Origin of the sequence: Caulobacter sp. SSI4214 (assembly GCF_012184455.1) — a bacterium.
In the GTDB taxonomy this organism is placed as follows: domain Bacteria; phylum Pseudomonadota; class Alphaproteobacteria; order Caulobacterales; family Caulobacteraceae; genus Caulobacter; species Caulobacter vibrioides_E.
Map to the genome: position 1 here is coordinate 1 of NZ_SZWJ01000019.1, position 53960 is coordinate 53960.

At 66.7% G+C, this 53960-nt stretch carries 59 protein-coding genes and 2 pseudogenes (1 of these 61 running past the window's edge); 28 read left to right on the plus strand and 33 right to left on the minus strand.

Annotated elements, in window-relative coordinates:
* From FCU40_RS07895 to FCU40_RS07935, 10 genes and pseudogenes are all read right to left on the minus strand, one after another.
* Positions 1-460: pseudogene (locus FCU40_RS07895) on the minus strand (UDP-2,4-diacetamido-2,4,6-trideoxy-beta-L-altropyranose hydrolase); the annotation flags it as partial.
* Positions 461-559: 99 nt separating this feature from the next.
* Positions 560-694, minus strand: a complete 135-nt coding sequence (locus FCU40_RS23520) for a hypothetical protein (protein WP_004622593.1) — start codon at positions 692-694, stop codon at positions 560-562.
* Positions 695-922 carry a hypothetical protein gene (locus FCU40_RS07900; protein ID WP_168074177.1) on the minus strand — a complete coding sequence of 76 codons (228 nt, stop codon included), beginning with the start codon at positions 920-922 and terminating at the stop codon, positions 695-697.
* A gap of 45 nt (positions 923-967) precedes the next feature.
* Positions 968-2131, minus strand: a complete 1164-nt coding sequence (locus FCU40_RS07905; protein WP_168074179.1) for an ELM1/GtrOC1 family putative glycosyltransferase — start codon at positions 2129-2131, stop codon at positions 968-970.
* 147 nt (positions 2132-2278) lie between these two features.
* Positions 2279-2752, minus strand: a complete 474-nt coding sequence (greA, locus tag FCU40_RS07910) for a transcription elongation factor GreA (protein WP_035017623.1) — start codon at positions 2750-2752, stop codon at positions 2279-2281.
* Between the two features lie 207 nt (positions 2753-2959).
* Complete coding sequence (locus FCU40_RS07915) at positions 2960-3385, minus strand: VOC family protein (protein ID WP_168074181.1); 426 nt, start codon at positions 3383-3385, stop codon at positions 2960-2962.
* A gap of 96 nt (positions 3386-3481) precedes the next feature.
* The gene (locus FCU40_RS07920; RefSeq protein WP_168074183.1) at positions 3482-4144 is read right to left on the minus strand and encodes a glutathione S-transferase; all 663 of its coding nucleotides are present in this window, start codon (positions 4142-4144) and stop codon (positions 3482-3484) included.
* Positions 4145-4219: 75 nt separating this feature from the next.
* Entirely contained in the window at positions 4220-4663 is a 444-nt protein-coding gene (locus tag FCU40_RS07925) for a hypothetical protein (RefSeq protein WP_168074185.1), read from the minus strand.
* Between the two features lie 70 nt (positions 4664-4733).
* Positions 4734-5621, minus strand: a complete 888-nt coding sequence (locus FCU40_RS07930) for a kinase (protein ID WP_168074187.1) — start codon at positions 5619-5621, stop codon at positions 4734-4736.
* On the minus strand, positions 5621-7291 hold the full coding sequence (locus FCU40_RS07935; protein ID WP_168074189.1) for a sensor histidine kinase: 1671 nt from the start codon (positions 7289-7291) through the stop codon (positions 5621-5623). Before FCU40_RS07935 ends, FCU40_RS07930 begins: the two co-directional genes overlap by 1 nt.
* 177 nt (positions 7292-7468) lie before the next feature.
* Here FCU40_RS07935 and pgsA point away from each other — a divergent pair, with 177 nt between their 5' ends.
* The 3 genes from pgsA to FCU40_RS07950 all read left to right on the plus strand — a co-directional run bounded on the left by pgsA (position 7469) and on the right by FCU40_RS07950 (position 10535).
* On the plus strand, positions 7469-8080 hold the full coding sequence (gene pgsA / locus FCU40_RS07940) for a CDP-diacylglycerol--glycerol-3-phosphate 3-phosphatidyltransferase (protein ID WP_004622584.1): 612 nt from the start codon (positions 7469-7471) through the stop codon (positions 8078-8080).
* A 191-nt stretch (positions 8081-8271) separates the two neighbouring features.
* Entirely contained in the window at positions 8272-10050 is a 1779-nt protein-coding gene (locus tag FCU40_RS07945; RefSeq protein ID WP_168074191.1) for an SLC13 family permease, read from the plus strand.
* Between the two features lie 275 nt (positions 10051-10325).
* Complete coding sequence (locus FCU40_RS07950) at positions 10326-10535, plus strand: cold-shock protein (protein WP_004622582.1); 210 nt, start codon at positions 10326-10328, stop codon at positions 10533-10535.
* A 227-nt stretch (positions 10536-10762) separates the two neighbouring features.
* Here FCU40_RS07950 and FCU40_RS07955 read toward each other — a convergent pair whose 3' ends face one another.
* Positions 10763-10930: a hypothetical protein gene (locus tag FCU40_RS07955; RefSeq protein WP_168074193.1), complete on the minus strand. Its 168-nt coding sequence runs from the start codon at positions 10928-10930 to the stop codon at positions 10763-10765.
* A 115-nt stretch (positions 10931-11045) separates the two neighbouring features.
* On the opposite strand from FCU40_RS07955, the gene FCU40_RS07960 reads away from it, so the two are divergent.
* Positions 11046-12260 carry a patatin-like phospholipase family protein gene (locus FCU40_RS07960; protein ID WP_168074195.1) on the plus strand — a complete coding sequence of 405 codons (1215 nt, stop codon included), beginning with the start codon at positions 11046-11048 and terminating at the stop codon, positions 12258-12260.
* Here FCU40_RS07960 and FCU40_RS07965 read toward each other — a convergent pair.
* Positions 12214-12975: a LytTR family DNA-binding domain-containing protein gene (locus tag FCU40_RS07965; RefSeq protein WP_168074204.1), complete on the minus strand. Its 762-nt coding sequence runs from the start codon at positions 12973-12975 to the stop codon at positions 12214-12216. The genes FCU40_RS07960 and FCU40_RS07965 overlap by 47 nt on opposite strands.
* A gap of 106 nt (positions 12976-13081) precedes the next feature.
* Here FCU40_RS07965 and FCU40_RS07970 point away from each other — a divergent pair, with 106 nt between their 5' ends.
* Positions 13082-13681, plus strand: a complete 600-nt coding sequence (locus tag FCU40_RS07970; RefSeq protein WP_168074206.1) for a DUF2306 domain-containing protein — start codon at positions 13082-13084, stop codon at positions 13679-13681.
* Positions 13682-13865: 184 nt separating this feature from the next.
* A complete protein-coding gene (gene carB / locus FCU40_RS07975) occupies positions 13866-17165 on the plus strand; it encodes a carbamoyl-phosphate synthase large subunit (RefSeq protein ID WP_168074215.1) in 3300 nt (1099 codons plus the stop codon).
* A gap of 222 nt (positions 17166-17387) precedes the next feature.
* Here the strand turns inward: carB and FCU40_RS07980 are convergent, their stop codons facing one another.
* Positions 17388-17918 carry a hypothetical protein gene (locus tag FCU40_RS07980; RefSeq protein WP_168074275.1) on the minus strand — a complete coding sequence of 177 codons (531 nt, stop codon included), beginning with the start codon at positions 17916-17918 and terminating at the stop codon, positions 17388-17390.
* 186 nt (positions 17919-18104) lie between these two features.
* On the opposite strand from FCU40_RS07980, the gene FCU40_RS07985 reads away from it, so the two are divergent.
* On the plus strand, positions 18105-18260 hold the full coding sequence (locus tag FCU40_RS07985; RefSeq protein WP_168074217.1) for a hypothetical protein: 156 nt from the start codon (positions 18105-18107) through the stop codon (positions 18258-18260).
* Here FCU40_RS07985 and FCU40_RS07990 read toward each other — a convergent pair.
* Entirely contained in the window at positions 18244-18693 is a 450-nt protein-coding gene (locus FCU40_RS07990; protein WP_168074219.1) for a GtrA family protein, read from the minus strand. The two genes, FCU40_RS07985 and FCU40_RS07990, sit on opposite strands and share 17 nt — an antisense overlap.
* Positions 18690-19688 carry a glycosyltransferase family 2 protein gene (locus FCU40_RS07995; protein ID WP_168074221.1) on the minus strand — a complete coding sequence of 333 codons (999 nt, stop codon included), beginning with the start codon at positions 19686-19688 and terminating at the stop codon, positions 18690-18692. The genes FCU40_RS07990 and FCU40_RS07995 overlap by 4 nt, the downstream gene beginning before the upstream one ends.
* A gap of 123 nt (positions 19689-19811) precedes the next feature.
* On the opposite strand from FCU40_RS07995, the gene FCU40_RS08000 reads away from it, so the two are divergent.
* On the plus strand, positions 19812-20330 hold the full coding sequence (locus FCU40_RS08000; RefSeq protein WP_168074223.1) for an ACT domain-containing protein: 519 nt from the start codon (positions 19812-19814) through the stop codon (positions 20328-20330).
* A gap of 19 nt (positions 20331-20349) precedes the next feature.
* Here FCU40_RS08000 and FCU40_RS08005 read toward each other — a convergent pair whose 3' ends face one another.
* Positions 20350-20808 (minus strand): Lrp/AsnC family transcriptional regulator, encoded by a 459-nt coding sequence (locus FCU40_RS08005; protein ID WP_004622556.1) that lies wholly within the window; start codon positions 20806-20808, stop codon positions 20350-20352.
* Positions 20809-20911: 103 nt separating this feature from the next.
* On the opposite strand from FCU40_RS08005, the gene FCU40_RS08010 reads away from it, so the two are divergent.
* Positions 20912-21703 (plus strand): tryptophan 2,3-dioxygenase, encoded by a 792-nt coding sequence (locus FCU40_RS08010; protein ID WP_168074225.1) that lies wholly within the window; start codon positions 20912-20914, stop codon positions 21701-21703.
* Positions 21679-22866 (plus strand): class V aminotransferase, encoded by a 1188-nt coding sequence (locus FCU40_RS08015; protein ID WP_168074227.1) that lies wholly within the window; start codon positions 21679-21681, stop codon positions 22864-22866. Before FCU40_RS08010 ends, FCU40_RS08015 begins: the two co-directional genes overlap by 25 nt.
* Here FCU40_RS08015 and FCU40_RS08020 read toward each other — a convergent pair.
* Positions 22863-23432 carry a sigma-70 family RNA polymerase sigma factor gene (locus FCU40_RS08020; RefSeq protein WP_168074229.1) on the minus strand — a complete coding sequence of 190 codons (570 nt, stop codon included), beginning with the start codon at positions 23430-23432 and terminating at the stop codon, positions 22863-22865. The genes FCU40_RS08015 and FCU40_RS08020 overlap by 4 nt on opposite strands.
* Before the next feature lie 86 nt (positions 23433-23518).
* Positions 23519-23776 carry a hypothetical protein gene (locus FCU40_RS08025; RefSeq protein ID WP_168074230.1) on the minus strand — a complete coding sequence of 86 codons (258 nt, stop codon included), beginning with the start codon at positions 23774-23776 and terminating at the stop codon, positions 23519-23521.
* Positions 23777-23856: 80 nt separating this feature from the next.
* Between FCU40_RS08025 and FCU40_RS08030 the strand changes: the two genes are divergently transcribed.
* From FCU40_RS08030 to FCU40_RS08040, 3 genes and pseudogenes are all read left to right on the plus strand, one after another.
* Positions 23857-25998 (plus strand): N-6 DNA methylase, encoded by a 2142-nt coding sequence (locus FCU40_RS08030; RefSeq protein WP_168074231.1) that lies wholly within the window; start codon positions 23857-23859, stop codon positions 25996-25998.
* Between the two features lie 12 nt (positions 25999-26010).
* Positions 26011-26991, plus strand: a pseudogene (locus FCU40_RS08035) (type ISP restriction/modification enzyme); the annotation flags it as partial.
* A 93-nt stretch (positions 26992-27084) separates the two neighbouring features.
* On the plus strand, positions 27085-27369 hold the full coding sequence (locus FCU40_RS08040; RefSeq protein ID WP_168074233.1) for a hypothetical protein: 285 nt from the start codon (positions 27085-27087) through the stop codon (positions 27367-27369).
* On the opposite strand, the gene FCU40_RS08045 is transcribed toward FCU40_RS08040, so the two are convergent.
* The 3 genes from FCU40_RS08045 to FCU40_RS08055 form a co-directional block, all read right to left on the minus strand.
* Positions 27257-29113: a recombinase family protein gene (locus tag FCU40_RS08045; protein WP_241693567.1), complete on the minus strand. Its 1857-nt coding sequence runs from the start codon at positions 29111-29113 to the stop codon at positions 27257-27259. The genes FCU40_RS08040 and FCU40_RS08045 overlap by 113 nt on opposite strands.
* A gap of 13 nt (positions 29114-29126) precedes the next feature.
* Positions 29127-29306, minus strand: coding sequence for a hypothetical protein (locus tag FCU40_RS08050; protein ID WP_168074234.1), 180 nt, complete (start codon positions 29304-29306; stop codon positions 29127-29129).
* A 254-nt stretch (positions 29307-29560) separates the two neighbouring features.
* Positions 29561-29923, minus strand: a complete 363-nt coding sequence (locus tag FCU40_RS08055; protein WP_241693568.1) for a hypothetical protein — start codon at positions 29921-29923, stop codon at positions 29561-29563.
* A 262-nt stretch (positions 29924-30185) separates the two neighbouring features.
* Here FCU40_RS08055 and FCU40_RS08060 point away from each other — a divergent pair, with 262 nt between their 5' ends.
* Both FCU40_RS08060 and FCU40_RS08065 read left to right on the plus strand, forming a co-directional pair.
* Positions 30186-30428: a transcriptional regulator gene (locus tag FCU40_RS08060; protein WP_168074236.1), complete on the plus strand. Its 243-nt coding sequence runs from the start codon at positions 30186-30188 to the stop codon at positions 30426-30428.
* A gap of 295 nt (positions 30429-30723) precedes the next feature.
* Positions 30724-31161, plus strand: a complete 438-nt coding sequence (locus FCU40_RS08065) for a hypothetical protein (protein WP_168074237.1) — start codon at positions 30724-30726, stop codon at positions 31159-31161.
* 1136 nt (positions 31162-32297) lie between these two features.
* Here FCU40_RS08065 and FCU40_RS08070 read toward each other — a convergent pair.
* Complete coding sequence (locus tag FCU40_RS08070; RefSeq protein ID WP_168074239.1) at positions 32298-32813, minus strand: hypothetical protein; 516 nt, start codon at positions 32811-32813, stop codon at positions 32298-32300.
* A 306-nt stretch (positions 32814-33119) separates the two neighbouring features.
* On the opposite strand from FCU40_RS08070, the gene FCU40_RS08075 reads away from it, so the two are divergent.
* From FCU40_RS08075 to FCU40_RS08085, 3 genes are all read left to right on the plus strand, one after another.
* Positions 33120-33380, plus strand: coding sequence for a hypothetical protein (locus FCU40_RS08075; protein WP_206677319.1), 261 nt, complete (start codon positions 33120-33122; stop codon positions 33378-33380).
* 206 nt (positions 33381-33586) lie between these two features.
* Entirely contained in the window at positions 33587-34081 is a 495-nt protein-coding gene (locus FCU40_RS08080; protein WP_168074243.1) for a DUF2840 domain-containing protein, read from the plus strand.
* Positions 34078-34512 carry a ribbon-helix-helix protein, CopG family gene (locus tag FCU40_RS08085; protein ID WP_168074245.1) on the plus strand — a complete coding sequence of 145 codons (435 nt, stop codon included), beginning with the start codon at positions 34078-34080 and terminating at the stop codon, positions 34510-34512. The genes FCU40_RS08080 and FCU40_RS08085 overlap by 4 nt, the downstream gene beginning before the upstream one ends.
* On the opposite strand, the gene FCU40_RS08090 is transcribed toward FCU40_RS08085, so the two are convergent.
* Complete coding sequence (locus FCU40_RS08090) at positions 34509-36305, minus strand: DUF3363 domain-containing protein (protein ID WP_206677320.1); 1797 nt, start codon at positions 36303-36305, stop codon at positions 34509-34511. The genes FCU40_RS08085 and FCU40_RS08090 overlap by 4 nt on opposite strands.
* A gap of 555 nt (positions 36306-36860) precedes the next feature.
* Here FCU40_RS08090 and FCU40_RS08095 point away from each other — a divergent pair.
* The 4 genes from FCU40_RS08095 (at position 36861) to FCU40_RS08110 (ending at position 39959) form a co-directional block, all read left to right on the plus strand.
* The gene (locus FCU40_RS08095; RefSeq protein ID WP_168074247.1) at positions 36861-37553 is read left to right on the plus strand and encodes a hypothetical protein; all 693 of its coding nucleotides are present in this window, start codon (positions 36861-36863) and stop codon (positions 37551-37553) included.
* 271 nt (positions 37554-37824) lie between these two features.
* Positions 37825-38595, plus strand: coding sequence for a hypothetical protein (locus tag FCU40_RS08100; RefSeq protein WP_168074248.1), 771 nt, complete (start codon positions 37825-37827; stop codon positions 38593-38595).
* 7 nt (positions 38596-38602) lie between these two features.
* Positions 38603-39334 carry a hypothetical protein gene (locus FCU40_RS08105; protein WP_168074249.1) on the plus strand — a complete coding sequence of 244 codons (732 nt, stop codon included), beginning with the start codon at positions 38603-38605 and terminating at the stop codon, positions 39332-39334.
* A gap of 64 nt (positions 39335-39398) precedes the next feature.
* The gene (locus FCU40_RS08110) at positions 39399-39959 is read left to right on the plus strand and encodes a hypothetical protein (protein ID WP_168074250.1); all 561 of its coding nucleotides are present in this window, start codon (positions 39399-39401) and stop codon (positions 39957-39959) included.
* Between the two features lie 190 nt (positions 39960-40149).
* Here the strand turns inward: FCU40_RS08110 and uvrC are convergent, their stop codons facing one another.
* From uvrC to FCU40_RS08135, 5 genes are read right to left on the minus strand one after another with little or no spacing between them, the layout of a single operon-like run.
* Positions 40150-42063 (minus strand): excinuclease ABC subunit UvrC, encoded by a 1914-nt coding sequence (uvrC, locus tag FCU40_RS08115; protein ID WP_241693570.1) that lies wholly within the window; start codon positions 42061-42063, stop codon positions 40150-40152.
* Positions 42064-42080: 17 nt separating this feature from the next.
* Entirely contained in the window at positions 42081-42362 is a 282-nt protein-coding gene (locus FCU40_RS08120) for a type II toxin-antitoxin system RelE/ParE family toxin (RefSeq protein WP_168074252.1), read from the minus strand.
* Between the two features lie 3 nt (positions 42363-42365).
* Positions 42366-42686: a hypothetical protein gene (locus FCU40_RS08125; RefSeq protein WP_168074254.1), complete on the minus strand. Its 321-nt coding sequence runs from the start codon at positions 42684-42686 to the stop codon at positions 42366-42368.
* A gap of 35 nt (positions 42687-42721) precedes the next feature.
* Positions 42722-42895 carry a hypothetical protein gene (locus FCU40_RS08130; protein WP_168074255.1) on the minus strand — a complete coding sequence of 58 codons (174 nt, stop codon included), beginning with the start codon at positions 42893-42895 and terminating at the stop codon, positions 42722-42724.
* 11 nt (positions 42896-42906) lie between these two features.
* Positions 42907-43812, minus strand: a complete 906-nt coding sequence (locus tag FCU40_RS08135; RefSeq protein ID WP_168074256.1) for a hypothetical protein — start codon at positions 43810-43812, stop codon at positions 42907-42909.
* A gap of 120 nt (positions 43813-43932) precedes the next feature.
* On the opposite strand from FCU40_RS08135, the gene FCU40_RS08140 reads away from it, so the two are divergent.
* From FCU40_RS08140 to FCU40_RS08150, 3 genes are all read left to right on the plus strand, one after another.
* Positions 43933-44553, plus strand: coding sequence for a TIGR02466 family protein (locus FCU40_RS08140; RefSeq protein WP_168074257.1), 621 nt, complete (start codon positions 43933-43935; stop codon positions 44551-44553).
* A 544-nt stretch (positions 44554-45097) separates the two neighbouring features.
* Positions 45098-46126 (plus strand): AI-2E family transporter, encoded by a 1029-nt coding sequence (locus FCU40_RS08145; protein ID WP_168074258.1) that lies wholly within the window; start codon positions 45098-45100, stop codon positions 46124-46126.
* A gap of 117 nt (positions 46127-46243) precedes the next feature.
* Positions 46244-47806, plus strand: coding sequence for an oleate hydratase (locus FCU40_RS08150; RefSeq protein WP_168074259.1), 1563 nt, complete (start codon positions 46244-46246; stop codon positions 47804-47806).
* Between the two features lie 13 nt (positions 47807-47819).
* Here the strand turns inward: FCU40_RS08150 and FCU40_RS08155 are convergent, their stop codons facing one another.
* Together FCU40_RS08155 and FCU40_RS08160 are read right to left on the minus strand one after the other, a co-directional pair.
* On the minus strand, positions 47820-48533 hold the full coding sequence (locus FCU40_RS08155) for a heme-binding beta-barrel domain-containing protein (protein ID WP_241693569.1): 714 nt from the start codon (positions 48531-48533) through the stop codon (positions 47820-47822).
* Positions 48534-48594: 61 nt separating this feature from the next.
* Entirely contained in the window at positions 48595-49227 is a 633-nt protein-coding gene (locus FCU40_RS08160; protein ID WP_004622529.1) for a DUF998 domain-containing protein, read from the minus strand.
* A gap of 182 nt (positions 49228-49409) precedes the next feature.
* Here FCU40_RS08160 and FCU40_RS08165 point away from each other — a divergent pair, with 182 nt between their 5' ends.
* Positions 49410-49640, plus strand: a complete 231-nt coding sequence (locus FCU40_RS08165; protein ID WP_004622527.1) for a hypothetical protein — start codon at positions 49410-49412, stop codon at positions 49638-49640.
* 277 nt (positions 49641-49917) lie between these two features.
* Here FCU40_RS08165 and FCU40_RS08170 read toward each other — a convergent pair whose 3' ends face one another.
* Both FCU40_RS08170 and FCU40_RS08175 read right to left on the minus strand, forming a co-directional pair.
* The gene (locus FCU40_RS08170; RefSeq protein WP_168074260.1) at positions 49918-50958 is read right to left on the minus strand and encodes an alcohol dehydrogenase family protein; all 1041 of its coding nucleotides are present in this window, start codon (positions 50956-50958) and stop codon (positions 49918-49920) included.
* 13 nt (positions 50959-50971) lie between these two features.
* Complete coding sequence (locus FCU40_RS08175; RefSeq protein WP_168074261.1) at positions 50972-51709, minus strand: SDR family oxidoreductase; 738 nt, start codon at positions 51707-51709, stop codon at positions 50972-50974.
* 190 nt (positions 51710-51899) lie between these two features.
* Between FCU40_RS08175 and FCU40_RS08180 the strand changes: the two genes are divergently transcribed.
* On the plus strand, positions 51900-52241 hold the full coding sequence (locus FCU40_RS08180; protein WP_168074278.1) for an endonuclease domain-containing protein: 342 nt from the start codon (positions 51900-51902) through the stop codon (positions 52239-52241).
* Between the two features lie 67 nt (positions 52242-52308).
* On the opposite strand, the gene carA is transcribed toward FCU40_RS08180, so the two are convergent.
* A complete protein-coding gene (gene carA / locus FCU40_RS08185) occupies positions 52309-53475 on the minus strand; it encodes a glutamine-hydrolyzing carbamoyl-phosphate synthase small subunit (RefSeq protein WP_168074262.1) in 1167 nt (388 codons plus the stop codon).
* Positions 53476-53804: 329 nt separating this feature from the next.
* Between carA and FCU40_RS08190 the strand changes: the two genes are divergently transcribed.
* Positions 53805-53960, plus strand: partial view of a DUF1272 domain-containing protein gene (locus tag FCU40_RS08190; protein WP_004622522.1) — the 5' portion only. The gene runs 123 nt beyond the window's last position; 156 of the gene's 279 nt are visible here — the first part of the coding sequence; the start codon lies at positions 53805-53807; the stop codon falls past the right edge of the window.

Consider the following 53960-nt stretch of genomic DNA (forward strand, 5'->3'; position numbering starts at 1 on the left):
GCGCCAGGGCCTCCGCGCTCAGGGCCGCGAAGGCCGGCCGCACCGGCGCGAAGCTGGGGCCCAGCAGCAGTCGCGCGCCCTCCGGGACCAGCCCGGCATAGTCGGCGTCGGCCCGCGTCGGTCCCGAGTCCAGCACCAGATCCGCCGCCAAGGGCCGGTCGGCCAGGTCGTCGATCACCAGGCTCGGCCGGCCTCGCGCGCGGGCGCGGTGGTCGGGCGCGGCCAGGCCGTAGTGGTCGAACACCAGGGCGTCGAAGCCGTCGTCGCGCTCGGCGCGGACCGCGTCGGGGGCGAAGGCCTCCAGCACGTGGCCGACCTCGGGCGTCGCCTTGAACGCGCAGGCCGCGCCGCGCGCTTCCAGGGCCTGGGCCAGGGTCAGGGACCGCATGACGTGCCCGCCGCCCACCGTGGGCCCGGCGGCGCAGATGAAGAGGAGTCTGGGTCTGGCTTGCCGGGTCATGCGCGTGGATCGCCGCTGTCGTCCTCGGGCCGGTCGGAGGCGGCCGAGACGATCCCGACGAAGGGCCGTCCGGCGAATGTCGCTCGAAGAATATGACGTCTAGAGCGTGGGTGTCCGCTCGCGCTGCTGTTGCTTCTTTTCGCGAGCATAGCCGCGCATGAAAAACCAGTGGATGGCGAAGGCGCCGCCGACCGCGAACCAGAGGATCAAGAAAAGCCGGACGAAAGGATCCATCTAGTCCTCCACGCGATAGAGAACGTAGTGCAGCGCGCCTTGCAGGGCAAGAAAGCTCACCATCGCCCCGTAGAACAGCCACGGATTGGCGTGGCCCGCCACCAAGGGCTGAAGAAACGCTCCGCCGAGGAAGGCCACGGACGAAGCGTTGCACGTCGACGCCAGGGCCTTGCGCTGTTCGTTGCGCGCGGCCTTGCCGGGCGGCGGATAGGTCGGCGGCTCAATCATGGGGCGAACATAACGCGAACATTCGCGCGCCGCAAAGCGTAAAAATCAGGCTTTCGCCTTGGTCGCGCGGGGCTTCCGGGGCTTGGGAACGGGCGAGGTTTCGTCCGTCGTCTCGACCTTCTTCGCTCTTGGCTTGCGCTTGGGCTTCGGGGCCTCGACCGCCGGCGTCTCGACCGGCGGCTCGGGAACCTCGACCCCGATCCGCCGCAGCACCTCGCGGGCCGCGCGGTCGGTTTCGTTGACGGGCGCGTAGGTCCAGCCGTGGAAGGCCCCGCCATAGGGCCGGGCCGCGCCCAGGTCTTCCAGCTCCTCGTGGAACAGGCGGAACTTCAGGCTCTGGCCGTCCATCTTCAGCACGAAGACCGGCTTGCCGGTCGAGGCCGCTTCGGTGGCCATGTTGGTCGAGTCCTCGGTGACGAGGATGTAGTCGGCGGCGGCCAGGAAGGCGAAATAGGGGTTCTGGCCCGGGTCCGCGCCCGCGCCGTCGGGCCAGATCAGGCCGGGCAGGTGGCGCAGCCGGGCGGCCATCAGGGCGCGGGCCGGCTCGGGCGTGCGCCGCGAGAAGGTCATCAGCAGCGCGCCGCCGTCCTGCTCCAGCGGGATCTGAATCGCGTGGGCGATCTGGGCCGCGCGTTCGCTGGAGAGGTCGAAGGCCTTGGACTTGCCGCCGACCAGCACCGCCACGCGCGGGCGGGGCAGGGGATCGATGAGGGCCTTGAAGGCCTGGTATTCGGTCGCCAGCCGCGCGGGCGTCACCCGGTGCGGCGAGCCGGTGATCGGGAAGACGTTGTCGCCGCTCAGGCGGTCGTGCCGGGGGGGAATGACCAGGTCGAACATCTGCGGCGGCACGCGCGGATCCTGGATCTGGACGACATAGGTCTTGCCGCCCGACCAGCGCCTGGCGCGGATCGACAGCGGCAGGGTGGCGCGGCCGGCGGCGATCCACAGGTCGGGCCAGTCCTCGCCCTTGCCGCGCGGTATGCCGCTGTCCGGCGTCATCCAGCGCCGGGGCAGCAGGTTCAGCCACCAGGGCAGGCGGCCCGTGCGGCCCTTCCAGCCCACGCGCTTGACCGTGATCTCGCAGGGGACCAGGCGCGCGATCGCGTCCGACAGGCCCACGACCTGGGCCTCGATGCCGGCGCGGCCGTCGGACACGGCCCAAATCCGCAGGGGACGGTCCGCCGAGGGAAGCTTGCCAACCTGGGTCAAAGCGTCTTTCCGCAAACGAAACAAGGCCGCCCGAAAGGCGACCTCGCTCCATTGAACCCTAATTCATGGCGTAGCTAGGGCGCGTCAGGTTTGAACGTGAGCGGCTGAACCGCTCGAACGCGCCCCAAACAGGCTCCAGGGCGGACCCTACAGCCACTCCACCTTGAGGATTTCGTAGGCCTTGACGCCGCCGGGCGTATTGACCTCGACCACCTCGCCGACTTCCTTGCCGATCATCGCGCGCGACAGCGGCGACGACAGCGAGATGCGGCCCGACTTCACGTCGGCCTCGTGGTCGCCCACGATCTGGTAGCGCGCCTCTTCCTCGGTGTCCTCGTCGACCACCGACACGGTGGCGCCGAACTTCACCTGCTTGCCCGAGAGCTTAGACACGTCGATGACTTGCGCGCGAGCGATCTTGTCCTCGATCTCGGCGATCTGGCCTTCGATCCAGCCCTGACGCTCCTTGGCGGCATGGTACTCGGCGTTTTCCGACAGGTCGCCGTGCGAGCGGGCCTCGGCGATGGCCGCGATCACGGCTGGCCGTTCGACGGTCTTCAAACGCTTCAGTTCTTCGTCGAGGGTTTGATACCCCACGACGGTCATCGGCACTTTTTCCATTGCGGATTTTAGCTCGGACGCCTTGGGAGGAGAGGACTTCCAGTCGCGGGCGCTCACAACCGGGGGCTGGGAGGATAGGCGCCCCGTTCAGGATACGCAAGGGGTCGAGCTTGGCCCTGGGGAACGGGCCTGTCCGGCGAGAACTCATGTTCCGGGCCGGACAGGCGTTTTCCAGACGGGTTCGAGCGGGCTTGAGCTCGGCCCGACCTAAGCCTGCTTGGGCGTCGTGTTGATCATCCACGGGATGCCGAACCTGTCGGTCAGGCTGCCGTAGCCGGGGGACCAGAAGGTCTCGGCGAAGGGCGTCCCGACCTTGCCGCCGTCCGACAAGGCGTCGAACACGCGGCGGGCCTCGACGGGATCGTCGGTGTGATAGGTGACGTCGAAGCCGTTCTTGGGCTTGTCGATATTGGGGGCGAATTCGGGCGGCATGTCCGCGCCCATGATCGCCTGGTCGCCGACCTCCAGCCAGGCGTGCATCAGCCAATCCTTGTATTTCGGATCAACCGGCATGTCGGGCGGGCCTTCGCCGAACGGGTGGGCGGCGGTGACCTTGCCGCCCAGCGCCTGGGCGTAGAAGTCGAACGCCGCGCGGCATTCGCCCTTGAAGCTGAGGCTGGTGACGATCTTCATGGCGTCTCTCCCTGGCGTTTCCGCTACGGTAGCGGAGCACGACGACGCTTTCATGCCCAGGCGCCCAGGACTGTCAGCAGCCTTCGTCCAAACCTGTCAGGCGTAGGCGTAGGGGCCGCCGCGCTCGAGCGCGCGCTGGTAGGCCGGGCGGGCGTGGATGCGGTCCAGGAACGCCTTGACATGGGGCCGGGACGCCGCCCCGCCGCGCGCCGCGCCGGCTTCCAGCGGAAAGCTCATCATGATGTCGGCGCCGGTCAGTTCGGGCCCGGCGAACCATTCGGACTTGGAGAGCTCCGCCTCCCAGTAGTCGACGTGCAGCTTGATCTGCGGGTCGACGAAGCCGGCCTGGGCGCGGGCCGAGATCATCTTGACCAGGCCCTTCATCAGACCCGGCGAGCGGTCGGGCAGGGCGCCGAACACCAGCTTCAGCAGCAGCGGCGTCATGGCCGAGCCCTCGGCATAGTGCAGCCAATAGGTATAGCGCAGCCGCTCGGGCGCGCCCGCCGGGGGGATCAGCCGTCCCTGGCCGTGGGTCTCGAGGATGTATTCGACGATGGCGCCGGTCTCGGCGACCACAGTGTCGCCGTCGGTGATCACCGGCGACTTGCCCAGCGGATGGATCGCCTTCAGCTCGGGCGGGGCCAGCATGGTCTTGAGATCGCGCTCGTAACGCTTGATCTCGTAGGGCAGTCCCAGCTCCTCGAGGAGCCAGAGCACCCGCTGGCTGCGCGAGTTGTTCAGGTGATGGACGACGATCATCTGGCGCTTTCCCTGTGCGGAGGAGACGCCGCGAACGATGATCGCCCGCCGCGCCTTCGGCAAGGCTTGGCGCGGTCAAACCCCTCGGGCGGGCGGATGGGCCAAGGGCGCGAGGTCGGGGTCGACCCAGCCGCGACGAGCCTCGACGCTGAACAGCCGATCCCGCGACCAGTGGCTCAGCGGCCAGGCCTTGTCGCCCAGCGGCGTCGCCAGCAGGCGCGCGGCGGCCTCGCCATCGGACACGCCCGGCGGCAGGGCGGCCGCGAAGGCGCGGATGGCGGCCAGATAGGCCTGGGTGATGGTCTCGTGATAGCCGCTCGCGTCGTCGTTCACCCCGCCGACCGCGACGTTGTAGGCGCGGATGATGTCCGGCAGATCGCGCTCCAGGTCCCGATCGCGCGTCCGGACCAGGCGCAGAGTGGCGGTCAGGTGGGCGGCGTGGGTCCACTGATCCTTGGGCAGGCTGCGGTCCAGCAGGCGCTCGGCGAGCAGGGCGACCTCGTCGTCGGTGTAGGTCACGGGACGCTCCTCGAGCTTCTGCCCGTCCGGATACAAGCCTTGGCGCCGAAAGAGAAGGCCAAGCTTGGCCTTAAAAGGTTTCCGCCGGCCGTCGTTCGGCGTCCAGGCGCAGGACGACGTCGGCCGCGGCGGGCAGGTCCTCGGCGATCCAGCGGGTCAGGCGTTCGTAGTGGGCGACGAAACGGTCCAGCTGGGTCTCGTCCATGGCCAGGGCCGGATCGCGACCCTGGGCGATGAGGCGCTGGCGCAGGCGCTCTTCCTGCTGGCCTCGCCAGCGGCGCACGACCTCGAAGTCCGGGGCCAGCAGCAGCACCAGGCGATCCAGGCGCTGGAACAGGGAGCGATAGGGCCCGGCCAGGGCGGCGTTGGCGTAGCCGCGCCACAGCCCGTCGGCGTCTTCCTCGCGCTCCAGGCGGTTGATCGGGTCCGCCAGCAAGGGCGCCGGCTGCGGCCGGGCGCCGACGCACCAGCCTTCCAGCAGTACGATATCGGCGGGGCCGTCGAACACCGGCCGCTCGGCTTCCGGCGCGGGGTCGTCGCGCGCCTTGTCGAAGCGGGGCAGGACGACGGGCCCGTGTTGGCCAAGGGCCTCCAGCACGGCGACGCCCAGGGCCGGGTCGTGCGTGCCGGGAACGCCCCGCGTGGCCAGCAGCGGATGGACCTCCCGGGCCAGGGCCTGGCGCGCGGCGTGGGACAGATAGAGGTCGTCGATCGACAGCACGGCGCCGCGCAGGTCCCGGGCCTCCAGCAGCCAGGCCAGCAAGGCGGTCAGGGTCGACTTGCCCGAGCCCTGCGGGCCGCAGACGCCGACGACCAGCGGCCGGCGTTCGGCCGTCGCCGTCCAGGCCGCGATCCGGGCCGCCAGAGGCCGGTGCAGGCGGGCGGCCAGATCGGAGAAGGCGGGCGGAAGGCGCTCGTCTCGCGCGAATTCGGCGATCAGCGCGGCCTCGTCCCGCATCAGAAGCTGTTGCTCCAGCGGTCCTGCCGGGGGAGGGGCAGGGAAGCCTGGAACACCAGGCCTTCGGGACGGAAGTCGAAGCGGGCCTCACCCTTCTGCTCGCGCCGGATCGAGCTTTCGATCAGGCGGACGCCGAAGCCGAGGGTGGTCGGCGCGTTGACGGGCGGTCCGCCGGTCTCGCGCCACGTGAACGTCAGGTTTCCGCTGTCCGGATCGATGGCCCAGGTCAGGCCGACCCGCCCGCCAGGCGCGGACAGGGCGCCGTACTTGGCGCTGTTGGTGGCCAGTTCGTGGAACACCATCGAGAGGCTGACGGCCGTGTGCGGCGACAGCGCCGCCGACGGTCCCGCGCGGTCGATCCGGTCGCCGTGGGCCCCGATGCTGGCCTCGATCAACTGGCCCATGTCGGCCTCGCGCCAGCCCGTGCGGGTCAAGAGGTCGTGGGCGCCGGAGAGCGCGATCAGCCGTTCGGTGAAAACCTCCAGCGGCGCCTTGTCGACCTTGGCGAAGCTCTGGCGGGCCAGGGCCTGCACCGTGGCCAGGGTGTTCTTCACCCGGTGGTTCAGCTCGTTGATCATCACCGCCTGCCGCTCCTCGCGGGCCTTCAGCTCGCGCGAGGTCTCGCGCAGGGCGGCGTGGACGGCGGCGATCTCCTCCAGCCCGCCGGGCGGGGCTTCGGGCAGCAGCTCGCCGCGCCCGATCATGGCGGCGTCCGAGACCAGCCGGTCGATCTCGTCATTGATGCGTCGCGCATAGGCCAGGGACAGCGCGACCCCGAGGATCAGCAGAGCCAGGAAGATCCCCGTCACCACCGCCACCGAGCGATTGATGGTGTTGGTGAGATCCGCCTCCGGAATGCCCACCACCAGGGTCCAGCCGGTCTGGGACGAGCGGACATAGGCGTTGGTGATCGGCACATGCTCGAACGACCGCGTCTTGACCACGCCCTCGGTGGAATCGCGAAGGCGGCCCACGATCGCCCCGGTGGCCGCGACGCCGGTGAACCGATCGTTCAGCCGAGATCGGGCGACGACCCGCAGATTGTTGTCCAGCAGGGTCGCGACCCAGCGCTCGGGCACGCGCTGCTGGCGGAACACCGAGGTGAAGGACGCCGCGTCGACGACGTAGGACAGCACATAGAAGCGTCCCTTGATCACGATCGGCGCGTCGACGGTGATCACCGGCTTTCCGGCCACGGGGCTGGTCAGCAGGTCGGAGATCCGCCCGCGACCCGGCTGATAGGCGCCGGTCTCGTTGCGCGAAATCTGGACGCGCGGCAGCGGCGCGCCATAGGGCTTCAGCGTGTTGAGCACCTCCTGGCCGTCGCCGTCGGTCAGCGCGATCCAGCCGGGCCGCGAGAGCATGGCGGCGCGGGCTCGGGCATGGAAGCCGGCCAGGTCGCCCCCCAGCAGGGCCGGGTCGGTCGCCAGGGTCTCGACCACCGAAACGCCGACGCCGGCCTGGCGGTCGACGGCGCCGGACAGCGCCCGGGCGGTGGTCGACAGCTGCTGATAGAGTTGGCCCCGGGACTCACGGTCGACGCTGGCCAGCAGAAAGCCCATCGACAGAAGGGCCGGAACCAGCAGGCTGACGGTCAGCAGGACCAGCCGGCCACGGACCGAACCGACCCGGCGTCCCGCCCGCGGATCGTTTCGTTCCACTGGTCTCATGCCCCCGCTAGACCCGCCATGGCCAGAACCTGATCGCCCCGATTCCCTCTGTATATCGAAGCGAGTCGTGTCCAGCGTCTCAAAAATCCATCGTTTTCCACGAAGACCTGAAGCGGAGCGATCGCCCGATCAGCTGAACCGTATCCTTGCGGGGGTGTTGTGCGTTATGAGACGCGCATGAAGAACCTGCCCAACATCCTGACCGGCTCGCGCCTGGTGATGGCGCTGTTCATGTTCGTGGCGATGGCGGCCGCGGCCGGCGTCGTGCCCGGCCTGTCCATCGACGTTCAAAGTCAGCTGCGCCTGGAGCGCTGGGCGTTCTACGCCTTCGTCATCGCCTCGGTGACTGACTTCTTCGACGGCTGGCTGGCCCGCAAGCTGGACGCGGTCAGCGTCTGGGGCGCGATCCTGGATCCGATCGGCGACAAGATCCTGGTCTGCGGCGCCCTCTTGGGCCTGCTGGCCCTGGGCTCGAACAGTGGCGTGGTGTTGCCGGCCGGCCTGATCCTGTTCCGCGAATTCACGGTCAGCGCGCTGCGCGAGGTCGGGGCGGGCAAGGGCGTCAAGCTGCCGGTGACCCTGCTGGCCAAGTGGAAGACCACCCTGCAGCTGGTGGCCATCGGCGCCGAGATGATCCTGGCCTCATGGGGCGCGTTCGGCCTGCCGCCGGACCCCGGCGTGGTGGGCGGCTTCACCGTCTTGGCGCAATTCCTGCTCTGGGCGGCCACCGGCGTGACCCTGATCACTGGGGCCCAGTACTGGGAAGCCGCGCGCAAGGCGCTGACGTAAAGCATCGCGCGGAAAAGTGGACGCCGGTTTTCCGCTAAAGCGATGCGAAAACTGGTATCGAGAGCATCGCGCGGAAAAGTGGACGCCGGTTTTCCGCTAAAGCGATGCGAAAACTGGAAACTAGAGCGAGGTTGAACCAGATCGCGCGGGCAGCCGTTCCCCAGCCGTAACGCTTCCGGGGACCTCCACACGTGACCTTGCATCAAGGCCTGGCTTTCGGCCTGATCGTCGTGACCATCGCCGCCTTCGTCTGGGGGCGCTGGCGCTATGACCTGATCGCCCTGGCCTCGCTGGCCGTGGGGGTGATCAGCGGGCTGATCCCGGTCAAGGACGCGTTCGAGGGCTTCGCCAACGACATCGTGGTCATCATCGCCAGCGCCCTGGTGCTGAGCGCCGCCGTCGCGCGGTCGGGGATCGTCGATCTCCTGATGGCGCCGCTGCTGCCCCGGCTGAAGGACGAGCGCGCCCAGGTTCCGGTCCTGGCCGGCGCGACCGCCGTGCTGTCGATGGCCACCAAGAACGTCGGGGCCCTGGCCTTGATGCTGCCCAGCGCCCTGCAGCTGGCTCGCCGCACCGGCGTATCGCCCGGACGCCTGCTGATGCCGATGTCGTTCGGCTCGCTGGTCGGCGGCCTGGCCGTGCTGGTTGGCACCTCGCCCAACATCATCGTCTCCGAAATCCGCCAGCAGGCCCTGGGCAAGCCGTTTCGGATGTTCGACTTCACGCCGGTCGGCGCGACCCTGACCGTGATCGCCGTGGCCTATCTGGCCTTCGCCTACCGCCTGCTGCCCAAGGACCGCCAGGCCGCGATCGACGTCGACGCCGCCCTTGCCGCCAAGGCCTATGTCACCGAGGTCGAGGTTCCCGACGGCTGGCGCTTCGAGCGTGGCCGCATCGCTGACCTCAAGCGGGCGGGCGAGGGCGAGGTTAGCGTCGTGGCCCTGCTGCGCGACGGCCGCCGCGTGGCCGACCCGCACGCCAACCAAGGCGTCCAGCCGGGCGATCTGCTGTTGCTGGAAGGCGAGCAGCAGGCCCTGGACCAGCTGATCGTCAAGGCGAAGCTGCGTCTGCGCGACGCCGACCGGCCGGTGGTGATGAACGAGCCCACCGAGGAGGTGCGTGTGGTCGAGGCGGTGATCTCCGGCGACTCCGACTTGGTGGGTCAGTCCGCCCGCAGCCTGTCGCTGAACCACGCGCACGGCGTCAACCTGCTGGGCGTCAGCCGCGGCGGCCAGCGCCTGCCGGGGCGCCTGGCGACCATGCGGCTGAAGGCTGGCGACCTGATCGTGCTGCAAGGCTCGGAGGGGACCTTGCCGGGCGTGCTGGAGGCCCTAGGCTGCCTGCCGCTGGCCGAGCGCGAGGTGCGGTTGGGCGGCGTGCGCCACGCGATCCTGCCGGCGGCGATCCTGGCGGCCGCCATGGCGGCGGTGGCCACGGGACTGGTCCCCGTGGCGGTGGGGTTCTTCGCCGCCGCGGTGCTGGTGGTGGCCTGCGGGGCGCTGAAGATGCGCGAGGCCTATGCGGCGCTGGAGCCGCCGGTGCTGATCCTGGTCGCGGCCCTGATCCCGGTCAGCGACGCGGTGCAGAAGACCGGGGGCGCCGATCTGATCGCCGGCTGGCTGTCGGGCGCCTTCCACGGCCTGCCGCCGATCGCCACCCTGACGGCGATCATGGCGGTCGCCATGGCCGCCACGCCGTTCCTGAACAACGCCGCCACCGTGCTGATCGCCGCGCCGATCGGGCTGGGCCTGGCCCAACGGCTTGGACTGAATCCCGACCCGTTCCTGATGGCCGTGGCTGTGGGAGCGGGTTGCGACTTCCTCACGCCGGTCGGCCATCAGTGCAACACCCTGGTGATGGGGCCGGGCGGCTATCGGTTCGGCGACTACGCCCGTCTGGGCGCGCCGCTGACGGCGCTGATCCTGCTGATCGCGCCCTGGCTGATCCTGTGGGTCTGGCCGTTGCGATAGGGGAGCGGGGCCGTCGAAACGCCGGCCCGCCTGGACATTCGAGCGAATTCAAGGCCGCGACCGAAGGTCGCGAACAGTAGACGTCAAATTATTCCCTTGATTTCTGGAAAATAATCCTGGCCTATGAGGCATCGAATTCGCTGCCGATCGGCCTGCTATTCCTTGCTCCCCACCGTGGAGCGCCGGACGCGCCAACCGAACTTCCAACGAAATTTGATCGTCGGTCCGACGCGTTTCGGGCGACGAACACTCACGCCTATAAGGATACTTTGAAAATGGCTACCGGCACCGTGAAGTGGTTCAATTCCACCAAGGGCTTCGGCTTCATCCAACCCGACAACGGCGGTTCGGACATCTTCGTCCACATCTCGGCCGTCGAGCGCGCGGGCCTGGGTTCGCTGAACGAAGGCCAGAAGATCTCCTACGAGCCCGAAGTCGACCGCCGCAGCGGCAAGACCTCGGCCGGCCAGCTGCAAGCGGCCTAATCGGTCCTCGCCTCCGAGCCCGAGCTCAATGGAACAGGCCAGCGCCCGCGCTGGCCTGTTTTCGTTTGGGGGGGCGTCCGTTCATTCTGCTCCCTCGCGTCGCGGGGGAGCTGTCACGAAGTGACTGAGGGGGCCAATGCGGCCTATGCCCAGCTCGCCCCCTCCGGCCCTCTGGGCCACCTCCCCCGCGTCGCGGGGGAGGATCTGTCTCCCGCCCCCAGCCGTCGCTACTCCGCCGCCAGCGGCCAGGGCGAGGGCTCGGCGTCGTCGACCACGTCCGGGTCGGTCGGGCCGTGCAGCAGCCAGGCGAAGTCTTCCAGCCAGCCCGCGCGCCGCGCGTGTTCGGCCCGCATCATCGAGGCCAGGGCCTCGGCGCCCGTCGTCCTGACGACCATGATCGACTCCATTTCTAATATTGAGAATGACTCGCAAATTATGGCCTTGGCAAGACGGGTCATTCCCCTAAAGGGTCAACTTGGCTAATCATCGCCGCGAACCCGGAGACGCCCCATGCGCGGCCTTCGCGCCTTCGCCGCCCTGACCCTGGCCCTCGTCCTTTCGGCGTGCGGCACCCTGCCGCGCGACGCCTTCACGGCCTCCGACCTGGGATCGGTCGCGCCCAGCGGCCTGGCCGACGTGCGCTTCAGCGCGGTCGATCCGGAGGCCAGCCTGAAGTTCGCCCAGGGCGTCCACGACCGCACCGCGGGGCGCAAGGTCAATGTGCTGGCGATCTCGGGGGGCGGCTCGAACGGCGCCTACGGGGCGGGTCTTCTGGTCGGCTGGTCCGACGCCGGAACCCGGCCGGAATTCGACATTGTCACCGGGGTCTCGACCGGCGCCCTGACCGCGCCCTTCGCCTTCCTGGGCAAGGACTGGGACCGGCGCCTGACCCAGGCCTACACCAGCGACGCCGTCGACCGCATCCTGCAAAAGCGCGGGCTGGACCTGTTCTTCACGCCCAGCATCTTCCGCAACCACGCGCTGCGCCAGCTGGTCGACAAGTATGTCGACTACCCGATGCTGTACGCGGTGGCCCTGGAGAACGCCAAGGGGCGGCGGCTGCTGATCGCCACGACCAATCTCGACACCGAGCAGACGGTGATCTGGGACATGGGGGCCATCGCCGCGCGCGGCGACGACGCGGCCCTGCAGCTGTTCCGCCAGGTGCTGGTGGCCTCGGCCAGCATTCCGGGCGTCTTCCCGCCCAGCCTGATCGAGGTCCAGGGCGCCAATCGCAAGCTGTCGGAGATGCATGTCGACGGCAGCGTGACCACGCCGTTCTTCATCGCGCCCGAGGCCTTGCTGCTGTCGATCCTGCCGGGCCGCGACAAGTCGGGGCCGGGCGAGGTGCGGGTGATCGTCAACGGCCAGATCGACGGCGGCTTCGGCTTCACCAAGGGCGACGCCCTGTCGATCCTGGGCCGCTCGTGGATCGCCATGAACAAGGCCCAGATGCGCACCCACCTGACCGCCAACGCCGCCTTCACGCGCCGCAACGGCGGGGTCTTCGAGTACACGGCCATCCCGGACGACGCCCAGGGCGACTTCTCGGGCCTGGACTTCTCGGCGCGCAGCCTGCGCTCGCTGTTCGCCCTGGGCTACAAGCTGGGCAAGACCGGAACCGCCTGGGTCTCGCCGACGGATCCGTCGGCCGAGGTCAAGGCGACGCGCGCGGCCGCTACGCCCAGCCCGCCGCCCGCAGCACAGGCGCGTGTCGGCGGCTGACCGGCGCGATCAGATCGCCGGCCAGGCGCAGGTCTCCCGCGCCGCGCCGCCAGCTGACTCCCTCGATCGCGTCGGCCGCCACCCACCACGAGCGATGGACCTGGAAGCCGTGCGCGCCGGCCAGTTCGGCCACGGCGTCCGAGAAGCGCAGCGTCAGCAGCTCCTGTCCCGCGTCGGTGTGGACCCGCAGATAGTGGTCGTGCGCCTCGACGGCGATCAGCCGGGCCGCGCGCCGCCTGGCGGACAGTCTCTGGCGAAAAGCGGCCTCGGCCTCGGGCAGGGGCGGGGCGACGACGACGCGGGTCTCGACCAGCCGCGGCGGGGCGGGAGGCTTGCGCCAGGCCAGGATCCGCACGGCCATGACCAGGCCGCTGATCACCCAGACCCGCCACCACAGGATCGGCGGCGCCCTGAAGCGATGGTTGGTCTGCATGTCCAGGACGCCGACCAGCACCACGACCAGCGGCGTCATCAGGGTGACGACGACCAGCAGGCGTCGCCAGAAGCCGTCCAGCCGCCGGCCGATCAGCTCGTCGATGACGACGCCGATCAGGCCGCCGCCGACGATGCTCTCGAGCCAGTAGGCGGCGCGGTCGGACAGGGGCAGTTTCGAGGTGTCGAACGGCGCCAGGACCGCCAGCACCAAGCCCAGCGCCGTCAACAGCGCCAGATCGATGGCCAGGCGGCGCAGCGGTCGACCGTCCGAGAAGTGCATGTCCCTCCGCCCCGGCGCCGTTCGCGCAGAATGGGCGCCGCTCACGGGCTTGGGGTAGCGTGCGCTCGCCGCCCTTGCAATCTCGGCCGCGAACCGGAGCCAAGCCATGCCCAAGATCCTGTCGCGTCCCGCCTGGATGGTGATGACCCTGCTGAGCCTCGTCGTGGCGCTGACGGCCTATCGCTATCCGCTGAACGTGGGGCCGCTGGCGCCCAACGTCGTCGCCAATCTGTTCACCAGGCCCTTCCTGGACCTGCATGTCGCCGGGGCGGCGACGGCCCTGCTGATCGCGCCGTTCCAGGTGCTGCCGGGCCTGCGCGCGCGGCGGCCGGGGCTTCACCGGGTGATGGGACGGATCTATGTGGCCGGCTGCCTGGCGGGGGGGATGGGCGGCCTCGTCCTGGCGTTCGGCTCGACCGCCGGGCCGATCGCCACGGCCGGCTTTGGCCTCTTGGCCCTGGCGTGGCTGGCGACCACGGTCCAGGCTTGGCGGATGGCGCTGGCGCGGCGCGTCGCCGAGCATCGCGCCTGGATGATCCGCTCGATGGCCCTGACGCTGGCGGCGGTGACCTTGCGGCTCTACCTGCCGTTCGCGGCCCTGGGACCGATTCCGTTCTTCGACGCCTACCGGGCGATCGCGTTCCTGTGCTGGGTTCCGAACCTGCTGCTGGCCGAGGTCTGGCTGAAGCGGCGAGGGCCTCTCTAAGCGAGCCCGCGTCAATTCAGAATCCCTCTCTCCAGAGAGAGGGATATCCACCCCCCATTAACCGCTCGCCAAGATGCGGGGTTGCGCCGAGCCGACTCCGTCTCTAAACGGGCGGCTTAACCTGCAAGATGGTTCGACAGCGGGCGCGCGGTTGTGCGCGGCCGTGTCTTCGCGCGAGTTAGCCATGCCCAAAAGAACAGACCTGTCCTCGATCCTGATCATCGGCGCCGGCCCGATCGTCATCGGTCAGGCGTGTGAGTTCGACTATTCGGGCGTGCAAGCCTGTAAGGCTCTCCGCGCCGAGGGTTACCGGATCATCCTGGTCAACTCGAACCCCGCCACGATCATGACCGATCCGGACGTGGCCGACGCGACCTATATCGAGCCGATCACGCCGGAGATGGTCGCCAAGATCATCGAGAAGGAGCGCCCCGACGCGCTGCTGCCGACCATGGGCGGCCAGACCGCGCTGAACACCGCCCTGGCCCTGGAAGCCAACGGCGTGCTGGCCAAGTTCGGCGTCGAGATGATCGGCGCCAAGGCCGAGGTCATCGACAAGGCCGAGGACCGCCAGAAGTTCCGCGACGCCATGGACAAGCTGGGCCTGGAATCGCCCCGCTCGCGCGCCTGCCACACGCTGGAAGAGGCCATGGAGGGCCTCGAGTTCGTCGGCCTGCCGGCGATCATCCGCCCGTCCTTCACCCTGGCCGGCACCGGCGGCGGCATCGCCTACAATGTCGAGGAGTTCAAGGAGATCGTCGAGCGCGGCCTCGACCTCTCGCCGACCACGGAAGTGCTGGTCGAGGAGAGCGTCCTGGGCTGGAAGGAATACGAGATGGAGGTCGTCCGCGACACGGCGGACAACTGCATCATCGTCTGCTCGATCGAGAACATCGACCCGATGGGCGTGCACACCGGCGACTCGATCACCGTCGCTCCGGCCCTGACCCTGACGGACAAGGAATACCAGTGGATGCGCGCGGCCTCGATCGCCGTGCTGCGCGAGATCGGCGTCGAGACCGGCGGCTCGAACGTCCAGTTCGCCCTGAACCCGAAGGACGGCCGCATGGTCGTCATCGAGATGAACCCGCGCGTGTCGCGCAGCTCCGCCCTGGCCTCGAAGGCCACCGGCTTCCCGATCGCCAAGGTCGCCGCCCGCCTGGCCGTCGGCTACACCCTGGACGAGCTGAAGAACGACATCACCGGCGGCGCGACCCCGGCCTCGTTCGAGCCCAGCATCGACTACGTCGTCACCAAGATCCCGCGCTTCGCCTTCGAGAAGTATCCGGGTTCGGAGCCCCTGCTGACCACGGCCATGAAGTCGGTCGGCGAGGTGATGGCCATCGGCCGCACCTTCAAGGAAAGCGTCCAGAAGGCCTTGCGCGGCCTGGAGACCGGCCTGGCCGGCTTCGACGAGGTCGAGATCCACGGCGCCGATGACCCGGACACCGGCAAGGAAGCGGTGATCCGCGCCCTGGGCGCGCCGACCCCCGACCGCCTGCGCGTCATCGCCCAGGCCTTCCGCCACGGCCTGACCGTGGAAGAGGTCAACGCCGCCTGCAGCTACGAGCCCTGGTTCCTGCGCCAGATCGCCGAGATCGTCCGCCAGGAAGGCTGGGTGAAGGCCGGCGGCCTGCCGACCGACGCCGCCGCCTTCCGCGCCCTGAAGGCGCAAGGCTTCTCGGACAAGCGCCTGGCCCAGCTGACCGGCAAGACCGAGAACGCCGTCCGCGCCGCCCGTCAGGCGCTGTCCGTCCGCCCGGTGTTCAAGCGCATCGACAGCTGCGCCGGCGAGTTCCTGGCCTCGACGCCGTACATGTACTCGACCTACGAGACCGGGGCCCTGGGCCAGATCCCCGAGTGCGAGAGCGCGCCGTCCGACCGCAAGAAGGCGGTGATCCTGGGCGGTGGTCCCAACCGGATCGGCCAGGGCATCGAGTTCGACTACTGCTGCTGCCACGCGGCCTTCGCGCTGGACCAGATCGGCGTCGAGTCGATCATGGTCAACTGCAACCCCGAGACCGTCTCGACCGACTACGACACCTCCGACCGCCTGTACTTCGAGCCGCTGACGGCCGAGGACGTGCTGGAGCTGCTGCATGTCGAGATGAGCAAGGGCGAGCTGGCCGGCGTCATCGTCCAGTTCGGCGGCCAGACGCCGCTGAAGCTGGCACACGCGCTGGAAGAGGCCGGCGTGCCGATCCTGGGCACCAGCCCCGACGCCATCGACCTGGCCGAGGACCGCGAGCGCTTCCAGCAGCTGCTGAACGGCCTCGACATCGCCCAGCCGGAAAACGCCATCGCCCGCACCTGGGAAGAGGCCCGCGCCGAAGGCGAGAAGATCGGCTTCCCGTTCGTGATGCGTCCGTCCTACGTGCTGGGCGGCCGGGGCATGGAGATCATCCGCGACCACGAGCACCTGGAACGCTACATCGCCAACGCCGGTGAGATCTCGTTCGAGCACCCGATCCTCTTGGACCACTATCTGAGCCGCGCCACCGAGGTGGACGTCGACGCCCTGTGCGACGGCCAGGACGTGTTCGTGGCCGGCGTGCTGGAGCACATCGAGGAAGCCGGCGTCCACTCGGGCGACTCGGCGTGCTCGATGCCGCCCTTCTCGCTGAAGCCAGAGACGGTCGAGGAGCTGAAGCGCCAGACCGTGAAGATGGCCCTGGCCCTGAACGTCCGTGGGCTGATGAACGTGCAGTTCGCCATCGAGGAGCCGCACGGCGAGAACCCGCGCATCTACGTGCTGGAAGTGAACCCGCGCGCCTCGCGCACGGTGCCGTTCGTGGCCAAGACCATCGGCCAGCCGGTGGCCGCCATCGCCGCCAAGGTCATGGCCGGCGAGCCGCTCGCCAGCTTCGGCCTGAAGGACGTCCCCTACGACCACATCGCGGTCAAGGAAGCGGTCTTCCCGTTCGCCCGCTTCGCCGGCGTCGACACGGTGCTGGGCCCGGAAATGCGCTCGACCGGCGAGGTCATGGGCCTGGACTGGAAGCGCGACGGGGAGACGGGCATGGCTCCGGCCTTCGCCCGGGCCTTCGCCAAGAGCCAGTTGGGCGGCGGCGTGAAGCTGCCCCGCAAGGGCACGGCCTTCGTCTCGGTCAAGGAAAGCGACAAGCCCTGGATCGTCGAGCCGGTGAAGCTGTTGCTGGCCGCCGGCTTCAAGGTGCTGTCGACCGAGGGCACCCGGGCCTATCTGGCCGAGCAGGGCGTCGAGGTCGACTACGTCAAGAAGGTGCTGGAAGGCCGTCCGCACATCGTCGACGTGATGAAGAACGGCGGCGTTCAGCTGGTGTTCAACACCACCGAGGGCAAGCAGGCCCTGGAGGACAGCTTCGAGATCCGCCGCACGGCCCTGATGATGAAGGTGCCGTACTACACGACGTCGGCGGGCGCCCTGGCCGCCGCCCAGGCCATCGCCGGCGCGCCGGACGAGGCCCTGGACGTGCGTCCGCTGCAGAGCTATGCGGCGGAGTAGCTTATTGAAATCCCTCTCTCTTTGAGAGAGGGAGGGGCCCATCCTGGCTTAGCCAGGATGGGAGGGTGAGTGGTTTCACCTGTTCAGAACTGGGCCGTCGGGCGTCGCGAGCGATTGGGGGCGAGCCTGGGTGCGTCGTACGCACTCACCCTCCCACCGCTTCACGGCGGGCCCCTCCCTCTCTCCCGAGAGAGGGAGGCCGTGTTGTCGCCTCGGGAGCCCTCACTCCACCCGCGCCCCGTTCTTCACGAGATAGCACCGCCGCTTCCCGAGCTCGGTGCCGCAGAAGCCAGGCTCCATCGTCCCTTCGTGCAGCATCACGTATTGGTCGCGGCGGCACTCGAACCAGGCCTTCTGGAAGGCGACGTGCTCGACGTCCTGGTGGAACACCGGCCGCTGGTCGACCGTGTAGAAGCGGGTCATGGCGGTCAGCCCACCGAAGCTGCCGCGGCCATTGACCAAACCGCAGATCTGGCCGGTGCGGGTGGCCCACACCGCGCCGAGCTCCAGCGGACTGCGCTGCTTCAGCCTGGCTTCCAGGTTCGCCCTTACCTGACGCCACTCGCCGCGCGCCACGGGCGTGTAGCGGGCGCGCTGGATCGGTGTCGGCGCGGGCTTGAAGGCGTTGTCGTGCTCGAACCGCGCTAGGTCGACCACCGTAAACAGGAACCCCGTCAGCGTCCCGACGACCGCGACGGCCGACAGGACCAGGGGCGTCAGAGGCCGCCGGGTCGTCCGCGTTCCAAAATCCATGATGGTCACGCCGTCCTCCGTCGACAGCAGCTTGGTGAGGGATTTTGGAATTACAAGTATAAACTAATTACGGATGTAATTAATTCGCGGCATCGCGACCAAGAGGCGTCGCAACCTCCGGGTGCGGTCAGGGTGTTCACAGCCGTCCGGAATGTTATGCCGCCACGCTGTCCTCAGAGGGAATCCATGCGTTCGCCGAAGTCCGTGTCTCGCGAACAGGCGCTGTTCGCCGCCGTCGTCCCGATCCTGCTGTGCGGCTTCGACCTGCCCGACGCCCGGCGTCCCCGTGCCGACGCCCGGACGCTGAGGATCGCGGTGCAGTCGATCACGGCGCCGCGGTAGAGCCGGCCGGCGGCTGGTGCGCGAACACCCAGAAGTGGCTGAGCAGGAACAGGGCGGCGGTGTAGCTGACCGCCGCCGAGCCCTGGGCGGCCACGCTCCACAGCTTGCCGGTCGGCAGGACCAGCTTGGCCAGGGTCAGCACGCCCTGGTTCAGGGCGAAGGCGATGGCCACGGCCACGATGTAGCGCAGCGGGGCCGAGCGCGTGGTTCGCCGGGCCTTGAACACGAAGACCTTGCTGAGCACGAAGCTGACACAGATCCCGACGGCGTAGCCGATGGCGTTGGCCAGGTGCGGGTCCAGATGCAGACCCAGGTCCAGGGCCAGGATGATCGAGAAGCCGACCAGGGTGTTGAAGATCCCCGCCACGCCATAGCGCAGGGCCGAGATCAGGAACGCCCGGCGCGGGGGCGTGAGCAGGCTCGCCAGGGTCACGCCGGCTCCTGGGCCTCGAACCCGTAACGGTCCATGACCACGTACAGCGGCCGGCCCTTCACCTCCTGATAGATGCGGGCCACGTATTCGCCCAGCGCGCCGATGGCCAGCATCTGCAGGCCGAAACTCATCAGGATCACCACCATCAGCGACGGATAGCCGGGCACGTCGCGGCCAAACAGCAGGGTGCGCGCCACGATGAAGACGGCCATGGCCACGGCCAGCACGCCGGCGACTGCCCCGACATAGCTCCAGATCCGGATCGGTGCGGTGCTGAACGAGGTGATGCCGTCCAGGGCGAAGTTCCAGAGCTTCCAGTAGCGCCACGAACTGGTTCCGGCGGCGCGCTCGGGTCGGGCGTAGGGGACCGGCGTCTGCCGGAAGCCGACCCAGGCGAACAGGCCCTTCATGAAGCGGTTGCGCTCGGGCAGCTGGCGCAGCACCTCGACCACGCGGCGGTCCATCAGCCGGTAGTCGCCGGCGTTGTAGGGCAGGTCGACGTCCGACAGCCGATTGAAGGCGCGGTAGAAGCCCTGGGCCGTGAAGCGCTTGAGCGGCGAGTCGGCGCTGCGGTCCACGCGAACGCCATAGGCCACGTCGGCGCCGGCCTCCCAGGCCGCGATGAACTGGCCGATCAGCTCGGGCGGGTCCTGCAGGTCGACGTCGATGGGCACGACCATGTCGCCGACAGCCGCGTCCAGCCCGGCCGACAGGGCGATCTCCTTGCCGAAGTTGCGCGCCAGGTTGATCACCTTGACGCGCGGGTCGCGCTGATGGTGCTTCAGCAGCACCGCCAGGGTGTGGTCGCGGCTGCCGTCGTTGACGCAGACGATCTCGTAGTCGACGGCCAGCTTGGCCATCTCCGCGTCGATCCGCGCGAAGAACAGGTCAAGCACCTCCTGCTCGTTGTAGCAGGGGGCGATGAGCGACAGCCGCTTGCCGACGCGAGAGCGCGTCACGAGCGAGGCGGCGAGGGGCGCGGACGACGAGGTCATGGCCCCGGTTTAACCGTGTTCGGCGTGCCCGGGGAAGCCTCGACTTCGCCGAGCATTGACGCGGAACGGCGCGCGTGGCTGGTTCGCCCGGCCCGCGCCCGGGTTCCTTCAGCGAGACACGACATGGCCACCCTGATCCTCAGCGTCGTCGGCAGCGACCGTCCCGGCCTGACCGAAGCCCTGGCCGGCGCGGTGTTCTCGGCCGGCGGCAACTGGCTGGAGAGCCATCTGTCGCGTCTGGGCGGGCTCTATGTCGGCTCGGTGCTGGTGGACCTGGAAGAGGCCCGGGTCGAGGCCCTGCGCGCGGCCGTCGGCGCGGTGGACGCCCAGGGACTGGAGGTCCGCATCGCCGCCGCCGCGCCCTCGGCCGCCGAGGCGACCGGCGAGGTGGTCGGCTTCTCGGTGGTCGGCCAGGACCGCCCCGGCATCGTCCGCCAGGTCACCGGCGTGGTCAGCGGCCTGGGCGCCAATATCGAGGCTTTCGAGACCCACCTCAGCGTCGAGCCCCACTCGGGCGCGCCGCTGTTCCACCTGGAAGCCCGCCTGCGCCTGCCCCCGACCCTGAAGGCCGAGGCCGTCCAGGCGGCGCTGGAGGCGATCTCGGGCGAGATCATGGTCGATGTCGCGCTGACGGCCGGGTGAGGGCTCAGCGCCCCCTCCCTCACGCCCCCGCCATCACCCCGCCGCCGGCCTTGATCGCCTTCATGCACACCGTCGTCGTGAACCGCTGGACCCCGGGCAGCTGGCTCAGGTCCTTGCGCAGCAGGCGGTCGAGGTCGGCCACGTCCGCCGCCACGACGCGCAGCAGGTAGTCGCCGGCCCCGGCGGTCGAGTGGCAGTCGGTGATGGCCGGGTGGCGCAGGACGGCGGCCTCGAAGGCCTCGTGGCGGGTGAAGTCGATGGTCACCTGGGCGAACACCGTCAGGCCCTTGCCCACCGCGCCGGGGTCGATGCGGGCGTGGTAGCCGGTGATCACCCCCTGCTTCTCCAGCGCCTGCACCCGCGACCAGCAGGGCGACTTCGACAGGCCCACCCGCTCGGCCAGGGCCGCGAACGAGATGCGGGCGTCGTCCTCAAGGATCCGGAGGATGGCCAGGTCCGACCGGGTCAGCGAGGTCATCGTTCTTTCCGATTTCAGAAATCCAGAATATCGTTCTAGCGTGGCAGGCCGTCGCCGCGCAAAGCGAAACAATGTTCCGCCAGAGGGCGGCTAACGTTCCGCCATGACCCAAGCCATGACCTACGGCCGCTACCTGGACCTGGACCAGCTGCTGGCCGCCCAGAAGCCGCTCAGCGACCGGCACGACGAACTGCTGTTCATCGTCATCCACCAGACCAAGGAGCTGTGGCTCAAGGAGATCATCCACGAGATCGGCCTGGCGAAGCGGCTGATCGCGTCGGGCGACGTCGAGCCGGCCTACAAGGCCCTGGCGCGGGTCTCGCGGATCCAGACGGTGATGACCCTGTCGTGGGACATCCTGGCCACCATGACCCCGGCCGACTATCTGAGCTTCCGGGGCGAGCTGGGGTCGAGCTCGGGCTTCCAGTCCCACCAGTTCCGCACGCTGGAATACCTGCTGGGCCTGAAGGACCAGAGCTTCCTGAAGTTCCAGGCCGAGGGCTCCGAGGGGCTGGCGATGCTGAAGGCGGCCCTGGCCGCGCCCAGCCTCTATGACGTCGCCATCGCCCAGCTGCCGCGGCACGGCCTGACGGTCCCGGACGCGGCCCTGCATCGCGACTTCACCCAGGCCTATGTCGCGTCCGAGGCGGTGGAGGCCGCCTGGCTGGCGGTCTATCGCGACCCGTCGCGCTATTGGGAGCTGTACCAGCTGGCCGAGAAGCTCGTCGACCTGGACGACGCCCTGGTCACCTGGCGCCACAAGCACGTGCTGACCGTCGAGCGGATCATCGGCGGGCGGCCGGGCACCGGCGGCACCGACGGCGTCGGCTATCTGGCCGCCACCCTGCGCCGCCGGGCCTTCCCCGAGCTGTGGTCGCTGAGGACCAAGCTGTGAGCGGGGCGCGCAAGGACCTGTTCTCGCGCGCCCTGTCCGCGCCGGGCCGGCTGCACATGGCCGCCCACAGCCACCACCTGTGGCCCGACGTCACCCTGGCGGCCCAGATCGAAGCCTGGGAGGACGCCGCCGTCCTGGCCGACCACAAGTGGGACAAGGCCCTGGGCCAGGTCTATCCGGCCGCCCAAGCCCTGGTCGCCCGCGAGCTTTCCCTGCCGTCTCCGGACACGGTGGTGTTCGCGCCCAACACTCACGTCCTGCTGACCGGGCTGCTGTCGGCGCTGGAGCGGCCGCGTCCGATCCGGGTGCTGGCCACCGACGGCGAATTCCATTCGTTCCGCCGCCAGGCCGCCCGCTGGACCGAGGCGGGGCTGATCGCGCCGACCCTGATCGACAGCGCCGCGCCCGACCTCGCCGAGCGCTTCCTGGCGACGGCGCGGGAGGGCGGGTTCGACCTGATCTTCGCCAGCCACGTCTTCTTCAAGACCGGCCGGGTGTTCGCGCGTGTCTGGGACCTGGCGGACCTGGCCGGGCCCGAGGGGCCGTGGGTCGTGGTCGACGGCTATCACGGCTTCCGGGCCGTTCCGACCGACCTGTCGGCGGTCGCCGACCGGATCTTCTATGTCGCCGGCGGCTACAAGTACGCCATGGCCGGGGAGGGGGCGGCCTTCCTGCACGCCCCGCCGGGCTTTGGCCCGCGCCCGGTCCAGACCGGCTGGTACGCCGAGTTCGGCGATCTGGAAGGGCCGCCCGGCGGGGTCGGCTACGCCCGCGACGCCAGCCGCTTCCTGGGCGCGACCTTCGACCCGTCGGGCCTCTACCGCTTCGTGGCGGCGGGGCGGATGCTGGAGGCCGAGGGGCTGAGCACGGCGGCGATGGCGGCCCACGCGACGCGGCTCCAGGCGCGGCTGCTGGCGGCGATCGCGGCCGGGGAGGCGGGGCCGTTGAGCGAGGCTAAGATCCTCAATCCGCCCGGCGAGGGACCCCAGGCGCGCTTCCTGGCCCTGCGACACCAAAAGGCCAGCGCCTGGAAGCAGGCGCTGGCCGAAAAGGGCGTGGTGGTCGACGTCCGCGACGACGTGCTGCGGGTGGGCCTGTCGATCTATCACGACGAGGCCGACATCGCGGCGTTTCGCGCGGCGTGCGCGGGCCTTCCGGACTAAGCCGCCAGGCGCTCCAGCGTCTTCAGCATCGAGGCCATGGCCTCGCCGACCGGCTGGCCGTCGCGGACATAGTCGCCGGTCTCGAAGATGCGGACCAGGTCGTTGCGGGCCCGGCTGACGCGGCTCTTGACCGTGCCGACGGCCACGCCGATCACCTCGGCCGCCTCCTCGTAGGAGAAGCCGCCCGCGCCGACCAGGATCAGCGCCTCGCGCTGGCTCTCGGGCAGCATCTGCATCGCCTGGCGCAGGTCGTCCAGCGCGATGGCGCCGTCGAAATTGGTGTTGGCCACCAGGGTCCGCTCGGCGGTCTCCTGGTCCAGACCCACCGAACGCCAGCTGCGGCGCTTTTCCGAATAGAACTGGTTGCGCAGGATCATGAAGGTCCAGGCCTTCATGTTGGTGCCCATCTGATAGCTTGCCCGGCTGGCCCAGGCCTTGGCCACGGCCTCCTGCGCCAGGTCGTCGGCGCTGGTGGCGTCGCCGCACAGCGACCGCGCGAAGGCCCGCAGATGCGGGATCAGGGCGATCAGCTCGCGCTCGAAGGTCTTGGTCTGTAGCTGGTCCATGGGGGCCTCCCTCGACAATCTCACGAGCTCTACAACGAGCCGGAACGGGGGAGGTTCCAACGGGTAACGACGGTTGGTGACCGGCTTCAGGCGGCCTGCGCGCTTAGCCGCGCCACATGGGCCTCGAACTCGGCGCACACCGCCGCCTTCTCCTCCGGCGGCAGCCAGTTGGACATCTGCGGCGTCACCACGGTCCAGAACGCCAGCTCGCGCGGCGTCAGCGGCATGGTCTCGGCCCCACGCAATGCGGCCAGCACGGCCTCGAGACGCGCCCGGATCGAGTCCACCGACGGAACGGTTGGCTCGACGACGACAGGTTGTATGAATAGCTCAAGCTGAGACATGGCTGAATCATCGCGTGATTCGGGCGTTGGGCCGGTTTGGTATGACACGGCGTCGCGCTGAAACGAGGTTGGGGACGGGAATGCCTGCGGATTTCGAAGTCTACTTCAGAGCGCTCGCGGCCACACCGGTCGACGCCAAGACCGAGCACTCAGACCGCGGCGCGCTGGAGGCCCTATTGCAAGCGGCGGCTAACGACGCCGAGCCAGGCGCCCACGTCCAGCATGAGCCGCCGCGCGACAAGAGCGGCGGCGGCTCGCCCGACTTCAAGGTCACGCGCCAGGGTCGGATCGCCGGCTATGTCGAGGTCAAGACGATCGACGAGAACCTGTCCAAGGTTCTCAAATCCGACCAGATCAAGAAGTACCGTAAGTTGTCGGACAACATCGTCCTGACCGATTACCTCGAATTCTGCTGGCTCAAGCCCGACGGCGAGACCGTGCGGGAGCGTCTGGCCTATTCCGACGACCTGTCCTCGAAGACGCTGCGGCTAAAGCCGGAGTCGGTCGAAGCCGTGCGCCTGCTGCTGCGCGGCTTCTTCTCGGCCGCGCCCCAGCGGATCGGGCGATCGCACGACCTGGCCCTGGCGCTGGCCAGCCGCGCGGCGATGCTGCGCGACTTCCTGACCACCGAGCTGACCCGCCAGCAGAAGGACCACACCGAAGGGCGGCTGTTCGCGCTGTTCCAGGCCTTTCGCGATCAGGTGTTTCACGACCTGACCATCGCCGACTTCGCCGACGCCTTCGCCCAGATGCTGGCCTATGGCCTGTTCCTGGCGCGGCTGAACGCGGGGCCGGCCCAGACCATCACCCTGACCAATGTGCGCCAGTTCATCCCCGGCAGCTTCGCCCTGATCCGCGAGCTGGTGCGCTTCCTCGACGAGATGGGCGAGGCCGAATACCGCGACATCCGCTGGGTCATCGACGAGATCCTGTCGATCGTGAACGGCGTCGATCTCGGGGCGATCCATAACGATCTCAGCTTCCGGTCGCGCAAGGCGATCAGCCGCAAGATGCGGGCCGGAGACGAGGAGGAGCATCGCCTTTTCGAGCGCGACCCGTTCATCTACTTCTACGAGGACTTCCTGAAGGCCTACGACCCCGCCATGCGCAAGGGGCGGGGCGTCTATTACACCCCGCCGCCGGTGGTGAACTTCATCGTCCGCGCGGTGGACGACATCCTGAAGGACAAGTTCGGCATTCGCGACGGCCTGGCCGATCACCGCAAGGTCACGGTGCTGGACTTCGCCGCCGGCACCGGCACCTTCCTGTTGGAGGTGTTCGAGCGCATCTTCGCCAATATCGGCGGCGCGGACGCGGGCCGCGCCGACCAGATCGTGCGCGAGCACATCGCCAAGAACCTGTACGGCTTCGAATACCTGATCGCGCCCTACACGATCGCCCACCTGAAGCTGTCCCAGTACCTGAAGGACAAGGGTTATCCGCTACGCGACGACGAGCGGTTGCAGGTTTTCCTGACCAACACGCTGGAGCCGGTGAAGCCGGAGCGGAACTTCCTGATGCCCGCGTTGGCGGCCGAGGTCGAGGCGGCGCAGCGGGTTAAGGATCAGCCGATCTTGGTCATTACCGGCAATCCTCCGTATTCAGGACACTCGAAGAACAATGGATCGTGGATCAAGGAGCAGATAGACGCCTACAAGTTCACAATAGAGCAGGATGAGAACGGCCTGACCGTTCACAAGCCGCTCGGTGAACGCAATCCCAAATGGCTCAACGACGACTACGTCAAGTTCATTCGCTTCGCCCAGCAAAAGATCGACGCAGTCGACGAGGGGGTTGTTGGCATCATCACGAACCACTCATGGCTGGATAATCCGACGTTTCGAGGCATGCGTCAGTCGCTGATGAGGACGTTCGACCAGATCTACGTGCTCGATCTTCACGGCAATACGAAGAAGAAGGAGAAGGCTGCGGACGGATCGAAAGACGAAAATGTCTTCGATATCGAGCAAGGTGTCGCTGTCAGTCTATTTGTTAAAAAAGCAGGCTTAGAAAAAGGCGTCTGGCGTGGCGACCTCTGGGGTAGGAGGCTTGAGAAATATAGGTCAGTTGCAGAAGCGGACCTCACTAATATAGGATTTGGACGTATTGACCCTGTCTCAGATAATTATCTATTTGCGAAGCAAAATGCCGAAGTTAGGGCTCTTTACCAGGCAGGGTATTCTCTTATCGACATTTTTCCGATTAATGTCCTAGGTTTTTAAACTCATCGTGACGCTTTCGCTATCTCGTTCACGAAGACCGAGATGAGAGAGAAACTTGAGGCGCTCGCGGATCCCCAGAAGACAGATGGCGACCTAGAGAAATCATACGGCATCCGAAGCAATCGCGACTGGAGTCTAGCCTCCAGTCGCGCCTTAATTCGAGAGAATATGCCCGCAATAAGCCAGGTTGCTTACCGCCCGTTTGACTCTCGCTGGAGTGAGTTCGGCAAGATTACGATGGACTATCCCCGCCGAGAGTTGCTCGATCACGTAGCCGATCGAGATAACCTCTGCCTCTTGGCTCCGAGACAAATCGGAACCGCCACGTGGAGACATGTTTTAATAGCAGATTGCCCCGCTGAGAGCTGCCTGATTTCTAGTGACACGAAGTCCCAAAACCAGGTTTTTCCGCTCCATCTCGCAACGGGTGCGGAGAATTTAGCGCCGAAATTCCGCGATTACGTCGATACTACATACAATCATCATTACACTCCCGAGGAGGTCCTCGGCTACGTCTATGCTATCCTAAACGCTCCCGCCTACCGTTCCCGCTTCTCCGAGTTCCTGAGGATAGACTTCCCCCGCATCCCCTTCGCCGAGACCAAGGCGCAGTTCGATGCACTGTCCGACCTTGGCTGGGACCTGGTTCAAGCGCACTTGCTTCGCGACGTTCCCGCCGCGACGCCGCGCCTCGGCGTCTATCACGGCAAGGGCGACCACACGGTCGAGGCTGTGCGATACTCGCCCGAGGAGCAGGCGATCTGGATCAACAAGAGCCAGAACTTCGCGCCCGTGCCGCAGGCGGTCTGGGATTTTCATATCGGCGGCTACCAGGTGCTGGACAAGTATCTGAAGTCGCGCAAGGGGCGCGCGCTGTCGCTGGACGAGACCACCCACATCGGCGCCGTCGCCGAGGTGCTGGCCTTCACCATCGACCAGATGGCCAGGATCGACGAAGCCTATCTGGACGCCTTCCCGGAACAGGCGGCCTAGGGTCGCTTTGGCGGGGATAAGTCGGCGGTCGGACTGTGCGCGGGGCGCCGGGCGCGCGATACTCGGGGCCGGAATCAGTTTTGGAGTCCCGCCATGGGCCAAGCTCAGCGCGCGCTCGACGACCCCCAAGGCGACCTGTTTGGCGCCGCCGAGTCCGTCGGTCCGGCGCCGTATCAGGTCAAGCCCGAGCATGTGCGTAACCGCCTGGTCGACATGGTCGAGACGATGCGGGGCGCCAGCGCCTGGCCGTGGTCGGCCTCGCGCGTCAAGCTGTTCCGCGAAACGGTGTGGCCCTACCTGCTGGGCCTGCTGGACGAGGCCGAGGCCGCCGACTGGCGCGCCAAGCTCGACGCCGAGGCCGCGCGGCTGGACGGCTGACGCCTAAACCCCCTTCTCCCCTTGCGGGAGAAGGTGTCGGCGCAGCCGACGGATGAGGGGTTTCCCGGAGGCGCCCGCGCGACCCCTCACAGTCCTTCACCGCTATGCCTTCGCCTCCGTGGCGAAAGGACAACCTCAGCGGGGCTTGCATGAGGGCCTTTCGGTCTTCGGCCCAAGCCAGGATCGTTTCGAGATCCCCGAGCAACCGAACATCATGCTCGCCGCGCCGCCCGGTCGGGGTAACAACGACCTTCTCAATCAGACCCCGTAAGGCTGTCGCCGCCTCGGTGCGATTATCGGGGTCGGCGAGCGCCTCGGTCAACCGCTCGACCTTGCGGCGGTATAGCTCGGCGATGTTGGGGTGAATGTCGGGAACATCGCGAGGGGCTTCGGCCAAGGCCGCCTCAATGGCGGCGACCTCGTTCTCCAACTCGCGAAGACGACCGACCATCCCCGGCGTGTACTCGCCTTGCTCGATCATGGTCATCAGGCCCTTGTACGCCTTACGGGCCTTCTCCAGCCGCTGACGATCCACCGCCTCGTTAGCCCGGCGCTGATGGTTGAGCCGGTTGGTCTCCTCGATAAAGGACCGCATGGCCTCGGCCGCGATCTGCGGCGTCAGCAGCCGGTCTCGCAGACCCATAAGCACACGCGCCTCTAGCCGATCGGCGACCACCGTCGTGCTGTTCGAGCAGCCTTTGCCGCTGGCGTGGCCAATACAGGCCATCCGACCATTGCCCCGCCGACTGATCGCCGCGCCACAGACGCCGCAGGCCACGAGCCCCGAAAGCAGGCTGATCGGGCGCCGCGCCGCCGAAGCCGCGCCCAACAGACGCTTGCCCTCTGTCAGGGCCTGCTCATAGACGCGCGAGAACTCCTCCTGGCGGGCCTTGGCGGCCTCCCATAAGGCGTCATCGACGATCCGCAGGTGCGGCACGTCGGCGTGAACCCATTCGCTTTCGGGATTGGCCCGGCGCTTGACGCCACCCGTGTCGGGGTCGCGAAGATCCCTGGCCCGGTTCCAGACCATCCGGCCAACATAGAGCGGGTTATTGAGAATGCCGTGGACGCCGTTGCACTTGCCGCGAATGGTCTGCGAACTCCAGTTGCGGCCGCGCGGCGCCGGGACGCCCGCCTCATTCAGGGCCAAGGCGATCTGACGCGGGCTCTTACCGGCCGCATAGTCGCGGAAAATGCCCCTGACCACTTCGGCCTGCTCGGGGATGATCTCGCGCTCGCCGGTCGTCACCTTGCCGGCGGCGTCGAAGGCGCGGACGACGCCGTAGCCATAACACTTGTTGCCGCTGGCCTTGCCAGCCTCCACCCGCCCGCGAAGACCGCGATGGGTCTTGGCGGACAGCTCTTTCAGGAACAGGGCATTCATCGTGCCTTTCAGGCCGACGTGCAGCTCGCTGATCTCGCCCTCAGACAAGGTGACGATCGGCACCCCCGCGAACCGCAGGCGTTTGAAGAGCGCGGCGATGTCCTCTTGGTCGCGACTGAGCCGGTCCAGCGCCTCGGCCAGGACCACATCGAACTTGCCCGCCATGGCCTCATGCAGCAGCGCCTTAACCCCCGGACGCAGGATCACCGTCGAACCGGAGATCGCCGCATCCGAGTAGCGTGCGACGACGGTCCAGCCCTGGCGATCGGCGTAAATCTGACAGACCCGGAACTGGTCCTCGATCGAGGCCGCCGACTGCTTGTCGTCGGAATAGCGAGCGTAAAGCGCGACGCGGGTCATCGGGAAACTCCCTTCAAGCTGGGGTGTCGTCGGCATTGGCCGCCGCCATCCGCCGGGCAAATTCCTCACGCGCGATCTGGCGGCCGATGAGCCGCGCCAGGGTCAGCAGCGCGGCCTGGCCCTGCTCGCTGATCGGCGGGCCATCGTTGGCGGGGATGAGAGGCTGTGCAGGCGGGGGAGAGGGGGCGTCCATGCTTGGCTCCACAACTGGAGCCAACAGGGTTTGGCGCGCGTCGCGTGAGGTCAAAGGCGGGGCGGGGCACGATGCGGCCCCCAATGTCGAACTTTGGAGAACCCCGGAGACCTCGCCGGATATCCCGAACGTCAATGGGGAGAAAAAGCGAAGAGCGAAATTTTGTCGGGTCAGAGCCGCCAGACGCGCCAGACCGGCAACGAATCCGCCATTCACACGCGACGATCTGGGGTTTGGGTCCCAATTCATTGCGCTTAAACCGGCAACGTTTTGGCGGCGTAGGCGGCGCCACAGCCGGGACAATGCGCCTTGGACAGGAAGGTCCAGGCCTTGTTCACGAACGGCCAAGGCGTGTCCTCCTGCAAACGCAGGAGGCGATAAGCGATGGCGAGCATGGCCGTGGCGTCCTCGATCGTGCGCGGTGTCAGCTTGCCCAGAGGCTCCAAGGCCTCTTCGCAGACATCGCCAAGGCGCCGGCATTCGGCGTCCACGGCGTCCATCTCAGGCCCCATCGGCAGGGCGCTGATCTGGGCGTCGCTCATGTTGAAATAGTTGAACTGCTTGGCGGCCTGGACTTCCAGCTCGGACCACCGATTGCAGAGGCGGCTGATCTCCATGTCCACCGCCACCCAGGCCGCGCACCGTGTGGGGATATCGACAGCGCCTGGCGCTGGAAGTCCCCGCACAGGCCCCGCGAACGGAACGGCGGTTGCGCCGATGACAGCGCGACGTGAGATGGCAGGCGGGCGAGCGCCGTCGCCCGTCTTTCGACGCTGGGCCATAGCGTAGGTCCTGATTCAGTGAGTATCGTGAGACTATAGCCTCAAGCCGCCTCAATCAATCTAAAAGTACGTTGAGGCGTACAAAAAGTACGTTTTAATGATCACCGCATCTCAAATCAGAGCTGGTCGTGCGCTCGTGGACTGGACAGGAGCAAGGCTTGCAGAGACGGCCGGCCTTGCGTTGCAGACCATTCGGCGGATGGAAAGTCAGATCGGTCCGGGCCGTAGCTCTGCTGCCAACGTCGAGGCGGTCCGCCGAGCGCTGGAAGAGGCCGGTGTCGTTTTCTTGGATGCCGATGAAGCCAGTGGCGTCGGCCCAGGTGTGCGCCTCAAACTCTAGGAGGCTGCGGTTAAGCCGCAGGCGCGGAGCGCCTAGCTAGGCTTAAACCGCTTGCCGAGCCCAAGCCGGGCGGTGAGCGGCCGGTCAAGGGGGCGCGGAGCGCACCGCCGCAGGCGGCGGCAAGGCCGCCCTTGAGGGGGCGATCACCGGCTGGCCGCCGACGAAGTCGGCAATGCCAAGAACCGGACCCTCGCAATTTCCGTTCGGGGTGGATTGCTGCCGCAAGGGCCTCTAGCTTCGCACTATGACCAATTGGATGAGTAGAGGCTGTCAGCACTGCCGCGCCGGTATCCTGATGGGTCGTTCGGACGTACCGAACAAAGTGGCCACAAGCATCGAAGCGCACGCACATCTTCGCCATTGCCCCTTCTGCGGGTCGTGGTGGCAAGAAGGAGAGCGCGAGGCCCACGTTGTCAGCGAAGAGCAGGCTCGATCAACTTTCTACAGCTACTTTGGCGGCGATCATGAGGAGCCAAAGACGTTTTCGGCGGCGATCCTGAACGTCCTTGGCTCCGCGTTGGACGCGGGCGGCTCGATCGAAGCTGTCGCGCAGTGGTCGAAGGCTCTCGTGGTCCATATGAAACGTCCCCTGACGGACGCCATGCGGGTCAGCCTGAGAGAGAAGTCTTCCGATCTGCGCTTTTTCCAGCACGCCCGAGATCCCCACTACGAAGCTTCTGAGGGGTTCATGGACGACCGCTCGGCGACGGCAATCAGCTTCCCATTGAGCTGATCTTTGGCGCTGAAGCAGACCTTCCCAAGGTCTCAGGTGGGTCGGGAACGGAAATGAGCGCCCTAGCCGAAGCCGGACATTGAGGTCACCACCCCGCCACCGCTCTTTCACTCGGCCAAGGTCCGGTTGTCGGTGCGGTGCCAATTTCGGGTCCCGACCCTGAGCGGACTCCGACCTGCCAGTAGCTCTCAGCGCGCAGCGGCTCGCTCAAAGTCGCCCAGCGCGAACTGAGGTCTGGCGCAGGAGCTTGTGGACAGCTCGCTGCCCTGCGTGCGGGTAAGTACGAGAACGTCTCGTGATTGAACGAAGTCTATACCGCAGGCAGCCCCCCAAGCACCGGGCGCGTGCGCGATCCGCTGAACAGCGCGATGCCCGCCCTTCAGTGTGCGGGAGACAATGAACTCAGTGACCACGTATCCTTCGCGCCCCTTTGCCGAGTCAGGCACCGTCGATACCGCGCGTCCAACGAACGCGACATCTGCAAAGCCGAGTTGGTCCGAGGCACTTCTCCAAGTTGGACAAGAGCATGCCCACGCCACTCCGGCGATCAGCCCCCAGGCAGTTACACAGATCAGCGTAGCAATGATGCGCATGACGACACGTTAGCAAGAGCGCCTCGTCTACCAAAGCCCGCTCCCCACCCTTGAGCGACGTTCGTGCGTTCCGATTTTGAGGCGACCGTCAGATGGATGTGCTAGTGCGGCTTTTCTTGTGCGAGCACTATGCAGGCCCTCCCGATGCTTCAGCCAAACGACGGTTCCCGCAATTGGACGGCGCTAATTGGCTTGGCCTTCGTCATCGCCCTCATCGCGGTTGTGCTGTGGCAATCGGCGAATGGGCAGGACGTCACGATCACGGTGAAGGGGATCGGTCCAGTGCCAGTAGCGCCGGCGTCTGCCGGCAGCTAACCACCCTCAGCGGACCTTAAGCGGTCCAGCAGGGAGCGTTGCCACATAGTCGGCGATGGCGGCGACGGTGGAGGCTGTGTGGAAACGCCTCTGACGTAATGGAGAGGTGGGGCGGCGCGGAGCTTTCTTTCTCAGGCCCGCATCGCCGCGATCAGCGGTTGGGCGCCGACGACGGCGATGGCGCGCTTGAGGTTAGGGTGCTTCGGGGTTTCCACACAGCCTCGGCGGTTAGCGAACCTTAGGCGGGTCGCTTTCAAGCAGGCTTTGAACCATTTGAGCGACGTCGAACGCCGTGCCCGGCACGATGATCGGCTCCGCGCCACGATCAGATCCGAAACCCTTAGATCCACGATTCTCGTCCTCTTCGACGAGAAATCCTTCTGGAGACTTGAGTATCGAGATCCGTCGGGCGTCGCGCATGAACGCCCTGTAGCTGCGAACTTTCGCGATTTTCAGAAAGGGTTGAAAGCTAAAACCATCCTTTCCTGTGTCCGACACGAACCGATAGGACCTCGTCAGGGCCTCTTCGATCTGACCGCCGAAAAGCCTGGCATCAATAGGCTGAGGCACGAAAGAAGGTTCAATCTCCAGGCCTATGCCAGCCTTGGAGCGGGCGATCGGCGCAACGATGAGCGCGCCATTCGAACGATAGACGACAGCGTGATGGTGAAGTTTGACAGAGGCTGGAGACGCCCATTTTCGGAGCCACTTAAACAGGGCGCTGCCCTCCGGGAAAATCTTCAAAACCTAATACAGCACAAAGCCTCGCATCGGACAGGCCGCATGAATGTCCGCTCAGGGTCGGGAACGGAAATAAACCCCCATGCCGAAGCCGGACATTGAGGCCACCGACCCGCCACCGCTCTTTCAGGCGGCCAAGGTCCGGTTGTGGGCGCGGTGTCAATTTCGGGTCCCGACCCCGAGCCGAAGTTGGGAAGGTCCGTTGGGCGACAACGCCGCTGAACGTCCGAATGCTGGCGCCGTGCTCCCGGCGACGAACGGCCCTTGATGGACATTCACATCTTCCATCGGATGGTTCAGGCTTCGCTCATGGCCAAGCCGACCGCGCGCCAGCGCTATTACCTTTTTCAGATTGCTCTGCTGCGCGGATTTGGCGTGTTCGTCGGCGCCCTTAGCTGCGTGCTCGCTGCCGCAAACCTACCCGAGGCCATCAGGCTACGGGACGCTGTCCTGCTCGCTGGCAACATTGTCGGTGCGGTTATCGTGTTTGGCGTCGGCGTCGCGCTCTATTTCGGCGGTCGGGCGATACAGCGTCGCTATGAGGCCTACATTGAGAGCGAAATCGATTGAGCTACGGCTCCCGACTGAGCAAGGGCAACGCCCCTTTCCCACCCTTCTCGGAATTCGGAAGGGTCCGCTTTCGCGGCTGGCGCCGATCAGAACGTTTCCGGCTCTTTCCCTTTCTTCGCCAGAGCCTGTCTTTCTTCGACGGGCGTGCGCGGGGGATTGCGAACCATGCGGCCTGACCGGCGCAATGGCGGCCAGGAGCCGCCGCCATGCCCGATGCCACGTCTGCCGAGACCACCGTTGAGCTGATCTGGCTCAAGGACCGCCTCCAGCGCTGGGTCCGCTTCGGCCGGCCTGCTGACGAAATCGTCCACGACCGTCGCCGCCGCGCCGCTAGCTTCGTCCCTGGCGCGGTCTTCGCCCTCGTCCATTGGGAAGCCGGCTACTACGGCACGACGCTCTCTCGCCTCTGGGTCCTTCGCGCCATCGAGCCGGGCGAGCCGTTTGACCGCGTTCCGTTCGTGAATCCCGGCGCCGAAGTCCTCCTCGACCTGAAGACCTGGGTGAAGGTTCGCGCCGGCCTGGAAGCTATCGACGCCATCGAGGCGCTGGGCATCAATCCCGAGCGCGTCTGTCCTGACCACTGGCGCCATGTCGGCGGCCGGATCGCCGTCGCCGAACCGCCATCGCCCTACACCCGCGCCCGCCATCGGGCCTGGCTGTCGCGCAAGCGCTTGGGCCTCGTTGACGAGGACGCGGCATGAAGGTCGAGACGAAGGTCTATCTGCCGGCCGATCTTGCCAAGGCGCTCGATCAACTGTCGATCCGCACCCGCCGACCCAAATCAGAGATCGTTCGCGCGGCCCTGGCTTCGTTCATGTCGCCAGACGGCGCCGAACGCACCGAAGCGGCGCTGCTGCGCCGCCTGGACCGGATGAACAAGCACATGGAGCGGCTGGAGCGCGAAGCCCAGGTCGGCAACGAAGCCTTGGCTATCTTCATCCGCACCTGGCTGGGCGCGACACCGGTCGTCTCGGCCGCCGACGAGCCGGCGACGCGGGCGCTTGGCCAGAAGCGCTATGGCAACTTTATCCAGGCCCTGAACCGGCGCCTCAGCAGCGGCGCCTCGCTCACCGACCAAGCGTTCGAACCAGGCGGGCTTGGGCTCGATGGCGACGAGCCCGCCGGGCGCTAGATGCCGAGGCCTCGGCTACGTCCGAGCTGCCAGGAGATGTTACCGCCCATCTCAACCGTGCCGGCGATGTCCTGGCCCCGATAGCGCTCCATCACGGGCCGCCACGGCACGAGCGCGAAGTCCATGTGGCCTTCAATGACCGCGAACTTGCCGGACGCCATCTGCACGCTATCCACCAGTTTGCCGCGCACACTCTCGCCGGGCTCGGGCATTCGGAACGGCAAGCCCCTGTCCTTGGCCATGGCTTCGCCGCGCCAGTTTATCTCCTGACGCTCCAGCGTCGCCAGCAAGTCTGGCTTGGCGCGCCAATCGCCATTGGCGCCGCGCGTGGCGTGGCCTTGTTGGACCAGCGCCTCCCGCCGTCGATCGAGCGCGCGCTCGACCTCAGCGCCAAAGCCCTGCGGTGCGGCCTCTAGCCGTTCACCTCCAGCGAGCCGACGATCGAGCCAGGTCGCGCCATCGCTCCGGATCTGGCTCTCCAGGTCGAAGGCCGACAACAGGCGCACCTGGGAGCGGCGGCCCTGCTCGAAGGCCTCGGCGCGGGCCGCGAAGTCCTTGGGAATGCTCCAGGCATCCTCGCTCCAGCGTTCCACCAAACCGGCCCGGCGTATCGCCTCCAGTCTGCGAACATGCGCCTTGACGAGATCGTCGGCGCTGGCGCCGGGCGGGAGCTTCATCTCGCCACTGAGCAGCCGCTGTCGATGATCGCTGGGGCGATAGACGCCATCCTCGGAAAGGCTGGCAATGGTTCTGTCCGCTGGTCGGCTGGCGGGTTTGGCGCCGGTCTCGACGACAGCGCCGATGCGGATATCGGCGGCGGTGTCGCCATCGACCTCGACGTGCCGGACTCGGCCGTCGATCCCATCGACCACCAAGCCGACCCGATCGCCCAACTCGTCGGTCAGGCGCTTATCGATCACCCGCCCGGCCTTGGGCGTTGAGGGATCGTTGGCCGGGTCGATGACGAAGGCCTCGGGGTTGGCCTCGCGCCCGCGCCGGCTGACCGCTCGGCTCATGGCGCGGATGATGTCGCCGCGCTCGCCAAGGCCGCGCAAGGTCGACTCCAGATCCTCCGAGAGCCGCCAGACGCCGGGAGAGACCTGCTCGGCGAGGTTCATGCGCTCCAGGGTTCTGAGCCGGCCTTGGCGCAAGGTCGCCTCGTGATCGGCGCGAACCTGGCCGGCGTCTGGTCGCATGTCGACGGTGCGCGCCGCGGTCATGTCGGCGACGAGGCCGCAGTCGATGTGCGTGAAGCGCTCGGCGGTGATCTCGGCCTCGCGCTTGCGGGCGACCTCCTGCTCGGTCTGCAAGCCTAGCTCCAGGGTCGCCAGTTCCTGGGCGCGATGGCGAAGGCCGTGGGTCAGGTAGTCCTGGGCGATGATCAGGTCTTTGCCCAACTCGTCCTTGCCTCTGACCACGACATGGCTGTGCGGATGGCCGGTGTTGAAATGAACGACCGCCACCCAATCGAGTTTGGTCCCGAGGTCGCGTTCCATCTGGCCCATGAGGTCGCGCGTGAAGGCGCGCATGTCGGAAAGGTCGGCGCCGTCCTCGGGCGCGACGATGAACCGGAACTGGCGGCGGTCGCCGGCGCCGCGCGCGGTGAAGGCCGCGCCGTCAACGCCTTCGCCATCGCGATCGTAGAGGCCGGCGGGCTGACCATCACGGGTGACGCCATCGCGCACGAGGTAGCGCAAATGCGCGCCGGCCGCCTGGCTCCCAAGCTTCAAGGCCGCCATGCGGGTCTTGATGACGACGCGGCGAAAGCGGGCGCCACCGCCGCGAAACTTCATCGCGTTGGCGGCGTCTTGGCCTCGGCCGATCCGCGAGCACCGGCCGGGTGAGCCTGAGCGTCTGGTCGGGCTTCGGCCACTCGATCGCGACGCCGTCCGTGCCGGATTGGCGACGAGGCGCGAGAGGCGCTGTCCACGACCTAACGCTTGCCGTCCGTCGCTGCGGATGCGGCCAGGCCGGATCTCGAAATCCAAGAGGTGGTCGTCCATGGCGCCAGCTTGCGCTCATGGCCTCCAGCGGCAAGCGTGGCTGGGAGTAGGGGCGCCTATGGCGCAGAAAAAGAAAGACTCCAGCCTCGCGGCGAGACCACTCCCGCTGCTGATGGTCTTGGAAATTCCAGTGTGCAGACAACCGCGTGAGGGTCCGTTGGCCCCGGACGCTTCAATCTTGCCGTTGACCGTTGAGACACAAAATTCGGAGCGTTGCGGCTTACTCCAGGGCGCAGCCTGATGATCGTCTCTCAAAACAGTCGCGTCAGTGCGTTCTGGTGTATTGAGAACAATGTCACCGTGATTGCGACCCCACGGGCTCACGCCCTCCAAAGAAGCTTGTCTATGACCGAATACACTCACGGCGGCGGTGGTCGAGACGAAGACGCGGCGCAGTTCTTAGACGATCCGTTGGTCTCCGAGGCCTTGGGCGCACTACTTGACGAATTTGCGCGGGAAACCGATCGCGGCGCGATCCTAGTGGCCGCAGACATAGTGTCGTCTCATCTAGCGCTTACGATCAGTGAGTTGGCTCCGTTCTCAGCTAAACGAACTAAATCTCTTCTGGGCTATCCAGGCCTACTTGCGAGCTTTTCCGCACGTCTCGACATGGCCTATATGGCCGGCTTCATTAGCAAGAATGTCTATGATTCCGCCGACGCGCTAAGGAAGCTTCGAAACGCGGCTGCTCACTCGCAGCGGGCTTTTAAGCTTGCCGATCATCGTCCCCGACTTTGGGAAATCGCGGACCTGGGTCCCAACATTCCAGCGACAGTTAATCGTTTTGCCGCTGAGGCATTGCTGAAGTCCTATGTAGACAGCCTGATGGCTAGCGGTCCTGAATTGGAAGCGCAGATCGGGAAAAACCCTTTCTCTACACCGGCCGAAGCGATCGCACTCTTGCGTGAGAGGCCAGAATTTATTGATCAGTTGCAAGACAGATTACCGCGCCATGAACTGGCTCTCGCGGTGTGGTTGCTCCTTGGGCTCATGTCTCACAAGCGAAAGCGGCACCCGGCTTCGAAGGAGCAAGGATAGCGCCTTAAATGGTGCTTGCGGCAGTTGCTGCTAAAACTTCGGCGCCGTTACGCGCGGACATAGGCCTTAGTCGGGCGGCGGAGGGAGCAGAGCCGCCTGGCGCGCTCGGCCTGGCCAGCCGCCAGGCCGTTGGGCCCGTTGTCCCGACGTGCAGCCATGGCCGCCAGGTTCGCGGTCGTGTAGCCTCGAATATCGCTTCTCAGCGTTGCCTTACGCGCTAACTTCAAGCTCGAGCTTTGAGGGCGCGGACATGTTTTGGTTGTGGCTCTGTATGGGCGTACTGGTAGGTGCCGTTGGCGGTTTCTTGATCGCTGCCACGACCCTTGGCAAGATTGTGCAAGAGACAACCGAACAGAGCGCCCGGCGATCGGCGGCCGACCAAGATTTGTTAATGCGGACCTTCCGCCGGGAACTTGGTAACTGGCTCTTCAAGACCAATCCAGACCGATACATTGCGCTTTACGCCCGGGCTCGCGCTATCGAGGCTGATATATTGTCGGCTGATGCGACCACCAGACACGCATTGTTGAAGCGTATAGCCGCCGATACGCCGTTTATTTCGGATTTCGATTTCGTCGGGTCGAGAGAGCACGTCTTGTATTCGGACGCGCTTGGAACAGTTGGGCATGACGAGGTCGAGGAGAATTACCTCAACATCATTCGCTGGCAATCTTTGCAGATCGCCGGCGATCCGGCTTGGAAATACGTCGCCAAACCGACAAGTGATTCCGATGCTGAGCACGCAATCACCTATGCAAAGCGACTCAAAGATACCCGTTTCAAAAAGCGGCTTAATGAAACAATGCGGCTCTATTGGTTTGCGCGTAATACAGAGAAATCTCTCGACTTGAACAATGACTTTTTCTCTGTGCGCTACGTCCACCACTTCGCCGAGAACCGCTACGGGATCCACCTAAAGGATACCAACGAGTTCGGCCTCTTCTCGGTCTTCGACGACGGTGAACGCAGATTTGAGAGCTACTACCGATCCTCGCCCGACTTTAGCGAGGAAATTGTGCTCGACGCCACAGTTCAGGAATAGCGCAGCCATGCCTTCCATCAAACTCAACGTCCTGTCAGCTAAACTGACTTCTACCTTTGGCGTGGGTTACGGCGTCGCAGGCGACGGCAAATGGGCTTTGGTGTTTAGCGTAAAGCCCGCCTTTCCAGATCAGCTTGAACTCGGGACGGGCGAGGAAATTGGGAAGCTGGGGCCGTCCGGCGAGTTCGATATGAGACTCACATTTCGGAATACGGAGCCCGAGTTGGTAGAGTGGGCTACCGAACGCACAAAGGGTGTCAAGGACACCTTCAGGAGCGACGAAGACATCGTTTGCGGCACGATGAGCTACCACGCCGAATGGAGCAGCAAGGACGGATTGGAGAGCACTCCAGCTTCGATCGTATTCGATCTCTACACCCCGTCCGAAGTGATGGCTTCGCTGGTGCGTTTCGCTGAAAGCGGCCGCTTCGTAAAGCAGATTTCTATCGAAGTGCGTGGCTTGGAATACGGCTGGGCGCCCGACGGAAGTGTCAAGAAATGGGCGGATAATACCGACCAAAAGATGTTGCCTGTCGTGAACGTGAGCTACGAGCTTCCATTGCTTGAAATCCCGGAACCTGACTACGACGATGACGAGACTAAAGCGAGGCGTGCGCCACAGACATCGGTAGGTGCCGACCTTGCGCCGTTGTTGCGAGAGTCGATGAAGCTGCAGCGTTGGGCTTTGTATGCGCTCGCGATTATCGCGGGTGCGGTCGCACTGAAAGGCTGGCGATAGATAGCCGACCTGTGGACAGATACTTAGAACCGTCTAGCTTAACGGTGCCTTTGGGGGGGAAGATTTGGAAGCTGCTTCGCTCGCCTGGACCATCGTTGGCGTGTTCGCGACAGTCATAATCGCGCTCATTAGCGCGCTTCTTTATCTCCAGAACCAGTTCGCTCAACGTAATGAACGCAAATGGGACCGAGCAATCAAGCTCGCAGCCATAATCGGTGACGCCGCGTCTCCCGATGTAGTCAAAGCAGTGGCTCGCTTGGGCCTCGAAGATGTAGGGATCGAGCTGAAGGAGCGTGAGGCGGAGAAGTCTCCGTCGCCCTTCCGCGTGATCGTAGACGCCTTTGAGCCGCTCCCCAGTCGCGAGAATGTTGACGCAATCAGCAAGGCCGCTTCTGCTGGAGTCGCCAACGATGGCGCCGGCAAGCTCGATCCGGACATAGCGTTTGCCATGCGAGTGATGGAAAGGGCCGCTAAGATATCGTTGAGGCTCTTTACGGCGCCGCGATTTGCCAGCAGCGCGCGGCCGGAGGACGACGGACGCATTCGCATCTTTCTGCTGCTGCTATTTTATCTTGCTTGTTTCCTGGGTATAGCCGTCGGTGCTTTTCGGGCGGCAATTGGATAAACAAAGGCGCGATCACCCAGCCGTCTGTAGATCGGAATCGTTGGTATTGTCGGTCTCGGTTGATACCCGACGCAAGTGCGCGAGGCGGAGGCCCTAGACCGATACACAAACCGTTTGTCGGTTTAGGGAAAAATGCGACCCCTCACCCGGCCCTTCGGGCCACCCTCTCCCGCAAGGGGAGAGGGGAGGGCTACCCCTTCCGGAAAAACCCGAAAATCCGCTCCGCCAGGGCCTGGCTGACGCCCTCGACCTTGACCAGGTCTTCGACGCTGGCGCGGCTGACGCCCTTGGCCGAGCCGAAGGCGTGGAGCAGGGCCTTCTTGCGGCCCGGGCCGACGCCTTCGATCTCGTCGAGCGGGTTCTTCTTCAGGTCCATCGAGCGGCGCGTGCGATGGGCGCCGATGGCGAAGCGGTGGGCCTCGTCGCGCAGGCGCTGCAGGTAGTAGAGCACCGGCGACTTGGGCTCGAGCATGAACGGCGGCTGGCCGGGCAGGAAGAAGCGCTCCAGGCCCGCGTCGCGGTCGGGGCCCTTGGCGACGCCGACCACGGCGATGTCGTCGACGCCGAGGTCGGCCATGATCTCCAGGGCCGCGTCCAGCTGGCCCTGGCCGCCGTCGACCAGCACGAGGTCGGGGCGATTGGCGTCGTCGCCCTCCTCCTCTTCCTTGACCAGGCGGGCGAAGCGGCGCTTCAGCACCTCCTTCATCATGCCGTAGTCGTCGCCGGGCGTGAGGTCGGCGCCGCGGATGTTGAACTTGCGGTACTGGCCCTTCATGAAGCCTTCCGGGCCGGCCACGATCATGCCGCCCACGGCGTTCGTGCCCTGGATGTGGCTGTTGTCATAGACTTCGATCCGCTCGGGCGGGGCGTCCAGCTTGAAGGCCTCGGCGACGCCGGCCAAGAGCTTGGTCTGGGCCGAGCCCTCGGCCATCTTGCGGCCCAGCGCCTCGCGCGCGTTGGTCAGGGCGTGGGCGACGAGGTCGGCCTTCTCGCCGCGCTTGGGCACGCTGATCTCGACCTTGCGGCCGCTCTTCAGGGCGAAGGCCTCGGAGAGCAGCTCGCTCTCGGCCGGCGGGACGTTGGCCAGGATCAGGCGCGGGATCGGCTTGTCGTCGTAGAACTGACCCAGGAACGCGGTGAGGATCCGCTGCTCCTCGGTGGTGGTCTCGTCCTCGCTCTCATCGGCGTTGCCGGTCACGCGCGGGAAGTAGGCGCGGTTGCCCCAGTTCTGGCCGGCGCGGAAGAAGAACACCTGCACGCAGGCCTGGCCGCCCTCGACGTGCAGGGCGACGACGTCGGCCTCCTCGACCGTCTCGGGATTGATCTGGGTCTCCTGGGCGACGGCCGAGAGGGCGCGGATGCGGTCGCGCAGGCGGGCGGCGCGCTCGAACTCCAGGTCCTCGGCCGCGTCCTCCATCGCCTTGGCCATCTGCGCCATCACCGCGCGGGACTTGCCGCGCAGGAACGCCTCGGCCTGGTCGACCAGGGCCTGGTAGTCGTCCTTGCCGATCAGGCCGGTGCAGGGGGCGGCGCAGCGCTTGATCTGGTGCAACATGCAGGGCCGGTCGCGCGTCTCGTAGACGCTGTCGCTGCACGAGCGCAGCAGGAAGGCCTTCTGCAGGGTGTTGAGCGTGCGGTTCACCGCCCAGGCGCTGGCGAACGGCCCGAAATAGTCGCCCTTGATCGTGTGGGCGCCGCGATGCTTCCGCAGCTGCGGCGCGTCGTGGTCGCGGCGGATCACGATCTCGGGGAAGCTCTTGTCGTCGCGCAGCAGCACGTTGAAGCGCGGCTTCAACGACTTGATCAGATTGATCTCGAGCAGCAGGGCGTCGGCTTCGGTGCGGGTGGTGACGAACTCCATGGCCCGCGTCGCGTCGACCATGTGGGCGATGCGGTTGGTGTGGAAGCGGCCCTGGGCGTACTGGACGACGCGCTTCTTCAGGCTCTTGGCCTTGCCGACGTACAGCACCTCGTCGGCCTCGCCGATCATGCGGTAGACGCCGGGCGCGTCGGGCAGGCGCGTGACCTCGTCCTTGATCAGGGCGGCGCCGGTCAGGCGAGGGGTGGGGGTGTCGGTCGTTGCGTCGGTCACGGCCGGAGATATAGGCGAGTCCGGCGGGTTCAGCGACGTTCGAGGCTGTGTCTGATGCGCGCGATGACGACGACATCGCCGCGCACCTGATACTGGATCACGTACTGGTTCGAATGGAACGAGATGTAGAGCTCGCGATAGCGGCCGTCGCGGCTGACGGTCGCGCGTTCTGGAAAATCCATCAGCCCTTCGATGGCGTCGACAAGCTCCAGGCCGAGGCCGCGCGCATAGGGCGACCCCCGCTCGATAAGCCAAGCTTCAAGCCTGTTGATATCGTTATTCGCCAGTTCGGTGAAAACGATCCGGCGCACGCGTCAGCGAGATTGGCCGAAGTTTCGCAGGCGCGCTCGCACCTGTTCCCAGGGAACGCCGCCCGTGCGCTCGGCCTCGTCGCAGATCCGCTCGATATAGTCGGAATAGGCTTTGGAATTCTGGTCGAGGTCGTCTTCGGGCGAGCGGGGCGGCAAACGGCCGTCCCATCGGGTTTCCCTCTCCGCGAGGCCTGGCGGGTCGACGTCTCGCCGCAGGACATCCTGGGCATAGGCCTCCACGCTCAGCCCCGCCGCCTCGGCGCGAATCCGCAGGCGCTCGGCGAGCGCCGCGTCGAGGGTCAGGATCAGTTCGCCGTCGGCCATGCGGTCATGATCCGCCCGGGCGCGGAGGGCGTCAATCACGCGGGGAAGGTGGCGGTGACGGTGTAGGTTCCAGGACCATCGTGGACGGCCACCACGTCTATCGCGCCTCGCGCCCGCTGGATAGCGATGTACCCGCTGAGTTCGGCTTCTGGAACGCCCGTGCGGGTTTCCTGCCGGACCTCGCTCACTGTCGTACTGGATTTGGCCATTCTCGGCTCCTCTAGCTGAAGGATGCGTCCCTTGTTTTTACGCAGGCGGCCACGATCGCGCGCTGCTGAGCCGCTTCCGGCGTACCGTCATTGATGATCCGGTCGAGGTCGTCGATCGTCGCGGTCGCGCCGTTCTGGACGGGGACGCAGGCCAGCAGGATCGTCTCATGATCCTTATTGATGACCCCGTTCGGCGCCCAATAGCCGAACAGGCTCTTGTGCCCGGAGTCGGTGGCGTATTTCACCGTCGTGGCATTGACGATCCGCTGCTGGGCCGCGGCGTTCTTGACCCCGGCGTCTTTGGAAATCTGATTCAGCGCCCCGTTCAGCGTTCCGGCGGTATAATAGTCCTGCAGGTCCGCCAGGGCGGCGGTAAGCGGATAGGCGGCGTTCGATTGGGCTAGGCCCTCGGTGATCTTGGCCAGCACGGTCTTGCGCGAGGCGTCCATCTGGGTGACCACGGCCGGCAAGGTCTTGCTGTAGAACAGCTCCTTGTCGACCGTCGAGCGCACGCCCAGGGCGGCGCTGGCATAGGTGGTCAGGTGGGTCTTGGTCGTGGCGCTCTTGGCCAGGGTGGCCGCGCCGGTCAGGCCAGCCGACACCAGATCCGCGCCGATGGCGAAGGTCTTTTGTTGACCGGTCAGTCCACGGACGAAGTCGTCATAGTTCACATCGATCGCATAGAGGCGAGCACGAACGATTTGATCGCGCTTGGCCGTCAGACGCTGATCGCGCGAGCCGCTCTGCGCCTCCGCGGCGATAGAGGCGTAGGCGTTGACAGCCGCCGGCTGGATATCGTCGCGGACTAGCGAAAGCGCTTCCTCCCGGCTTTCCAGCGGTCGCGGATAACCCTCCAGCGACTGGCAGCCGCACAAGCCGACCGTTATTAGCGAAAGAAGAAGGGTGGCGGCGCGCATCCTGGTCCCCCCGGAGCATGGATCTAGGCGCACACAATACGCGAATTTATTATATATACAATCATAAGTATTTTTTCGCGCTCTTTGCCCTTCGGACCCGCCGGCGCTATGACGCGCCCCATGACCCCGCGCAGCCTTTTCGTCACCCCGCTCTATGAAGCCAGCCTGGCCGGCGAGAAGGGCTTCGAGGATTTCATCGACGCGCTGCACGACGCCTGCGTCGCCATCGCCGAGGAGGACGAGGCCGGTCAGGCCTGGGCCTATAACAAGGGCTATCTGGGCTATACCTCCTACGCCTCGCTGAACGATCTGCCCCAGCGCGACAGCCTGTTCGCCGACCTGAAGAAGAAGCTCGACCGCCACGCCGCCGCCTTCGCGCGCGACCTGTGTTTCGACCTGGCGGGCGGCAAGCTGGTCATGGACAGCTTCTGGATCAACATCCTGGAGCCGGGCGGCCAGCACACCGGCCACATCCACCCGCACAGCGTCATTTCCGGCACGGTCTATGTGACCATCCCGCCGGGCGCCTCGGCCATCAAGTTCGAGGACCCGCGCCTGCCGATGATGATGGCCGCGCCGACGCGAAAGACCGACGCGCCCGAGACCTTGCAGCCGTTCGTCTATGTCCGACCCACGCCCGGCGCGATCCTGATGTGGGAGAGCTGGCTGCGCCACGAGGTGACGCCCAACCAGGCCGACGAACAGCGGATCAGCGTCAGCTTCAACTACGCTTGGCGGTAGAGCCTGTCTGGTTTAGATGGAACCATCTAAACCAGATAAACAGGCTCTAACTCATAGACTTAGAGCGCGTTCGAGCGGTTTAACCGCTCACACTTAAACCTAACGCGCTCTAGGAGCGGCTTCGCGCTGGATATCGCGCTTGGACACTTTGTCCAGGACGCCCGCGCGGATGAATTTGCTAGAACTCCAGGCGAGACGGAAAACAAAGATCATCGTTTTCCGGCGCTTTCCTGGAGCAGCGCTTTGAATTCGGTAGACTGGTTTCCGCTCGTTTTCTTCCCACTGAAGATTCTCGTTCTGGGAGTCGGGATGTTCTTCTCCATAAAATGGCATCATGACCAGGCGAAGAAAGAGAAGCAGGACAAGGACCAGTCGAGCTGATCGCGGCGCGTTTCGCGCGATCCTAGCCTGACCTCCGTTCCGCTTACGCCGCCTAACCGAGCCGAGGCCCCTTCAGCCTCGCCTCTCCGGTAGCGCTTTACGCTAGGGGAGTGTTATCGACCGCCGAGGGATCATCGCCCATCGGTCGATCCGCGGAGGCCAAGTGAGCAAGACGGGCACATCGTTTCTGGTGAACTTCGCCGTGGCGGCGGGGCTGCTGTATGTGTTCCGCGGCGTGCTGTGGCCGTTCGCCCTGGCGCTGGTCCTGGCCATCCTGATCACGTCGCTGAGCGACCGGGTGGTGCGGGTGCTGCCCAACGCTCGGCGCTGGATGGTGTTCGTCATCACCGCCGTGATCGTCGGCGGCATCATCGTCGCCAGCATCGCCCTGATGATCGAGGGCGCCTCGCGCATCGTCGACGAGATGCCGGCCATGCTGGCCCGCATCAATCAGCTGCTGGCCCTGATTCATCCGCCCGGCGGCGGGACCCTGAGCCTCGAGGCCCTGTCGCAGAAGGTCGAGCTGGGACCGCTGGCCGACCAACTCCTGACCAGCGTCCAGGACGCGTCGGCGGGTTTCGGCCTGACCCTGATCTTCCTGTTCTTCCTGCTGATCTCGCGGCCGATGATCGAAAAGCGCGTCGAGCGGATCGTCGCCGCGCGCGGCGGCCGGGGCCTGGCCACCGTGCTGGAGCGCAGCTTCGCCGGTGTCGAGAGCTACATGTACGTCCAGACGATGACCGGGCTGATGATCGCCGTGGGCTCGGCCGTGGCGATGTTCGCGGTCGGCCTGGACAACGCGCTGTTCTGGAGCCTGGTGATCTTCCTGTTCTCCTACTTCCCGGTGCTGGGGGTGATGGTCGGCAGCCTGGGGCCGACCCTGTTCGCGCTGTTGCAGTTTCCCAGCCTGACGCCGGCCATCATGGTCTTCGTCGGCATCCACATCGTCTCGTCGATCGTCGGCAATCTGGTTCTGCCCAAGATGCAGGCCGACAGTCAGAACATCGATCCGGCCGCCAGCCTGATCGCGGTGGGCATGTGGACGGTGCTGTGGGGCGTGCCCGGCGCGTTCCTGGCCATCCCGCTGACCCTGGCCCTGATGTACGGCCTGGCCCAGTACGACGACCTGCGCTGGGTGGCGGTGCTGATCTCGCACGACGGCGACCCGACGCCGATGGAGGCGGCCGAGTAGGCCTCGCCCGTCTTCTCGATCCCAAAGCTCTTGCCTCTCCTTGACGCGGGTCAAGGCGCGTCCACGCGCTTGGGCCAAGGTCGGGGCCTCGGTCATCCGTGGTAAGGAGAGTAGGCCATGAAGCATTATTTCATCGGCGGCGGGATCGGCGCCTTGGCCGGCGCGGCGTTCCTGATCCGCGACGCGAACGTCGACGGCGCCGACATCACCCTCTTCGAGAAGCATCCGACCGTGTTCGGCGGCGCACTGGACGGATCGCGGCTGCCCGACGGGTCATACTCGCTGCGTGGCGGGCGGATGCTGACCACCGACCACTACGAATGCACCTGGGACCTGCTGTCGACCATTCCCAGCAACGACGATCCCGACAAGACGGTGCTGGAGCAGACGGTGGCGTTCAACAAGCGCAACGTCTCCCACTCGCAAGCGCGGCTGGTCGATCGCAATCTGCACAAGGTCGATGTCAGCCACATGGGCTTTTCGGCCCATGACCGGCTGGAGCTGGTCCAGCTGATGGGCGCGTCCGAGGAGAGCCTGGGCGACAGCCCGATCACCGACTGGCTGTCGCCCCCGTTCTTCGAGACCAATTTCTGGCTGATGTGGCAGACGACCTTCGCCTTCCAGCCCTGGCACAGCGCCGTGGAGTTGAAGCGGTATCTGCACCGGTTCCTCAACGAGTTCCCGCGCATCGACACCCTGGGCGGGGTCAAGCGCACCGTCTACAACCAGTATGACGCCATCGTCGCGCCGCTGGAGCGCTGGCTGCGCGAACGGGGCGTCCGGTTCGTCGGCGACACGGTCGTGACCGACATGGACATCGTCACCGAGCATGGCGAGCACCGCGTCACGGGTCTGACCCTGCTTCAGGACGGCCGCCGCGAGGTCCTGTCGCTGGGCGAGCGGGACCAGGTCTTCTTCCAGAACGGCTCGATGACCGACGCCACGAGCCTCGGGACCATGGACGCGCCGCCGCCGCGCCTGACCAAGGCCGACAGCCAGGGCTGGGCCCTGTGGGAGAAGATCGCCGAGGGCCGCCCCGAGTTCGGCAATCCCGCCGCCTTCAACACGGCGATCCAGCGCAGCCTGTGGGAGTCGTTCACCGTCACCTGCCGCAACCCGCGCTTCTTCGACGCCATGCAGGCCTTCACCGGCAACCGCGCCGGGACGGGCGGGCTGGTGACGTTCAAGGACTCGCGCTGGCTGATGTCGGTGGTCCTGTACCACCAGCCTCACTTCCTGGATCAGCCCGAGGGCTGGTCGGTGTTCTGGGGCTACGCCCTGCATCCCGACCGCGTCGGCGACTTCGTGGCCAAGCCGATGAGCGAGTGCGGCGGGCGCGAGATCCTGGAGGAGCTGTGCGGCCATCTGGGCCTGGGCGCGGAGGTGTTCGAGGACGCCACCTGCGTGCCGTGCCGGCTGCCCTACATCACCTCGATGTTCATGCCGCGCAAGAAGGGCGATCGGCCGGTTCCCGTGCCGGTCAATTCCAAGAACCTGGCCTTCATCAGCCAGTTCGTCGAGGTCGCCGACGACGTGGTGTTCACCGTCGAATATTCGGTGCGCGCCGCCCAGACGGCGGTCTACCAGCTGATGGGCGTCGATCGGCCCATTCCGGCGGTGACCCGCCACGACCACGCGCCGTCGGTGCTGCTGCACACGATCGGCAAGGCGATCGCCTGACCGGCCTGTCCCGTCAGTCGTGGTCGATCGAGACGAAGCCGTGCGCCCGCGCCAGGCTCGTCTCGCCGGCCGCGATCCGGGCCGACGGGTTGGGCCGGGGCTCGGCCACCTTGTGCAGGGTGTTGCGGTCGACGTGGCGGAACGGCGCCGCGCGGCCGCGCACCTGCAGCATCGTGGTCGAGACATAGGACCAGCCGCCGTCGGCCTCGAAGGTGACGTCCAGCTGGTAGGAGTCGGTGCGGAACGCCCATTCCAGGAAGTCGCTGGAGCACAGGCCATAGCCCGGTCCGCCCCGGTCCGCGCGGACGGAAAGGCCCGAGCCGTCGGCCAGCGCCTCGCCCTTGGCCAGGGCCGTCTGGCCGCGCGGAATGGCCAGGGTCTGCAGGATCATCCCGGTCGCCGGCTCGTACAGCCAATAGCCGACCTGGTCGTGGAAGGTGACATCCTCGTCCGAGGCGACGATGTGGATGTGATAGCGCAGGCCGTACAGCAGCTGCGGGCCGTTGGCCTGGGGGTCGATCGGCTGGAGCTCGATGCGCTCCAGGAATTCGCGGCGCTCGGGCCCCTCGGCCTTGGGATTGAGATCGACGCCCTTCTTGCCTTCCCAGGCGCCGGCCAGGCGGCGCAGCGGGCCCAGATTGTCCAGGGTGTTGGGATCGACGTCTTCCGGCTCGGTGAAGATGTCGTCGTAGTCGAAGGTGATCATCGGACGGTCCGCCAAGGTCAAGCTCGGCCTTGCCTCTACGAGACGCCGGGCCGCGTCAAGCGGCGCCGTCAAGCGGGCCTTGTCAGGCCGTCGCCGGGGCGGGGTCGGGAGCCAGCGAGGCCCGCCAGCCCTTCTCCAGCGTCCAGGCGGCGATGGCCAGCCACAGCAGGCCCAGGAAGGCGTGGCCGCGCTGCCAGTAGCCGACGTCGTGGCCGGTGCGGACGTTCCACACCCCGGTCAGCAGGGCGAAGACCAGCAGCAGGCCGAAGAACCAGCCCAGCGAGAAGTTGGCCAGCCGCCGATAGCCTGGCTTGCCCCACAGGGCCCAGGCGGCGAACAGCGGCGCGAACTGGATGCCCAGGCCCACGCCGCAGGCGCGATGCATCGGGTCGGGCCAGTGGAACACCCCGGCGAAGAAGGCGCCCAGACCCGTCAGGGCCACGAACAGGCCCGCGAAGGCCGACACCACCCGCCGGCCGCCGGCCTCTTCCAGCGCGTGGGCGAAGCCGGCGCCGGCCAGCAGTCCGGCGAGGCCCGCCAGCATCATGCCGTAGTTGAAGACCTCGGGCAGGGGCGCCTTGGGGCCGCCCAGCTCGCTGATGAACTGCGCGCCGGCGTCGAAGCCGGGGAACAGCCGCTGGGCCACCACCACGTCGGCCACCATGATGGCCGGCGCGATCACGCCGATCTTCAGGAAAGCGCCGGTGCCGCGCACAGCGTGAGACCCTGGTTGGAACGAGAGCCCGAAAATCGCTCCTCGCGGGGAAGCGGTCAATGTTCCCGCGCCCGATTTTCGCGCCGAAAAATTTCGGGCTCCGGGGCAATTTCACCATCTTCGCACGCGAGGGCTTAACCCAACATCGACGATAACCGCGTGGAAGCCGCAAGGAGGCCCCCATGCAGGCCCTTAGCATCGCCGCCGCCGGAATGTCGGCCGCCGCCAGTCGTCTCTACGCCAGCGCCCAGCGCGTCGCCGCCACGGACGCGGCGACCGAGAAGCAGAAGGACGACGACTACGTGAAGGAGCGGACCGAGCAGATCGGCGCGGTCCAGGACTTCAAGGCCAACGCGGTGGTCGCCAAGACCGCCGACCAGATGGCCGGCGCCCTGCTGGACATCAAGGCGTAGAGCCTCGCGCGTCAAAACGGAATCGTTTTGACGCGATAACGAGGCTCTAAATCAAATACTTAGAGCGTGACACGCGCCGAAACCGGTTCCCACTTTCGGCGTCACGCTCTTGGCCTTCCTCCCCCCTTTTTGGGCCTGCCCAACGCTTCGGTGCGTCACCCGGAGCGCGCGCGAGCCCACGCCAGACGCCGAAGACGCCCCCGAGTTGTCGGCGTCTGGCCGCCGCCTCCCGCCGCGCCCCCCGTGTCGCGGGAGGCGGCCCCCTCTTTCGCGCCGCTCAGTCCGGCGTCAGCACCATCTTCAGCGCGCCCGCCTCGCGGGATTCGAACAGGCGATAGGCCTCCGCGCCCTGGCTGAGCGGCAGGCGGTGGCTGACATATTTCTCGGGCTTCAGCCGGCCCGAGCGGACCAGCGGGAACAGGGCCGGCAGCTCCTCGGGCACCGAGCAGGTCCCGACCCGGAAGGTCAGGCCCGCCGCGAAGGCGCGCTCCAGCGGGAAGGGAAAGCGCCGGGCCTGCTGCACCCCGATCACCGACACCACGCCGCGCGGCCGCGCGAGGCGCAGGGCCGCGTCGACCGTGGCCTCGCCGCCCACCGCCTCGATCACGCAGTCCAGGCCCCGGCCCTTGGTGTCCTCGCGGATGCGGTCCTTGGCCTCGTCGGGCGACAGGGCGATGGCGCCGGCCTCTCGCGCCAGGGCCCGGCGGGCGGGCAGGGGGTCTATGGCGTAGACGACGTGCGCGCCCATCACATAGGCGCTCTCGACCGCCATCAGGCCGATGGGGCCAAGGCCGATCACCGCCACGCTGGCGCCGGGCCGCACCTCGGCGTTGCGCGCCCCGAACCAGGCGGTGGCCAGGGCGTCGGTCATCATCAGCGCCTGCTCCATCGAGACGCCTTCCGGCACCGGCACGGCGTTCATGTCGGCGGCCGGCACCCGCACCGCCTCGGCCTGCGAGCCCTGCAGCCGCGCCGACAGGCCATAGCAGCCGGCCTGGCCGTACTCGCACGTATTGACCACGCCCGAGAGGCACGAGCGGCAGCGCCCGCACCCCACCGCCGCCGGCAGCATGACCTTGTCGCCGACCTTCAGCCGCTGGACGCCGCGCCCGACCTCGACCACCTCGCCCACCGCCTCGTGGCCGACGCAGAACCCCAGGTCCTCGGAGAAGCCATGGCCGTGATAGATGTGCAGGTCCGAGCCGCAGATCGAGCAGGCGGTGACCTTGACGATCGCGTCGCGATCCGACTGGGGCGTCGGGTCGTTCATGCTCTCGTACCGGACGTCGCGGGCGCCGTGGTAGCGCAGGGCTTTCATGGCTCTTCTCCGATCAGAGGGACAGGCCGCCGTCGACCACCAGGGTGTGGCCGGTGACGTAGGACGCCAGGGGCGAGGCCAGGAACAGCGCCGCCCCCGCCATGTCGGCGGGCGTTCCCATCCGGCGCTGGGGGATGGCGGCCAGCGCTCCGGCCAGGCGCTCGGGGCTCTGGGTGGTGACCTTGGTCAGCTTGGTCTCGACCAGGCCCGGCGCCAGGCCGTTGACCCGCACCCCCTCGGGCGCCCAGGCCTGGCCCAGGGTCTTGGTCAGGCTGATCGCCCCGGCCTTGGAGGCGGCGTAGGCCGGATTGCCGATATTGGCCTTCAGGCCCGAGATCGAGCTGACGATGATCACGCTGCCCTGGCTCGCCGTCAGGGCCGGCTTGAAGCGGCGGGCGCAGGCCATCAGGCTGTCGAGGTTGACGGCCATGACCCGGTCCCAGCCGGCCCGCTCGAACTCGCCGCGCTTGTAGACGACCGTCCCCTGGCAGAGGACCAGGACGTCCAGGGTCTCGAACGGCGCGGGCGCGGCCTCGACGGCGTCGGGATCGCCGACGTCGACGCAGGCGTAGGAAAGGCCCGAGAGGTCGGAGCCCTCGGCCGGGTCGTAGTCGGCCGCGCTGGCCCGCGTGCCCCAGACGGCGACCTCGGCGCCCCGCGCCTTGAAGGCGTGCGCGATCCCGTTGCCGATCCCGCTGGACCCGCCCACGACCAGCACACGCCTGCCGGTGAAGTCGGTATCGTCGATCATCCTGGCGTCCTCCGTTTTCGAAGGATAGCGCCGGGTGACGTAGGGGCGGTCAAAACATCAAATCCCTCTCTCAAGAGAGAGGGAGGGGCCCATCGCGCAGCGATGGGAGGGTGAGAGGTTTCACCGCAAGTCGGAAAATACCGAGTCCTGGCGTTGAATGCGCCCAGAGGTTGTGTTCGTGCTTCGGGCCATGAACAAGACCGCCACCGCCCGCCATCTGCGCCAAAGGCAGACCTTGGCCGAGAAGGTTGTCTGGAATCTCGTTCGAAACCGCCGCCTGGGTGGTTTCAAGTTTCTGCGTCAGGTCCCGATAGACCGCTACTTCGCGGACTTCGTGTGCGAGGCCGCCAAGGTGATCGTGGAGCTGGACGGCCCGGTCCATGAGGGACGCGAGGACCATGACGCCCGGCGCACCGCGACCTTGGAGCTGTTCGGCTATCTCGTGCTGCGGTTTCGAAATGAGCGCGTCCTAGCCGACCCTGGCGGAACGGCGGACGACATCCTCGCGGTGCTTCGGTCGGGGAGGGTGTAACCTCTCACCCTCCCGCCGCTTCGCGGCGGGCCCCTCCCTCTCTCGAAGAGAGAGGGATTTCAAAGGCCTACTTCGCCTGGTCCATCAGCCCGGCGAAGCGCTCGAACAGGTACAGGCTGTCCGTCGGGCCGGGCGAGGCTTCGGGGTGGTGCTGGACGCTGAACACCGGCTTGTCGGCCAGGGCGATGCCGGCGTTGGTGCCGTCGAACAGCGAGACGTGGGTTTCCTGGACCGGGGCGGGCAGGGACGCGGAGTCCACGGTGAAGCCGTGGTTCATAGAGACGATCTCGACCTTGCCGGTGGTCAGGTCCTTGACCGGGTGGTTGGCGCCGTGGTGGCCCTGTTCCATCTTCACGGTCTTGGCGCCCAGGGCCAGGGCCAGCATCTGGTGGCCCAGGCAGATGCCGAACAGCGGCTTGCCGCTGGCGACCAGCTTCTGGATTTCCGGCACGGCGTACTGGCCCGTCGCGGCGGGGTCGCCGGGGCCGTTGGACAGCATCACGCCGTCGGGATTTCGGGCCAAGATGTCCTCGGCCGAGGTCGAGGCCGGCACCACCGTGGCGCGGGCGCCGACATGGGCCAGGGCGCGCAGGATGTTGCGCTTGACGCCGTAGTCGACGACCACGACCTCGTACTTGGGCTTGTCCAGCTTGGCGTAGCCTTCCGGCCACGACCACAGGCCCTCGTCCCAGGTGAAGGTCTGGGTGGTCGAGGCGTCCTTGGCCAGGTCCAGGCCTTCGAGGCCGGCCCAGGCCTTGGCCTTGGCGACCAGCGCCTCGAGGTCGAACTTGCCGTCGGGCGCGTGGGCGATGACGCCGTGCGGCATCCCCGTCTCGCGGATCTTGCGGGTCAGGGCGCGGGTGTCGACGCCGGCCAGGCCGATGACGCCGCGCGTCTTCATCCAGGCGTCGAAGTCGCCATTGGCGCGCCAGTTGGCCTGCTGGGTCGGGACATCGCGGAACAGGGCGCCGCGGGCGGCGGTCTCGGCCACGCCCGTGATCTGTTCCAGGTCTTCGGCGTTCGTGCCGACATTGCCGATGTGCGGGAAGGTGAAGGCCACGATCTGGGCCATGTAGGACGGGTCGGTCAGGATCTCCTGATAGCCGGTCATGGCGGTGTTGAAGCACACCTCGCCGACCGCGTCGCCGACCGCGCCGCAGCCGACGCCTTGCAGGATCGTTCCGTCCGCCAGGGCCAGGACGCCGGTAACGCCGGGGAGAAGGTCTTGGGACATTCTGTTGAGCGCTCCTGAACGCGGTGGCCCGGAATTGGGCGGGGTCATTTTCGCAAAAAGGCGGGCCGGGTGTAACCCCGCCCAGCCCCGGCGCGCCGGGGCGTCTTCCTTGCAAGAAAGCGGACGGGTTTTTGGCCCGTCCGCCGCGCAAACGGCGCGGTGTGTAGGGGGTATGGGGGAGGGGGTCAACCCCGCCTGATCACGCGATTTTCGCTTGGCTCCACATTCCCGTGATCGACGAACGTCCGCCCTCGCGCGAAGGCCCTAAAAGCCCTTATGATGTAAGGCTTTCGAGGCATCGAAGCGCGACGATCACGGGAGGACGGCCCATGCTCGAATTGCGTCCCAACTGCGAATGCTGCGACGCGGACCTGCCGCCGGCCAGTCCCGCGGCCCGAATCTGCACCTTCGAACACACCTTCTGCGCCGATTGCGCCGACCTGCGCTTTGGCGAGACCTGTCCGGACTGCGGCGGCGGGCTGGTG

What these genes read in the sequence shown, in the direction of transcription:
- FCU40_RS08050 (WP_168074234.1), bottom strand. Translation starts at nt 29,306, where the DNA reads ATGGACGCCCCCTCTCCCCCGCCTGCACAGCCTCTCATCCCCGCCAAC.
- FCU40_RS08090 (WP_206677320.1), bottom strand. Translation starts at nt 36,305, where the DNA reads ATGAAGTTTCGCGGCGGTGGCGCCCGCTTTCGCCGCGTCGTCATCAAG.
- FCU40_RS07985 (WP_168074217.1), top strand. Translation starts at nt 18,105, where the DNA reads ATGCGTTCGCCGAAGTCCGTGTCTCGCGAACAGGCGCTGTTCGCCGCC.
- FCU40_RS08165 (WP_004622527.1), top strand. Translation starts at nt 49,410, where the DNA reads ATGCAGGCCCTTAGCATCGCCGCCGCCGGAATGTCGGCCGCCGCCAGT.
- FCU40_RS08040 (WP_168074233.1), top strand. Translation starts at nt 27,085, where the DNA reads ATGGGCCAAGCTCAGCGCGCGCTCGACGACCCCCAAGGCGACCTGTTT.
- FCU40_RS08100 (WP_168074248.1), top strand. Translation starts at nt 37,825, where the DNA reads ATGGGCGTACTGGTAGGTGCCGTTGGCGGTTTCTTGATCGCTGCCACG.
- FCU40_RS07900 (WP_168074177.1), bottom strand. Translation starts at nt 922, where the DNA reads ATGATTGAGCCGCCGACCTATCCGCCGCCCGGCAAGGCCGCGCGCAAC.
- FCU40_RS07950 (WP_004622582.1), top strand. Translation starts at nt 10,326, where the DNA reads ATGGCTACCGGCACCGTGAAGTGGTTCAATTCCACCAAGGGCTTCGGC.
- carB (WP_168074215.1), top strand. Translation starts at nt 13,866, where the DNA reads ATGCCCAAAAGAACAGACCTGTCCTCGATCCTGATCATCGGCGCCGGC.
- FCU40_RS08065 (WP_168074237.1), top strand. Translation starts at nt 30,724, where the DNA reads ATGGGTCGTTCGGACGTACCGAACAAAGTGGCCACAAGCATCGAAGCG.
- FCU40_RS08125 (WP_168074254.1), bottom strand. Translation starts at nt 42,686, where the DNA reads ATGGCCGACGGCGAACTGATCCTGACCCTCGACGCGGCGCTCGCCGAG.
- pgsA (WP_004622584.1), top strand. Translation starts at nt 7,469, where the DNA reads ATGAAGAACCTGCCCAACATCCTGACCGGCTCGCGCCTGGTGATGGCG.
- FCU40_RS07965 (WP_168074204.1), bottom strand. Translation starts at nt 12,975, where the DNA reads ATGCACTTCTCGGACGGTCGACCGCTGCGCCGCCTGGCCATCGATCTG.
- carA (WP_168074262.1), bottom strand. Translation starts at nt 53,475, where the DNA reads ATGTCCCAAGACCTTCTCCCCGGCGTTACCGGCGTCCTGGCCCTGGCG.
- FCU40_RS23520 (WP_004622593.1), bottom strand. Translation starts at nt 694, where the DNA reads ATGGATCCTTTCGTCCGGCTTTTCTTGATCCTCTGGTTCGCGGTCGGC.
- FCU40_RS07930 (WP_168074187.1), bottom strand. Translation starts at nt 5,621, where the DNA reads ATGCGGGACGAGGCCGCGCTGATCGCCGAATTCGCGCGAGACGAGCGC.
- FCU40_RS08170 (WP_168074260.1), bottom strand. Translation starts at nt 50,958, where the DNA reads ATGAAAGCCCTGCGCTACCACGGCGCCCGCGACGTCCGGTACGAGAGC.
- FCU40_RS08045 (WP_241693567.1), bottom strand. Translation starts at nt 29,113, where the DNA reads ATGACCCGCGTCGCGCTTTACGCTCGCTATTCCGACGACAAGCAGTCG.
- FCU40_RS08095 (WP_168074247.1), top strand. Translation starts at nt 36,861, where the DNA reads ATGACCGAATACACTCACGGCGGCGGTGGTCGAGACGAAGACGCGGCG.
- FCU40_RS08025 (WP_168074230.1), bottom strand. Translation starts at nt 23,776, where the DNA reads ATGTCTCAGCTTGAGCTATTCATACAACCTGTCGTCGTCGAGCCAACC.
- FCU40_RS08005 (WP_004622556.1), bottom strand. Translation starts at nt 20,808, where the DNA reads ATGACCTCGCTGACCCGGTCGGACCTGGCCATCCTCCGGATCCTTGAG.
- FCU40_RS08020 (WP_168074229.1), bottom strand. Translation starts at nt 23,432, where the DNA reads ATGGACCAGCTACAGACCAAGACCTTCGAGCGCGAGCTGATCGCCCTG.
- FCU40_RS08140 (WP_168074257.1), top strand. Translation starts at nt 43,933, where the DNA reads ATGACCCCGCGCAGCCTTTTCGTCACCCCGCTCTATGAAGCCAGCCTG.
- FCU40_RS08060 (WP_168074236.1), top strand. Translation starts at nt 30,186, where the DNA reads ATGATCACCGCATCTCAAATCAGAGCTGGTCGTGCGCTCGTGGACTGG.
- FCU40_RS07935 (WP_168074189.1), bottom strand. Translation starts at nt 7,291, where the DNA reads ATGAGACCAGTGGAACGAAACGATCCGCGGGCGGGACGCCGGGTCGGT.
- FCU40_RS08010 (WP_168074225.1), top strand. Translation starts at nt 20,912, where the DNA reads ATGACCCAAGCCATGACCTACGGCCGCTACCTGGACCTGGACCAGCTG.
- FCU40_RS08175 (WP_168074261.1), bottom strand. Translation starts at nt 51,709, where the DNA reads ATGATCGACGATACCGACTTCACCGGCAGGCGTGTGCTGGTCGTGGGC.
- FCU40_RS08105 (WP_168074249.1), top strand. Translation starts at nt 38,603, where the DNA reads ATGCCTTCCATCAAACTCAACGTCCTGTCAGCTAAACTGACTTCTACC.
- FCU40_RS08135 (WP_168074256.1), bottom strand. Translation starts at nt 43,812, where the DNA reads ATGCGCGCCGCCACCCTTCTTCTTTCGCTAATAACGGTCGGCTTGTGC.
- FCU40_RS08085 (WP_168074245.1), top strand. Translation starts at nt 34,078, where the DNA reads ATGAAGGTCGAGACGAAGGTCTATCTGCCGGCCGATCTTGCCAAGGCG.
- FCU40_RS08150 (WP_168074259.1), top strand. Translation starts at nt 46,244, where the DNA reads ATGAAGCATTATTTCATCGGCGGCGGGATCGGCGCCTTGGCCGGCGCG.
- FCU40_RS07970 (WP_168074206.1), top strand. Translation starts at nt 13,082, where the DNA reads ATGCCCAAGATCCTGTCGCGTCCCGCCTGGATGGTGATGACCCTGCTG.
- FCU40_RS07980 (WP_168074275.1), bottom strand. Translation starts at nt 17,918, where the DNA reads ATGGATTTTGGAACGCGGACGACCCGGCGGCCTCTGACGCCCCTGGTC.
- FCU40_RS08130 (WP_168074255.1), bottom strand. Translation starts at nt 42,895, where the DNA reads ATGGCCAAATCCAGTACGACAGTGAGCGAGGTCCGGCAGGAAACCCGC.
- FCU40_RS08055 (WP_241693568.1), bottom strand. Translation starts at nt 29,923, where the DNA reads ATGGAGATCAGCCGCCTCTGCAATCGGTGGTCCGAGCTGGAAGTCCAG.
- greA (WP_035017623.1), bottom strand. Translation starts at nt 2,752, where the DNA reads ATGGAAAAAGTGCCGATGACCGTCGTGGGGTATCAAACCCTCGACGAA.
- FCU40_RS08030 (WP_168074231.1), top strand. Translation starts at nt 23,857, where the DNA reads ATGCCTGCGGATTTCGAAGTCTACTTCAGAGCGCTCGCGGCCACACCG.
- FCU40_RS08180 (WP_168074278.1), top strand. Translation starts at nt 51,900, where the DNA reads ATGAACAAGACCGCCACCGCCCGCCATCTGCGCCAAAGGCAGACCTTG.
- FCU40_RS07915 (WP_168074181.1), bottom strand. Translation starts at nt 3,385, where the DNA reads ATGAAGATCGTCACCAGCCTCAGCTTCAAGGGCGAATGCCGCGCGGCG.
- FCU40_RS07920 (WP_168074183.1), bottom strand. Translation starts at nt 4,144, where the DNA reads ATGATCGTCGTCCATCACCTGAACAACTCGCGCAGCCAGCGGGTGCTC.
- FCU40_RS08080 (WP_168074243.1), top strand. Translation starts at nt 33,587, where the DNA reads ATGCCCGATGCCACGTCTGCCGAGACCACCGTTGAGCTGATCTGGCTC.
- FCU40_RS07955 (WP_168074193.1), bottom strand. Translation starts at nt 10,930, where the DNA reads ATGGTCGTCAGGACGACGGGCGCCGAGGCCCTGGCCTCGATGATGCGG.
- FCU40_RS07960 (WP_168074195.1), top strand. Translation starts at nt 11,046, where the DNA reads ATGCGCGGCCTTCGCGCCTTCGCCGCCCTGACCCTGGCCCTCGTCCTT.
- FCU40_RS07995 (WP_168074221.1), bottom strand. Translation starts at nt 19,688, where the DNA reads ATGACCTCGTCGTCCGCGCCCCTCGCCGCCTCGCTCGTGACGCGCTCT.
- FCU40_RS08075 (WP_206677319.1), top strand. Translation starts at nt 33,120, where the DNA reads ATGGCCAAGCCGACCGCGCGCCAGCGCTATTACCTTTTTCAGATTGCT.
- FCU40_RS08000 (WP_168074223.1), top strand. Translation starts at nt 19,812, where the DNA reads ATGGCCACCCTGATCCTCAGCGTCGTCGGCAGCGACCGTCCCGGCCTG.